This is a genomic window from Imperialibacter sp., from assembly GCF_040222815.1.
Lineage (GTDB): Bacteria > Bacteroidota > Bacteroidia > Cytophagales > Cyclobacteriaceae > Imperialibacter.
Window position 1 is genome coordinate 1 of the sequence record NZ_JAVKCH010000030.1, and the last position, 57671, is coordinate 57671.

Annotated in this window: 46 protein-coding genes and 2 tRNA genes (1 of these 48 running past the window's edge); 31 read left to right on the forward strand and 17 right to left on the reverse strand. The window is 45.8% G+C overall.

Going from position 1 to position 57671, the window contains the following annotated elements; genetic code table 11:
* From RIF36_RS16710 to RIF36_RS16720, 3 genes are all read left to right on the forward strand, one after another.
* On the forward strand, positions 1-2301 hold a 2301-nt coding region (locus RIF36_RS16710), incomplete at its 5' end, for a T9SS type B sorting domain-containing protein (protein ID WP_350149420.1).
* A gap of 4 nt (positions 2302-2305) precedes the next feature.
* Positions 2306-3229 (forward strand): PorP/SprF family type IX secretion system membrane protein, encoded by a 924-nt coding sequence (locus RIF36_RS16715; protein ID WP_350124966.1) that lies wholly within the window; start codon positions 2306-2308, stop codon positions 3227-3229.
* Positions 3230-3488: 259 nt separating this feature from the next.
* Positions 3489-5114 (forward strand): PKD domain-containing protein, encoded by a 1626-nt coding sequence (locus tag RIF36_RS16720; RefSeq protein ID WP_350124963.1) that lies wholly within the window; start codon positions 3489-3491, stop codon positions 5112-5114.
* A 53-nt stretch (positions 5115-5167) separates the two neighbouring features.
* Here the strand turns inward: RIF36_RS16720 and RIF36_RS16725 are convergent, their stop codons facing one another.
* The 8 genes from RIF36_RS16725 to RIF36_RS16760 form a co-directional block, all read right to left on the reverse strand.
* Positions 5168-5584, reverse strand: a complete 417-nt coding sequence (locus RIF36_RS16725; protein ID WP_350124960.1) for a BrxA/BrxB family bacilliredoxin — start codon at positions 5582-5584, stop codon at positions 5168-5170.
* Positions 5585-5655: 71 nt separating this feature from the next.
* Positions 5656-5982, reverse strand: coding sequence for an SUF system Fe-S cluster assembly protein (locus RIF36_RS16730; protein WP_151997396.1), 327 nt, complete (start codon positions 5980-5982; stop codon positions 5656-5658).
* 18 nt (positions 5983-6000) lie between these two features.
* Positions 6001-6444 (reverse strand): SufE family protein, encoded by a 444-nt coding sequence (locus RIF36_RS16735; RefSeq protein WP_350075793.1) that lies wholly within the window; start codon positions 6442-6444, stop codon positions 6001-6003.
* Between the two features lies 1 nt (position 6445).
* Positions 6446-7693 carry a SufS family cysteine desulfurase gene (locus RIF36_RS16740; protein WP_350124957.1) on the reverse strand — a complete coding sequence of 416 codons (1248 nt, stop codon included), beginning with the start codon at positions 7691-7693 and terminating at the stop codon, positions 6446-6448.
* Between the two features lie 2 nt (positions 7694-7695).
* Entirely contained in the window at positions 7696-9006 is a 1311-nt protein-coding gene (gene sufD, locus RIF36_RS16745; RefSeq protein ID WP_350124954.1) for a Fe-S cluster assembly protein SufD, read from the reverse strand.
* A gap of 27 nt (positions 9007-9033) precedes the next feature.
* Entirely contained in the window at positions 9034-9795 is a 762-nt protein-coding gene (gene sufC / locus RIF36_RS16750; RefSeq protein ID WP_350124951.1) for a Fe-S cluster assembly ATPase SufC, read from the reverse strand.
* Between the two features lie 83 nt (positions 9796-9878).
* Positions 9879-11324, reverse strand: a complete 1446-nt coding sequence (gene sufB, locus RIF36_RS16755) for a Fe-S cluster assembly protein SufB (RefSeq protein ID WP_151997391.1) — start codon at positions 11322-11324, stop codon at positions 9879-9881.
* Between the two features lie 179 nt (positions 11325-11503).
* On the reverse strand, positions 11504-11965 hold the full coding sequence (locus RIF36_RS16760) for an Lrp/AsnC ligand binding domain-containing protein (RefSeq protein WP_151997390.1): 462 nt from the start codon (positions 11963-11965) through the stop codon (positions 11504-11506).
* A 154-nt stretch (positions 11966-12119) separates the two neighbouring features.
* Here RIF36_RS16760 and RIF36_RS16765 point away from each other — a divergent pair.
* The 3 genes from RIF36_RS16765 to RIF36_RS16775 all read left to right on the forward strand — a co-directional run bounded on the left by RIF36_RS16765 (position 12120) and on the right by RIF36_RS16775 (position 15187).
* Positions 12120-12244 (forward strand) — tRNA-OTHER (locus RIF36_RS16765).
* Positions 12245-12457: 213 nt separating this feature from the next.
* Positions 12458-14146 carry an AMP-binding protein gene (locus tag RIF36_RS16770; protein WP_350124948.1) on the forward strand — a complete coding sequence of 563 codons (1689 nt, stop codon included), beginning with the start codon at positions 12458-12460 and terminating at the stop codon, positions 14144-14146.
* A gap of 99 nt (positions 14147-14245) precedes the next feature.
* Complete coding sequence (locus tag RIF36_RS16775) at positions 14246-15187, forward strand: DUF3078 domain-containing protein (protein WP_350124945.1); 942 nt, start codon at positions 14246-14248, stop codon at positions 15185-15187.
* Positions 15188-15268: 81 nt separating this feature from the next.
* Here the strand turns inward: RIF36_RS16775 and RIF36_RS16780 are convergent, their stop codons facing one another.
* Entirely contained in the window at positions 15269-15661 is a 393-nt protein-coding gene (locus RIF36_RS16780; RefSeq protein WP_350124942.1) for a DUF2784 domain-containing protein, read from the reverse strand.
* 35 nt (positions 15662-15696) lie between these two features.
* Between RIF36_RS16780 and RIF36_RS16785 the strand changes: the two genes are divergently transcribed.
* Complete coding sequence (locus RIF36_RS16785; protein WP_350124939.1) at positions 15697-16335, forward strand: FMN-binding negative transcriptional regulator; 639 nt, start codon at positions 15697-15699, stop codon at positions 16333-16335.
* A 41-nt stretch (positions 16336-16376) separates the two neighbouring features.
* Here the strand turns inward: RIF36_RS16785 and acnA are convergent, their stop codons facing one another.
* Positions 16377-19115: an aconitate hydratase AcnA gene (acnA, locus tag RIF36_RS16790; protein WP_350124936.1), complete on the reverse strand. Its 2739-nt coding sequence runs from the start codon at positions 19113-19115 to the stop codon at positions 16377-16379.
* Positions 19116-19280: 165 nt separating this feature from the next.
* Entirely contained in the window at positions 19281-20291 is a 1011-nt protein-coding gene (locus tag RIF36_RS16795; protein ID WP_350124933.1) for an acyl-CoA reductase, read from the reverse strand.
* 101 nt (positions 20292-20392) lie between these two features.
* Here RIF36_RS16795 and RIF36_RS16800 point away from each other — a divergent pair, with 101 nt between their 5' ends.
* Positions 20393-20740 carry a 4Fe-4S dicluster domain-containing protein gene (locus RIF36_RS16800; RefSeq protein ID WP_151997383.1) on the forward strand — a complete coding sequence of 116 codons (348 nt, stop codon included), beginning with the start codon at positions 20393-20395 and terminating at the stop codon, positions 20738-20740.
* Between the two features lie 62 nt (positions 20741-20802).
* Here the strand turns inward: RIF36_RS16800 and RIF36_RS16805 are convergent, their stop codons facing one another.
* Complete coding sequence (locus RIF36_RS16805; protein WP_350075774.1) at positions 20803-21708, reverse strand: DUF58 domain-containing protein; 906 nt, start codon at positions 21706-21708, stop codon at positions 20803-20805.
* 241 nt (positions 21709-21949) lie between these two features.
* On the opposite strand from RIF36_RS16805, the gene RIF36_RS16810 reads away from it, so the two are divergent.
* The 4 genes from RIF36_RS16810 to RIF36_RS16825 all read left to right on the forward strand — a co-directional run bounded on the left by RIF36_RS16810 (position 21950) and on the right by RIF36_RS16825 (position 25496).
* Positions 21950-22297 carry a DUF3276 family protein gene (locus tag RIF36_RS16810; protein ID WP_151997381.1) on the forward strand — a complete coding sequence of 116 codons (348 nt, stop codon included), beginning with the start codon at positions 21950-21952 and terminating at the stop codon, positions 22295-22297.
* A gap of 68 nt (positions 22298-22365) precedes the next feature.
* Positions 22366-23454: an AI-2E family transporter gene (locus RIF36_RS16815; protein WP_350124930.1), complete on the forward strand. Its 1089-nt coding sequence runs from the start codon at positions 22366-22368 to the stop codon at positions 23452-23454.
* 16 nt (positions 23455-23470) lie between these two features.
* A complete protein-coding gene (gene ychF, locus RIF36_RS16820; protein WP_350075770.1) occupies positions 23471-24568 on the forward strand; it encodes a redox-regulated ATPase YchF in 1098 nt (365 codons plus the stop codon).
* A gap of 214 nt (positions 24569-24782) precedes the next feature.
* Positions 24783-25496 (forward strand): CRISPR-associated endoribonuclease Cas6, encoded by a 714-nt coding sequence (locus RIF36_RS16825; protein ID WP_350092680.1) that lies wholly within the window; start codon positions 24783-24785, stop codon positions 25494-25496.
* Here RIF36_RS16825 and RIF36_RS16830 read toward each other — a convergent pair whose 3' ends face one another.
* Positions 25497-26807, reverse strand: coding sequence for a type IX secretion system plug protein (locus RIF36_RS16830; RefSeq protein WP_350075766.1), 1311 nt, complete (start codon positions 26805-26807; stop codon positions 25497-25499). It lies immediately after the preceding gene.
* Positions 26808-26919: 112 nt separating this feature from the next.
* Here RIF36_RS16830 and RIF36_RS16835 point away from each other — a divergent pair, with 112 nt between their 5' ends.
* From RIF36_RS16835 to RIF36_RS16850, 4 genes are read left to right on the forward strand one after another with little or no spacing between them, the layout of a single operon-like run.
* On the forward strand, positions 26920-27471 hold the full coding sequence (locus tag RIF36_RS16835; protein ID WP_151997376.1) for an RNA polymerase sigma factor: 552 nt from the start codon (positions 26920-26922) through the stop codon (positions 27469-27471).
* The gene (locus RIF36_RS16840) at positions 27455-28891 is read left to right on the forward strand and encodes a hypothetical protein (RefSeq protein ID WP_350124927.1); all 1437 of its coding nucleotides are present in this window, start codon (positions 27455-27457) and stop codon (positions 28889-28891) included. Before RIF36_RS16835 ends, RIF36_RS16840 begins: the two co-directional genes overlap by 17 nt.
* Before the next feature lie 57 nt (positions 28892-28948).
* Entirely contained in the window at positions 28949-30292 is a 1344-nt protein-coding gene (locus tag RIF36_RS16845) for an LVIVD repeat-containing protein (protein WP_350124925.1), read from the forward strand.
* An 8-nt stretch (positions 30293-30300) separates the two neighbouring features.
* Entirely contained in the window at positions 30301-31074 is a 774-nt protein-coding gene (locus RIF36_RS16850; protein ID WP_350124922.1) for a hypothetical protein, read from the forward strand.
* A gap of 4 nt (positions 31075-31078) precedes the next feature.
* On the opposite strand, the gene RIF36_RS16855 is transcribed toward RIF36_RS16850, so the two are convergent.
* The gene (locus RIF36_RS16855; protein WP_350124919.1) at positions 31079-31663 is read right to left on the reverse strand and encodes a toxin-antitoxin system YwqK family antitoxin; all 585 of its coding nucleotides are present in this window, start codon (positions 31661-31663) and stop codon (positions 31079-31081) included.
* A 146-nt stretch (positions 31664-31809) separates the two neighbouring features.
* Here RIF36_RS16855 and RIF36_RS16860 point away from each other — a divergent pair, with 146 nt between their 5' ends.
* A complete protein-coding gene (locus RIF36_RS16860) occupies positions 31810-32610 on the forward strand; it encodes an ion transporter (protein ID WP_350124916.1) in 801 nt (266 codons plus the stop codon).
* A gap of 1 nt (position 32611) precedes the next feature.
* On the opposite strand, the gene RIF36_RS16865 is transcribed toward RIF36_RS16860, so the two are convergent.
* Entirely contained in the window at positions 32612-34543 is a 1932-nt protein-coding gene (locus RIF36_RS16865) for an ABC-F family ATP-binding cassette domain-containing protein (RefSeq protein WP_350149425.1), read from the reverse strand.
* 125 nt (positions 34544-34668) lie between these two features.
* Here RIF36_RS16865 and RIF36_RS16870 point away from each other — a divergent pair, with 125 nt between their 5' ends.
* The 4 genes from RIF36_RS16870 to RIF36_RS16885 all read left to right on the forward strand — a co-directional run bounded on the left by RIF36_RS16870 (position 34669) and on the right by RIF36_RS16885 (position 38638).
* Complete coding sequence (locus RIF36_RS16870; protein ID WP_350119442.1) at positions 34669-35847, forward strand: PQQ-dependent sugar dehydrogenase; 1179 nt, start codon at positions 34669-34671, stop codon at positions 35845-35847.
* A gap of 164 nt (positions 35848-36011) precedes the next feature.
* Positions 36012-36494 (forward strand): deoxycytidylate deaminase, encoded by a 483-nt coding sequence (locus RIF36_RS16875; protein WP_151997368.1) that lies wholly within the window; start codon positions 36012-36014, stop codon positions 36492-36494.
* 213 nt (positions 36495-36707) lie between these two features.
* Entirely contained in the window at positions 36708-37727 is a 1020-nt protein-coding gene (locus tag RIF36_RS16880; protein WP_350119439.1) for an agmatine deiminase family protein, read from the forward strand.
* Between the two features lie 20 nt (positions 37728-37747).
* Entirely contained in the window at positions 37748-38638 is an 891-nt protein-coding gene (locus tag RIF36_RS16885) for a carbon-nitrogen hydrolase (RefSeq protein WP_350119436.1), read from the forward strand.
* 16 nt (positions 38639-38654) lie between these two features.
* On the opposite strand, the gene murB is transcribed toward RIF36_RS16885, so the two are convergent.
* Positions 38655-39671 (reverse strand): UDP-N-acetylmuramate dehydrogenase, encoded by a 1017-nt coding sequence (murB, locus tag RIF36_RS16890; protein ID WP_350075744.1) that lies wholly within the window; start codon positions 39669-39671, stop codon positions 38655-38657.
* A gap of 195 nt (positions 39672-39866) precedes the next feature.
* Here murB and RIF36_RS16895 point away from each other — a divergent pair, with 195 nt between their 5' ends.
* The 7 genes from RIF36_RS16895 to RIF36_RS16925 all read left to right on the forward strand — a co-directional run bounded on the left by RIF36_RS16895 (position 39867) and on the right by RIF36_RS16925 (position 51996).
* Positions 39867-40562: an RNA polymerase sigma factor gene (locus RIF36_RS16895; RefSeq protein ID WP_350119433.1), complete on the forward strand. Its 696-nt coding sequence runs from the start codon at positions 39867-39869 to the stop codon at positions 40560-40562.
* A gap of 190 nt (positions 40563-40752) precedes the next feature.
* Positions 40753-41787 (forward strand): FecR family protein, encoded by a 1035-nt coding sequence (locus RIF36_RS16900; protein WP_350119430.1) that lies wholly within the window; start codon positions 40753-40755, stop codon positions 41785-41787.
* Positions 41788-41945: 158 nt separating this feature from the next.
* A complete protein-coding gene (locus tag RIF36_RS16905; protein WP_350119427.1) occupies positions 41946-45278 on the forward strand; it encodes a SusC/RagA family TonB-linked outer membrane protein in 3333 nt (1110 codons plus the stop codon).
* Between the two features lie 11 nt (positions 45279-45289).
* Positions 45290-46759 (forward strand): RagB/SusD family nutrient uptake outer membrane protein, encoded by a 1470-nt coding sequence (locus RIF36_RS16910; RefSeq protein WP_350119425.1) that lies wholly within the window; start codon positions 45290-45292, stop codon positions 46757-46759.
* Positions 46760-46873: 114 nt separating this feature from the next.
* Positions 46874-48541, forward strand: coding sequence for an FAD-dependent oxidoreductase (locus RIF36_RS16915; protein ID WP_350119422.1), 1668 nt, complete (start codon positions 46874-46876; stop codon positions 48539-48541).
* Between the two features lie 126 nt (positions 48542-48667).
* Complete coding sequence (locus RIF36_RS16920; protein WP_350149429.1) at positions 48668-50335, forward strand: FAD-dependent oxidoreductase; 1668 nt, start codon at positions 48668-48670, stop codon at positions 50333-50335.
* A 23-nt stretch (positions 50336-50358) separates the two neighbouring features.
* Positions 50359-51996 (forward strand): FAD-dependent oxidoreductase, encoded by a 1638-nt coding sequence (locus RIF36_RS16925; RefSeq protein ID WP_350125577.1) that lies wholly within the window; start codon positions 50359-50361, stop codon positions 51994-51996.
* Between the two features lie 80 nt (positions 51997-52076).
* Here the strand turns inward: RIF36_RS16925 and RIF36_RS16930 are convergent, their stop codons facing one another.
* Positions 52077-53762, reverse strand: coding sequence for an amidohydrolase (locus RIF36_RS16930; protein ID WP_350125580.1), 1686 nt, complete (start codon positions 53760-53762; stop codon positions 52077-52079).
* A gap of 254 nt (positions 53763-54016) precedes the next feature.
* On the opposite strand from RIF36_RS16930, the gene rpsA reads away from it, so the two are divergent.
* The 3 genes from rpsA to RIF36_RS16945 all read left to right on the forward strand — a co-directional run.
* A complete protein-coding gene (rpsA, locus tag RIF36_RS16935; protein ID WP_151997361.1) occupies positions 54017-55972 on the forward strand; it encodes a 30S ribosomal protein S1 in 1956 nt (651 codons plus the stop codon).
* A 108-nt stretch (positions 55973-56080) separates the two neighbouring features.
* Positions 56081-56151, forward strand: a tRNA-Cys gene (locus tag RIF36_RS16940).
* Positions 56152-56411: 260 nt separating this feature from the next.
* Positions 56412-57671: the 5' portion of a c-type cytochrome gene (locus tag RIF36_RS16945; protein WP_350125583.1), read on the forward strand. It continues 57 nt past the right edge of the window; the window shows 1260 of its 1317 coding nt (coding positions 1-1260); its start codon is at positions 56412-56414; its stop codon lies off the right edge, out of view.

Here is a 57671-nt window from a genome sequence, read left to right on the forward strand (position 1 = left end):
CAGATCACCCCAAGTGGTGCTGGCGACATTACTGTAGACGTAGCAGGTTCAGTAGCCACCGATGCAGCTGGTAACAACAACACGGCAGCGACGACAGCAACAACAGTTTATGATACAACCGCTCCTGCGGCGACCATCACAGGTGCGCCAGCGGCAGTGAACAGCACCGCTGCTTATACAGTTACCTTTGAGTTCAGCGAAGTAGTCACTGGCTTTGTAAGTGGGGACGTAACGGTAGGCAACGGATCAGTAACTGGGTTTACAGACAATGGTGATGGAACATTCACCGTACAGATCACCCCAAGTGGTGCTGGCGACATTACTGTAGACGTAGCAGGTTCAGTAGCCACCGATGCAGCAGGCAATAATAACACAGCAGCAACAACGGCCACGACAGTTTATGATACAACCGCTCCTGCGGCAAGCATCACAGGTGCCCCATCGGCAGTGAATAGCACGACACCTTATAACGTAACGGTAGACTTCGGCGAAGTAGTCACAGGCTTTGTAAGTGGGGACGTAACGGTAGGGAACGGATCAGTAACTGGGTTTACAGACAATGGTGATGGAACATTCACCGTACAGATCACCCCAAGTGGTGCTGGCAACGTTACAGTAGACGTAGCAGCTAACGTAGCTCAGGACGCAGCAGGCAACAACAACACAACAGCAACAACGGCTACGACCTTGTTTGATAACATTCCTCCAGTAGTACCATCAGTCAGTTTACTTACAACCAATTCCACAAGCCCCGTTCTCACAGGCAGTGCGGAAGCTGGCACTACCGTCACAGTTGTAGTAAATGGGGTTACGTTCAAGGTAATTGCTGATGCATCAGGGAAATGGTCAATCACCACCGGTTCAGATACGCCCACTGCTGGCGGGCCGTTTATTGGATTGCCAGAGGGAGTTTACGATATAGGAGTGACCAGTACTGATGCAGCAGGGAACGCTGCCGGAGATGTAACAACTAACGAGCTGGAAATTGACACAACGGCTCCAGTCGCCCCAACAGTGGTAAGTCAGACAACCACCAGCGCAAATCCGGTAATCACCGGAACCGGAGAAGCCCTCGCTTCGCTTTCTGTGACAATTGGTGGAGCAACCTATAGCACGACAGCAGACAGTAACGGAAACTGGGCTGTAGATACTGGTGAGGACGTGCCAACAACTGGAGGCTTCAACCCCAATTTGAATGGGCCTAACGAAGTTATTGTCGTTAGCATCGACATTGCAGGCAATTCCTCTTCAGATACTACATCGGGAGAAGTGACAATCCTGACCGGTGATTCTGATGGAGATGGAGTACTTACTCCTATAGAAGACATCAACGGCGACGGCGACCCAGGCAATGATGATACCGATGGTGACGGTATAGCAGACTATCTTGATGACGACGACGACGGAGATGGTATATTAACCAAAGATGAGGACGCAAATGGAGATGGCGACCCTACCAATGATGATACTGATGGAGACGGTATTGCGGATTACCTCGATTCTGTTGACGGAGAGTATGATCCGGCTGGAGACAACGACAACGACGGCGTGCCCAATGGTGACGAAGACATCAACGGTGATGGCAATCCAAACAACGATGACACCGACGGGGACGGTATAGCTGACTACCTTGACGATGATGACGACGGAGACGGCACCCTGACCATGGATGAGGATGCAAATGGCGACGGCGACCCTACCAATGACGATACTGACGGTGATGAGATTCCTGATTATTTGGATGCCGATGACAATGATGGCCCGCTAGGCGATAAAGATGGTGACGGAGTAAAGAATGCCGACGAAGATATCAACGGCGACGGCGACCCAGGCAATGATGACACCGATGGTGACGGTATAGCAGACTATCTTGATGACGACGACGACGGAGATGGCATACTAACCAAAGATGAGGACGCAAATGGAGATGGTGACCCTACCAATGATGATACTGATGGAGACGGTATTGCGGATTATCTTGACGATACAGACAACGACTCAGAGTTTGTGATACCCAAAGGATTTTCCCCTAATGGGGATGGGATTAATGATGCGTTTGTCATAAAAGGTATTGAGAGCTACCCTAATAATAAAGTTCAGATTTTCAACCGGTGGGGAAATGCAATCTTTGAAATCCAGGGATACAACAATCAAAACAAGGTCTGGAATAGCGAGTCTAACATTGGACTAATCTTGGGCTCCAATAAAGTCCCAGACGGCACATATTTTTACTTGATAGACCTGGGGGACGGAAGTAAACCATATTCAGGTTTTGTAGTAATCAACTCAAAAAAATTCTAACAAAGTGAAGAAGATAAAAGCGCTGACAAAGTTAATTGTAATAGTAATTGCTTCATTGAGTTCGGTCAATACGCATGCCCAGCAGCAAGCAATGTTTACCCAATATATGTTCAACGGGTTAGCACTTAACCCAGCATACGCCGGGAGTCACGATGCTTTGAACGCCACTGCCATTGCACGTGCTCAATGGGTTGGGCTGGAAGGAGCTCCCAACACTCAATCAGTCTCGCTTCATGCGCCAGTTCCCAATAAGCATATTGGTCTGGGTTTACTTTTCCTGAGAGACAATATCGGGGTGACTAAACAAAACAGCTTATTTGTTTCGTACGCTTACAAAATAAAAATGAGTGAAGGCAATTTATCGTTTGGTCTTCAAGGTGGTTTTAATGACTATAGCCATAATTTGAATGACATTGGGGTGGATGGAGACAACCTTTTAGTGGGGAATGTCAAAAGCTTCAAGCCAAATGTAGGTGCGGGCATCTATTTCAATAGCGAGAGATTTTATGCGGGCGCATCCGTTCCTTTGATGTTTAACTCTGCGAAAGACGACAGGGCCACAAGTTTCATCTACTCAGAAATAAAACGCCATTATTTTGTAACAGCAGGGTACGTTTTTGACCTTAACAAAAGCTTGAAACTAAAACCTAATGTACTTATCAAAACAGTTGACGGTGCTCCGATTGAGTTTGATTTCAATACCAACTTGCTTATCAACGACTTGCTATGGGTTGGGCTGTCATATCGCTCTTTTGAGTCATTGGATTTTCTTTTGGAGCTTCAGCTCAATGATCAATTCAGAGTAGGGTATTCATATGACATGCTAACCAATGACCTCGGCAAAGTAAATGCTGGTTCACACGAACTTATGCTGAATTATATGTTTAAATACTCAAAAGATAGGGTTGTTACCCCAAGGTATTTTTGAAGAAAAAGGGAAACTTCTTATCCAGCTAGCTATACTCCGAACATAGCCACTCAGTGATTGCGGTCTGATTTTGTTCTAAGGAATCTTGGTAGTTCTTTAGATTTTTCAATTTTTTAACAATTTATGGCCGAGGGTATTGCCCCATTCATTGGTTTAATCCAATTTTATATGGGTAATAATGATTTTTTTAGGTAAATCGTAGATTGAAACATGGCTTTGAATCTCTGATTTCAAAACACTGACCAAATAGTTGAAATAAATGCTAATAAATTGTATTTCAAAAAGCCATTTCGGGTTCTCTTTAATTAAGTGGTCGGAGCTGACAACTTTCTTTTTTGTTAAAAAAGGAGTTTTTCTTACCGTAATTCTAGCTTCTGCGTTTCATTTTGGGCAGGCCCAAAATAAAATAATTTTCTCCGACTCTGAGGTAAGTGCAAAACACCACGCTCCGGCGGGGTCTCCACTTGGAAAGGTAGATAAGAGAAATATTGCCTCGGTCGAGAAAAATAATGAATACGGAGTTAATAGTATTTACGATGAGCATGGCCCGCTGGTAGAGCCGGGTGAAGGACGACTTTTTTTTAGCAGGAGCAACCACCCCGACAACGTTGGAGGCACCAAAGACGCCGAAGATATTTGGACTGCAACCTGGGATCCAAAGACGCATACCTGGACAAAAGTTGAGCGCCTGCCGCCGCCCTTGAACAACAGAGGGCCTAATTTTGTCACCTCCATTACAGTCGAAGAAGGAGTCATTAATTTGATTTTGGGTAATACTTACGAGAATGGAGAGATTTCAGGCGAGGGACTTTCCTATTCCGAGCTTCGCAATGGCAAATGGACTACCCCTGCCAATTTTACTATAAAGGGTTTCAAGAACAAGTCCGGATACGCTGACTTTTTTGTCTCTGAGGACGGCAAGCACATGCTAATTTCTGCGGAAATGGACGACTCAAGGGGTGGAAGAGATATTTATATCAGCCACAGAGTAAGTAAAAAGGCTTGGGATACGCCCATCAACCTTGGTGTTCTGAATACGCCCGGAGAAGATACCTCTCCATCGTTTTCCCCAGATGGTCGCTTTCTTTTCTATTCCTCTGACGGTCAGGAGGGCTACGGCGGTCTCGATATCTTTTATTCAGTTAAACAAGGAGACAATTGGAACGAATGGTCAGGGCCGAAGAACCTGGGTAATCAATTTAATGACAGGCATGACAACAAGCACTTTAGCCTCCCACCAATTGGGGAAAAGATATACTTCGTCTCTGGCAACGAGCAGGGAAATCAGGATATTTACTCATTTGTTACCACGTCGGAGGAGTTATACTCTGAACTGACTGGTGAGGATATCTGTTTTGCAGAGAAAATATTCACGAACGAAAACGCTTTTTCGCACAAACTTACGTGCAATCTCTGTGTCGATTTGGAGTACCAGTCGGAGAGTAATAATGGAGATGTAAAGTACCGCTGGGATTTTGGGGATAGTTTTGGTGGAGAAGGGCAATCAGTCAGTCATTGTTATGATGCTCATGGCACCTATGACATAAAGCTATCAATTTTGGAGGCGTCAACTAGCCGAACAATCTATGAAATTGACCACGAGTATGAATTGAACGAATTTCTGGAGCTCAAAATGGACGAAGAGGTGTCGGGAGTAATCAATGAGGCTTCCAGATTTAAATCTCATTTGGCTGGTGCATATCCGGCCAATGCTGAGTTCTATTGGGATTTTGGTGACGGTTACTTTGCCTGCGGCAATGAAGTGAGCCACACTTATATACTTCCAAATGACTATGAGGTGAGGGCACTGGCTTCCTTTCAATGGCAGGGCAGGGTGCGGTACCTGATGACCACATCAACCGTTTCCGTGAAACTAACAAAATAAAAAGCTGGCCTTTTGAGCCAGCTTTTAGGTTTGATATTTTGTCTCTTGAAATCTTAGCAGTATTCCTCAAACACATCAATCAAGTGTGCTGCAATCATTTGCGCATTGCGGCCTTCAATATGGTGTCTCTCCACGAAGTGAATCAATTCACCATCCTTGAACAAAGCAATTGATGGAGATGATGGGGGATAGGGTAAAGTGTATTCCCTGGCGGTCTGAGTAGCCTCTTTGTCTACGCCAGCAAACACAGTCCCTAAAAAGTTAGGCTTTTTTGTACTATTAGCCAACGCCATCTTCACTCCGGGACGGGCTGCTCCAGCCGCACATCCACACACCGAGTTGATAACAATTAGCGAAGTGCCTTTGTGGTCTTCAAGATGATTTTCAACATCTTCGGAAGTTCTTAGCTCAGTGAATCCTGCACTGGTAAGGTCTGTCCTCATGGGGGCAACTAGTGGTTCGGGATACATTTCCTTATCTTTTTAAAGTTCTATTTATATCTGAATGACGGCTTAAACGGCCGCTGGATGAATAAACTAATTTACATGAAGCCTAGTTCCAATTTGGCAGCCTCACTCATCATATCTTGCGTAAATGGCGGGTCGAACGTAAGCTCAACCTCCACGTCGTTTACTCCCTCTACCTCTTCAATTTTGGCCTTCACCTCACTGGGAATGGCCTCGGCTGAAGGACAGCTGGGGGATGTCAATGTCATAGACACAAAAACGTTGTTGACGGGAAATATACTGATCTCGTAGATCAGACCCAACTCATATACGTCCACAGGAATTTCCGGGTCATACACCGTTTTGATGGCGGCAATTACCTTTTCCTTTAAATCCGCTTCCTGCTGATTTTGGTTTTCCATAGTTCTCAGCGTTTGTGTTTATGTGTTTGTTCCGGCCAACTTAGTCTGAAAGGCCAGTGCATACAACTTCATTTGCTTGATCATCGACGAAAGCCCGTTCGATCTTTGGGATCCGATCAACTGTCCCATGCCTATCTTTTCAATAAAGAAAAGCTCGGCTTGCATGATATCCTGCGGTTTCTGTCCCGACAATACTCGTATCAATAGGCTGATAAGTCCTTTGGTTACTTCAGTGTTGCTATCGGCGCTGAATTTTATTACTTCGCCAGCCAGCGCTGCCGTGAGCCATACTTTCGATTGACAGCCTTTGATAATATTGTGTTCTACTTTTTCGCTTTCTTCCATTTCTGGAAGCGTAGCGCCCAACTCCATAATGTAGAATATCTTGCTTTCACGATCATCTCCAAGTATATCAAACTCGGAGATAATTTCATCCTGAATGCCTTTTATAGTCTCCGCCATTCTAATTTTTTCTACCGGCAAGCAGGGTAACCGCCTCTGCCAGCCGGTCAATTTCCTCTTTGGTATTGTAAACAGAAAATGAGGCCCTAACCGTTCCTTCAATCCCCAAATGTTTCATCAACGGTTGCGTACAATGGTGTCCTGTGCGCACTGCTATACCTCTTGCGTCCAGATACATTCCCACGTCAAGCGGGTGGTAACCGTTGACCAGGAAAGACACCACGCTGACTTTGTCAGTCGCCTGCCCAACTATCCTCACTCCGGGGATGCTTTCGAGCTTTGCAGTGGCGTAATGCAATAGTTCATCTTCATGCGCTGCAATCCGTTCCTTTCCATGCTCGTTTATAAAGTCGATAGCAGCACCAAAGGCCACCACATCGGCGATGTTGGGCGTGCCGGCTTCAAACTTGTAAGGAATGGCGTTATAAGTAGTCTTTTCAAAGGTCACTTCGCTTATCATTTCCCCGCCGCCCTGGTAGGGGGGCATTGCTTCCAACAAGCTTCGTTTGCCATAGAGTATTCCAACGCCTGTGGGGCCATACATTTTGTGTGCAGAAAGAGCGAAGAAGTCCACATCGAGCTTTTGCACATCCACTTCAAGGTGGGCTGAGGCTTGTGCTCCATCCAACATAACAACCGCCCCTTGTTGGTGAGCCAGGCTGATGATTTCTGCCACAGGATTAACAGTCCCCAGGGCATTCGACGCAAATACAACAGAAACAAGCTTCGTTTTAGCTGATAGTAGTTTTTTGAAGTCGTCAATGATGACTTCTCCTTTTGGGTTAATTGGAATCACCCTCAGGATGGCGCCTTTCTCCTCGCAAAGCATTTGCCATGGCACAATATTAGAATGGTGCTCAAGTGTGCTAATGACAATCTCATCACCCTCGTTTACAAATTTTCTACCCCAGGTAGAAGCCACAAGATTGATGCCCTCCGTGGTGCCCTTGGTGAAAATAACCTCTTGGATTTCTTTGGAGTTGAGAAAGGCGGCAGCTTTCTTTCTTGTCTCTTCGAAATCGGCGGTAGCCCTTTCGGCTAATGTATGAACGCCTCTGTGGATATTGGCATTGTCTGTCTCATAGTAGTGATCCAGCGCTTTAATGACGGAGGAAGGCTTCTGATTTGTTGCGGCGTTGTCGAAATAGATCAAAGGTTTGCCATTCACCTCCTGATGTAGCACGGGAAATTGCTTCCGTATTGATTGAATGTCCAATGACCAATCTATTGTTGAAGCTGGGCTGCCCATGACTAGTTTTCTATTTTATCGGTAATTAACTGCTCAAGGTATTCTCTTACAGGCTCTACGGATATGTTCGCTATCACGTCGCCCGCAAATGCGTGCAGAAGCATAGCCCTGGCTTTGTCTTCTGAAATTCCACGGGCTCTCAGGTAGAACAACTGTTCGTTATCCAGCTGGCCTGTGGTGCAACCGTGTGAACACTTCACGTCGTCTGCCCATATTTCGAGCTGCGGTTTGGTATTGATCACAGCGTTGGGGCTGAGCAGGATGTTATTGTTCTGCTGGAAGGCATTGGTTTTTTGCGCATCCTGACGAACAAATATTTTTCCGTTAAAAACACCGTGCGACTGATCATCCATGATGCCTTTGTATAACTCATTGGAGAACGAATTAGGCTTTCTATGGTCAACAGAAGTGTGGTTGTCTACATGCGTTTTCCCGTCAATCAGGTACAATCCGTACATGTGTGCCTCAGTGTTTTCGTCATCCAGGGCAATGTAGAGGTTGTTTCTTACCATCTGCCCGCTTAGCGTGATGGTATTGATTGTACACTTGGAATCTCTTTCCTGATATACCAGCGAATTGTCAATCCGCAGTGCAGTTTCGTTTTCGAGCTGGAGCTTGCTCCATTCTACCGAGGCATTTCTTTTGCAGAAAACCTCCAAAACGGTATTTGTATATGAAGTATTCGCTCCGGTGGAGAAATTAGCCTCTATCACCTTTAGTTGCGCTCCCTCTTCTACAATCGCCAGATTTCTGTAGTGCGCAAGCACCTCGGTGGCCGACGTGTCATTTGAATGAATTATATAAAGGGGCTTGTCGAGAATTGTATTTTTCTTGATGCAAATAAAAACACCCTCTTTCGCAAATGCCGTGTTGAGGTGCGAAAAGGCATCCGGCCAGGACTTAACTATGCTGCCTAAGTATTCATTAAGATCTCCTTGTTCTTTAACAGCCGATGCAAGAGAAGTAATGGTAACTTTGTCACTTAAAGCTCCCAAATCCGAACGGGAAACATCCAGCTTGCCATTAACAAAGTAAAGCTTATAGCCCTCAAAACTGTCAAGAGGAGTGGGGGCACTGGCAGCAGCAGTTTCGGCTACAATGCCCTCATAAGCTATGTTCTTTTCAAGTGCTTTGCCGAAGTTGGTATAGCGATACTCTTCATGCTTTGGCCCGGGCAATCCCGATTTGAGAACAGCGGCCAGGGATTCTTTTCTAAGCTCGTGCAGGAAAGTGGATTTGCTGCCATTTAAGCTGGCTTCAAATTTTTCAAATGCCTTGCCGACACTGGTTATATATTCGTCTGGTGTTGTCATTACTTTCGAATTTTCAGGTTTAAAGAATTAAGCAGAAACAGTGTCAGCTTCTTCTTTGATCCAGTCGTACCCTTTTTCTTCGAGTTGTAAGGCCAGGCTCTTATCTCCTGACTTGATGATGCGCCCCTTGTGGAGAACGTGCACGAAATCAGGCACTATGTAGTCGAGCAGCCTCTGATAGTGTGTAATCAGAATAGTGGCATTATCTCTGGTCTTGAGTTTGTTGACTCCATTGGCCACAATTCTCAAAGCGTCAATATCCAGTCCACTATCCGTTTCGTCCAGAATGGCCAACTTTGGCTCAAGCATCGCCATTTGGAAAATCTCATTTCTTTTCTTTTCTCCACCAGAGAAGCCTTCGTTCAATGACCTGCTAAGCAAAGCCTGGTCGATCTCCACCAATGCCATTTTTTCTTTCATCAATTTAAGAAACGAAACAGCGTCCAGTGCTGGCTTGCCGTGGTGTTCTCTTACTTGATTGAGAGCGGCTTTAAGAAAGTTGGTCGTGCTTACGCCAGGTATTTCTACGGGGTACTGGAAGGCAAGAAACACACCTTCCCTGGCTCTTTCCTCCGGCGAAAGATCCAAAAGATCTTTGCCAATATATTCTACTTCTCCACCTTCAATTTGATAGTCTTCACGACCGGCCAAAACAGAAGCCAGCGTACTTTTTCCTGAACCATTCGGGCCCATAATGGCATGAACTTCTCCTGGCTTTACTTCCAGGTTAATTCCGTTGAGGATCATCTTTCCATCTACCGAAGCTTTGAGGTTCTTTATCTTTAACATTGTCAATTACTTTTCTTTTTCACTTTTGCCTGAGCTCATTTTCAAGCTTATAAAAACATAATTTTTGTCCGTAGAGTTTCTCCTTAGCCTACACTGCCTTCGAGGGATATGGCCAGAAGTTTCTGTGCCTCAACGGCAAATTCCATAGGCAGTTGATTCATGACCTCTTTAGCGAAACCATTTACGATAAGGGCCACTGCATCCTCTGTAGCTATTCCTCTCTGGTTGCAGTAGAAAATCTGGTCTTCTCCGATTTTTGAAGTCGTAGCTTCGTGCTCTACAATTGCCAGTGGATTCTCAACGTCTATATAAGGGAACGTATGTGCTCCGCATTTGTCGCCAAGCAGCAGTGAGTCGCATTGAGAATAATTTCTCGCACCTTCGGCACGTTTCATTACCTTCACCTGTCCACGGTAGCTGTTTTGGCTTTTGCCTGCAGAAATACCCTTCGATACGATCCTGGAGCGGGTGTTTTTACCAATATGGATCATTTTGGTGCCGGTGTCAGCCTGCTGATAGTTATTGGTAACAGCCACTGAATAGAACTCTCCAATGGAGTTGTCCCCTTTCAGGATACAGCTGGGATACTTCCACGTTACTGCAGACCCGGTTTCTACCTGCGTCCAAGATATTTTAGAACCGTCGCCAGAGCAAAGTCCTCGCTTGGTAACAAAGTTGTAAATGCCGCCTTTGCCTTCTTTGCTTCCCGGGTACCAGTTTTGCACAGTTGAGTACTTCACTTCAGCATCTTTGGCAGCAAAAATCTCAACAACGGCCGCATGAAGCTGATTCTCATCTCTCATAGGAGCAGTACAGCCCTCCAGGTAGCTGACATAGGAGCCTTCTTCGGCCACAATCAGCGTCCGTTCAAACTGCCCTGTGTTCATGGCATTGATCCGGAAATAGGTGGAAAGCTCCATTGGGCAACGCACACCTTTAGGTATGTAGCAGAAAGAACCATCCGAAAATACAGCAGAGTTAAGGGCGGAGAAATAGTTATCGTTGACTGGTACTACCGATCCGATATACTTTTTAACTAATTCGGGGTGCTCTCTCACCGCTTCCGAGAAAGAACAAAAGATAATGCCCAGTTCGCCAAGTTTACTCTTGAAAGTCGTAGCTACGGAAACACTGTCCAGCACGGCATCAACCGCCACGCCTGTAAGTCTTTTTTGCTCGTCAAACGAAATGCCAAGCTTCTCAAAGGTAGCTCTCAACTCGGGATCTACTTCGTCGAGGCTTTTAGGTGATATCTTTTGCTTCGGAGCAGCATAGAAAATGATGTCCTGGTAATTAATTTCCGGGAAAGTAACATTTTGCCAGGTTGGCTCTTTCAAAGTCAACCAGTGACGATAAGCTGAAAGTCTCCATTCCAGCATCCATTCAGGCTCTTCCTTTTTTGCAGAAATAAACCTGACAATATCTTCATTAAGACCTTTGGGTGCCGACTCAGTTTCAATATCGGAGTGAAATCCGTATTTATAATCTGATTTGGTGAGTTCTTCCAGTATTTGGTTGTCCTTACTCATCCTCTACTTATTTAGACTGATTATAATTAAAACAAATGTACAACATAAATCACTACCCCAAGACTTGAGGAGTCAATTTTTTCGCAAAAGGGACATGAAAATTAAACCCGATAAAGGTTTCAAAACTATGGCACTCATAGTAAAACCTTTATCGGGCTAAATAGTTTCCGAAATGGGTACTAAAAACTGATATGGCGGCTCAGGCTTTCTTCGAGACTAATCAGGGTTTCCGTCCTTTCAATTCCTTCCACCTTTTGAATCTTGTCATGAAGCACTTCTCTCAGATGTTTGGTGTCTCTGCAGTGAAGCTTCACGAAGATACTATAGTTACCGGTGGTGTAGTTGACGGTTACAATTTCGGGAATTTCCCTCAAGCGCTCAACTACCTCATCATATAAGGAGCTTTTTTGAAGGTAAATACCGATAAAGCAAGTAATATCGTACCCGAGTTTTGAATAATCCAGCTTGAGAGTGGTGCCCTGGACAACCCCCATTTCTTCAAGTTTTTTCATTCTCACGTGAACTGTACCCCCCGAAACGAACACCTTTTTGGCAATTTCAGTGTATGGAATCTTGGCATCTTCCATCAAAAGGTTCAGAATCTTCAAGTCTACATTATCAATTTCGTAATTTTTACTCATTTTAACTACCCTGATTTAATAATCTACTATTATGAGAGGTTCGAAATTATGTGTTGTACATTTTTTTATCAAATTTATTAAAAATATTTTAATAAAATCAAACTCTTGTTAATTTTGTTGCAGTCAATTAGATGAATTGACTTGCATATCACAATGTAGGGTGATGAAATTGGCAGCCATGCCCTCCTGTCTCGGGGGTGGGGATAAGGAATAAAGTCCACATAGAGCTCGTGTGGACCTAACTGCTCCGTGGAGGTTCGAATCCTTCTCCTACAGCCATCATTTTTGGGTTAATGTTGTTTATTTGGAAACCGGTATGAATTTCGTTCTACCGGTTTTTTTTATTTTCAGTTATTGACTTTCACGCCACAGGCTTCGTGCAACAATACTTAATCATTTGATTTTTTGCCGTTAATAGCTTATATCGGATGAGTAAACAATATGCCCTAGCGATAGTCATATTGGCAACTCTACTTAAACGATATTAGACCTATGAAAGATTATCCCTGGTTCAAGCACTACCCCGCTGGTGTTGCCAAAGAAATTAACCCCGATGAGTATACGTCATTAGTTGAAATGCTTGCTGAGTCCATGAAGAAATATGCAGATCAGACTGCGTTTCTCAATATGGACAAAGGCTTTACCTACAGGGAGGTGGATGAGAAGTCCACGCAGTTTGCTGCCTATCTGCAGAAAAAACTGGGACTGAAAAAGGGAGACCGCATAGCCATCCAAATGCCAAACTGCCTGCAGTACCCCATCGTCATGTTTGGAGCCATCAAGGCTGGTCTGGTGGTGGTTAACACCAATCCCTTGTACACACACAAGGAAATGGAACACCAATTTAAGGACTCTGGCGCCAAGGCTATTGTGATTGTTGCCAATTTTGCGTTCAACCTTGAAAAAATAATAGCCAACACTGACATAAAACATGTCATAGTTACTGAGTTGGGTGATTTCTTGAAAGGTCTGAAAGGCCCCATTGTAAACTTCGTGGTGAAGCGGATAAAGAAGATGGTGCCGCCGTTTCGTATTCCCGGCGCCGTTAGTTTAAAGCAAGCCATGAAGGATGCCACCAGCCTTCAATTTGATAAGCCAGAGATCAAGGGAGAAGACGTGGCGTTTCTGCAATACACTGGAGGAACAACAGGCGTGTCTAAGGGAGCCACTTTGTCGCATCGCAACATGGTCGCCCATACCTTGCAGACGACGCAGTGGTTTCAGCCAATTTTCGTAGAAGGTGAGGAGGTGGTGGTGATTACTGCGTTGCCTCTTTATCACATTTTTGCGCTTGCAGTAAATGGCCTGCTGATGTTTCATGTTGGAGCAAAAAATGTTCTCGTAACAAACCCGAGAGACATGAAGGCTTTTTGTGCCGACATGAAAAAGAACCCGTTTAGCATTATTACTGGCGTTAATACGCTGTTCAATGGCTTGCTTAATCAGGAGAGTTTCAAAACGCTGGACTTTAGTAAACTTAAGGGAGCGATTGGCGGTGGCATGGCCGTGCAGAAGGCAGTGGCTGAAAGATGGAGGGAAGTGACCGGGTGCCCTCTGGTAGAAGGATATGGATTGAGTGAAACCTCGCCCGTACTTGCTTGCAACCCACTGGATGGTAGTCATAGAAATGGGTTTATTGGTTTGCCTGTACCGAGCACCGAAATCATATTGCTGGATGACGATGGAAAGGAAGTGCCTGTTGGTCAGCCTGGAGAAATATGCGCCAAAGGCCCTCAGGTGATGAGTGGCTATTGGGAGAGACCGGATGAAACGGCGAATGTGTTTGTTGACGGTTGGTTCAAAACCGGCGATATCGGGATTATTGATCAGGACGGGTTTGTCAAAATCGTAGACCGGAAAAAGGAAATGATTCTTGTTTCCGGCTTCAATGTCTATCCGAATGAAATTGAAGATACGGTAGCCAGCAACCCTAAGGTTCTTGAGGTAGGCGCTATAGGAGTGCCTGACCCGAAGTCAAACGAGGCTGTGAAAATCTTTGTAGTGAAAAAGGATCAAAGCCTCACCGAAGACGAGCTGATAAGTTTCTGTCGGGAGAGCCTGACACGCTATAAGGTTCCGAAGCATGTAGAGTTCGTAAAAGAACTTCCCAAGTCCAATGTTGGTAAGATTCTGCGACGAATTTTGAAAGAAAATGATGCAAAGGTTAATTCTTATAATTGAAAGCCAGATATTCGTGACTTTTCGATCAGGCTTTGGAATGTTTTTGGATTAACTGTTAAACGCTATTGAAAATTTGTGATGAAGAAAAGTCTATTTCTAATGTTATTGTTATTTGCGGTTTTGGGCTCTGGTATGGCACAAGATCCAGCACCCTCCGATACCACTTATTGGAAGAAAGGGTTCCTTGGAACCGCTTCTTTTACTCAGGTGAGCCTTACAAACTGGGCTGCCGGTGGGCAGAATTCTATATCGCTGGGTGGCTATATGACCACCTTCGCCAATTATGCCAGGGACAGGAACTCCTGGGAGAACTATCTTGAATTGGGCTATGGTCTTATCAAGCAGGGCGACGCCGATTTTCAAAAGACAAATGACAAAATAAACATTGTAAGTAAGTTTGGTAGAAAGATGTCGCAGGCAAAAGACGGCAGGCTGTACTTCTCTTCATTGATTGATTTTAGAACTCAATTTGCGCCGGGATTTTCCGCACCTGGAGATGAAGAGTATATTTCAAAGTTTATGGCTCCAGGCTACGCTTTGGTGGCTACAGGTGTTGATATTAAAGTAAATCCCAGTTTCTCAGTCAATTTTGCACCTGTTACGGGAAAGTTCACCTTTGTGAACGACGAAAGATTGGCCAATGCAGGCGCCTTTGGCGTTGAGGGAGCTGTTTTTGATACTGATGGCGTGACAGTGTTAACTGCTGGTAAGAAAGCAAGAGCTGAGCTTGGTAGCTTTTTGAAGGTGAATTACAAGAAGGAGGTTGTTTCCAATGTTAACATCGAATCGAGGCTGGAAATGTTCTCCAACTACCTGAACAATCCCCAAAACATCGACGTGAACTGGGAAAATATCATTATCCTGAAGGTAAACGAGTGGTTAAGCACAAGCTTTATTACTCAGTTGATTTATGATGATGACATCAAAATCGCTCAATTCGACGAAGCGGGCGTGCAAACAGGGGCGGGTCCTAGGGTACAGTTCAAACAACTTTTCGGGATCGGGCTAACTTTGAAAGTGGGAGATAAGCTGAAAAAGTAGAAGCTTTTTGCATTTAGGAAAGAATTAATTACATTTACTCCATACTTTTTTAGCTGGGTAAAGAATTTTTTTGGGAAGGCGTTAGCCTTCCCTTTTTTGTTTCAAACGTTCGATACTTCTTTTTTGGGAAAACTTGAAGGCAGCCATAACGATTCCAAACACAAGTCCGGCTGTAGTAAATATGTCAACAATACGTTTATCGGAGTTTAGTCCAGTTGTTTGGTCAAAAACGTATTTAGTGAATGAGTTGGGGAGGTGCTTTTCTCCCAGCTCTTTTTTTATGTCCCAGTGCCAGTCGGTGAGCGGGCAATACCCCAGACCGTACCAAATACCGAGGAATAACCAGGCGGCTATAGTGAGAATCAAAGCTATCAAATGAGCTTTCCGAGTTACTTCAGGTATCCAGCCAAACAGCACGAAAAGCACAAAAGCGGTGTGAAATCCTGTTAAGAAATAGTCAAGAAATTGTAACATACGTATTAGTTTGCATCATTAATCAAGTATGCGATATGTATGTAGCCCCTTATTTTCAAATGACTGATGCTGATAAAGTCTTAGACTTCATCAAATCGAACCCATTCGGGATTCTTGTAGCAAGCCAATCAAATATACCACTAGCAAGTCATATACCATTCTGGCTGGAAGAAAGAGAAGGTAGCTATTTCTTAGTAGGACACCTTTCCATTGCGAATGAGCTGGCTTCAGTGCTTGAAAAGGTGGATCAGGTCTTAGTCATTTTTCAAGGTTCTCATGGGTATATTTCGCCATCTTGGTATGAAAAGCAGAATGTGCCCACCTGGAACTATCAGGCTGTGCATATCTACGGTTCTGCCGTACTGCTTTCGGGGCCAGAGCTGGAGGCTCATGTGAAGGAATTGATGAACAGCTACGAATCGAATATACCGGGAGGACGAAAATATGAAGATATGACTGCAGGCTACCGGGAGAAGGAGTTGCGGGGAATCAAAGGCTTCAGGATAAAGATCGAAAACGTGGAAGCTGCCTACAAGCTAAGCCAAAACCGGAATGAGAAGGACCATGCTAATATCATTGAGCAACTCAAAAAAAGTGCAAACCCCCATGATCATGAGTTGGCCAAATTGATGGAGGAAAACCGCCCGACGCAAAAACAAAAAGCCGGACTATAAGACCGGCTTCATGCTAAAACTAATGTTGAAATTCGTAATCCTTAATCCTTAAGGAAATTTCTTAGTACATAGTTCAAAATACCGCCATTTTTCCAATAGGCGATATCGACGTTAGAGTCCAGTCTTAGTTCTGCTTTAAACTCTACCTTCGAACCATCCGGCCTTGTTGCTACTACGTCCACCACCTTATTAGGGGTCAAATCCTTTTCAAGGCCAAGGATGTCATAAGACTCATCTCCTTTTAACCCTAAGGTGTCCTGGGTTTGTCCGTCAGCAAATACCAAAGGAAGAACGCCCATTCCAACGAGGTTCGATCTGTGGATACGCTCGAAGCTTTCCACGATAACCGCTTTTACCCCAAGTAAGGTTGTTCCTTTTGCAGCCCAGTCTCTCGAGGATCCTGATCCATATTCCTTACCACCGATCACCACCAACGGCGTGCCTGCTTCCTGATATTTCATGGAGGCATCAAACACGTACATTTCCTCGCCGGTCGGGTGGTATTTAGTCCATCCACCTTCTTTACTCGCCAGTTTATTTTTGATTCTGACGTTGGCAAAAGTTCCCCGCATCATCACCTCATGGTTGCCTCTGCGAGAGCCGTAAGAGTTAAAATCAGGCTTCTCAACACCATTCTTCACGAGGTATTGGCCAGCAGGGTGCTCCGGCTGAAATTTACCAGCAGGCGAGATGTGGTCGGTTGTTACCATGTCGCCCAGTTGAAGCAACACCTTGGCACCTTTGATATTGGTTGGCTCAGGCACATCTGCCGAAATGTTTTTGAAGAAAGGCGCTTCCTGAATATATGTCGACGTCTCGTCCCACTTGTAAAGATTGCCTGTGGGCGCATCCAGTTTTTGCCAGGCCTCGTCACCGTCAAATACGGTGTCATAGGTTTTCTTGTAGTCCTCAGGAGTAACCACTTTTTCCATCATTTCATTGATCTCAGCCTGAGACGGCCAGATGTCCTTAAGGAAAACAGGCTCACCATTCGGGTCAAGCCCTAGCGGTTCATTGTTCATGTCAAAGTCGACCCTTCCGGCAATGGCAAATGCAACAACCAGCATGGGTGATGCCAGGAAGTTCATTTTGATGTTCGGGTGGATGCGGGCTTCAAAGTTTCTGTTGCCGGAAAGCACTGAGGCTACCACCAGGTCATTGTCGATCACGGCCTTTTGGATAGCAGGAGGCATATCGCCGGAGTTACCAATACAAGTGGTGCAGCCGTAACCTACTACGTGAAACTTAAGCGCTTCCAGATAGGGGAGTAGCTCCGCTTTTTTCAGGTATTCCGTTACAACCCTTGAGCCAGGAGCCAGGGAGGTTTTTACCCATGGCTTAACGTCCAGGCCTTTTTCCACAGCCTTCTGAGCGACAAGCCCGGCCCCAATCATTACGCTTGGGTTGGACGTGTTGGTACAAGAAGTAATGGCTGCAATAACCACCGAAGCGTCGCTGAGCTCGTAAGTCATTGAGCCAGATTTCATTTTCACAGAGCGAAGGCCGGTACCAGTTTTGGTTTCAGTGGCTACAGCCCCTCCATCAGAAAGCCATGAGCTTCCATTTCGAAGGTCTGGTGCCACGTAGTCACGCTTGTGCACGTCTTTTAGTACCCCAATCACCTTTTCCTTTGCCTCTTTCAGGAATATCTTATCCTGAGGGCGTTTCGGCCCCGAAATTGTAGGCTCAATACTGCCAAGATCTAATTCAATGACGTCGGTGTATTCAATTTGCTCGGAGTTGTCTCTCCAAAGCATGTTCTCTTTGCAATAGGCCTCCACCATGCTCACATGGTTGGCAGGCCGGTTGGTTCTGGTCAGGTATGCCAGTGTCTGGTCGTCTACAGGCCAGTGAGTATCTGTGCAGCCGAACTCCGGCGACATGTTAGAGATGGTGGCTCTGTCGGGAACAGTGAGGTTTGCCAGGCCTGGGCCGAACACCTCAACGATTTTTTCCACTACCCCATAGTCACGAAGCAAGCGAGTCACTGTCAGCACAAGGTCTGTCGCAGTGATGCCTTCCTTCATTTTGCCGCTGATCTTCAAGCCGATTACTTCAGGAAGGGTCATGTAAATTGGTTGGCCAAGCATGGCAGCTTCAGCCTCAATACCACCTACACCCCAACCAAGTACGCCAATACCGTTCACCATTGGTGTGTGGGAGTCGGTGCCTACCAGTGTGTCGGGGAAAAGATAGCCGTCTCTTTCTATCACGCCACTAGCCAGGTATTCCAGGTTCACCTGATGGCAAATACCCATCCCGGGAGGCACAACTGTGAAGTTGTTGAAGGCTTTCTGGCTCCACTTAAGGAGTTTATATCTTTCGGAGTTTCTTGAGTACTCCAGGTCTACGTTCTTGCCGTAAGAGAGCTGTGTGCCAAAATATTCTACCATTACTGAGTGGTCAATGACCATAGCGGCTGGCACAAGCGGGTTGGTTTTACCAATGTCTTTGCCTTTGCGGGCTACTTCCGCTCTGATAGATGCAATATCGACTACAGCCGGAACGCCGGTGAAGTCCTGCATCAATACTCTCGCAGGTGTATAAGGAATTTCCTTTTTGCCCTGAGTTTGTTTCCAATTCAGAAGCGTTTCAAGGTGCTGTTCTGTAACAGCAAATGCGTCGTAGTTACGGATGGCATTTTCAAGCAAAATACGGATAGAGTAAGGCAGTTTCGCCACTCTAGCGTCCTTCTTGCTCAAGTCCCTCAAATTATAATATTTGTGTGTGCCTAGAGGTGTTTTTAGCTCTTTCTCTATTCCAAAGAAATCTTTACTCATTTTTCTGTGGTTTATATCTTAAAAATCAAATTTAATTGAATTAGTGTGTAAAAGAAACGGAACTATGGGCAATGGCACGATTTATAAAAATTATTGTTCTTTCCTTTTATCACAAGTAGTAGTAGTGGGTAAAAGTTCACACCCGGCTGACTATTATCTGCGTCGTTATAACCCGGAAAGAAACTTAAGCGTATCTACGCCGTCGGCGTAGTCCCACAGCTCAGGTTTTTGAAGTGTTCCGAACGGAATGGACTTAGGATACTGCCCTTTGCGAGAGGCGATAGCCTGAATTTTTTCCTGATTAGCCAATAGTTTTTGAGACAGGGCAGCTTCGTCCTGGTAGAATTCATAATAAATAACGGAGACAGGCGAAACGAGGTCAGTGCTTTCCCGGAACAGAGAAAACCCGGAGTCGAGGTGGGGTTCTCCATTCACGAGCATAATGGACTTGTGGTAATCGTAGTTGTTTCGGTACTTATGGTGTTCCAGTAGCTGATTGAAAGGCTGAATGGCGTCGAGCAGGGTGGGCAATGCATAGCTTTTGGGTACATAAAGCTTCGATACATTTCTACAACCAAGGCCAAAATAGCTGAACAGATCGTCGCCAAGTGCCAGCAACTCCTCCGGAGATTCTTCACCTGAAATGATCGCACAAGAGCTTCTGTTTTTTCTGATAATGTTGGGTACCTTGGAAAAGTAGTAGTCGAAATAGCGGGAAGAATTGTCGCTACCGGTAGCTATAACGGCTTCCATGTCGTTGAGCCTGTCTACCACAGCTACTCGCCCACCGAGTTCTGGTTGTATCTCGTTAAGCGAATTAATAATAAACTGAATGAGGGCACTGTCCTGTGAGCTGGTTTTTACCAATGCCTTGTGCCCGGCAATGATAACGGAGAGAAGATCGTGAAAGCCCACCATGGGAATGTTGCCCGCCATCACGAGCCCCACTTTTTTTGGCTTGTTTTCCGCAAATGAATAGGAAGACGTCCACTGGGTTAGTTTTTCCTTTGTTAGAAAATTGAGGATACCTTGCCAGGCCAGGTGAAGGCTCTCTTGCGTGAACCAAGGATTCTCGTTGGCAGCACGCAGAAACAGATCGTTTTTCGTTGTCTCGTCCAGCTCTTTCAAGTAGTCACCCAGGGCGGCTATTGCATTTATTCTTTCCTCTAACTTCATTTTCGTTTATTTTGCAAAGCAAAAATAAATTGGAACTCAAACATTCCATTTCTACTTTTGTTTGGTAAAGGTAATTGTAGAATCAAAAATTAAGTATCAATATGGCAATAATGATCACCGATGAGTGTATCAACTGTGGTGCATGCGAGCCAGAATGCCCCAATACTGCTATCTATGAGGGCGGTGTGGAGTGGACTTGGGCTGGTGGAACCAAACTCACTCAGGTTGAGCTTGAAGATGGAACCGTGGTAGACGGCAATGAGGCTCAACAGCCATTTTCTGATGAGTTCTATTATATAGTGTCTCAAAAGTGTACGGAGTGCACCGGGTTTCACGAAGAACCTCAATGCGCAGCGGTATGTCCTGTAGACTGTTGTGTGGACGATCCTGACTACAGAGAAACAGTGGAAGAACTCACCACGAAGAAGACCTGGCTACACGACGAATAGCATTCGAATATATAGGGGTGAAAGCGGCTTTTGCCGCTTTTTTTATGCTGTTTCGAACCGTTTTAATTAAGCTTTGTCCTTTTGATAAGGTAGCCCGTTAATATTTTGTTGATATCATCCTGAATGTCGGCTTCAACCAGGTCTATTTTTAGCTGACCGCATCTTAGCTTGAGCGTGCTGGCAAACTCTGCCACAGCCTTGTGATATGACTCTTTCACCTGCGAAGGAGTTAGCTTGATTTTTTCACCACCTTCCAGGTCCATAAACTCATAGGGCCGATCCTCGAAAGAGAAATCAATTTCAGTTGACTTGTCGGTAACATGAAACATCAACACTTCGTGGCGATTGTGTTTCAGATGTTGCAATGCTGAAAATATTTGCTCGTGGTCAGCATAGTTTTGAAACATGTCGCTAAAAATGATCACAAGTGAACGTTTATGGATTTTTTCTGCCACCTGATGCAGTACTTCAGCAACGTTGGTTTTTTTGAGAGTAGGAGTGCTTTCCAGTAGCTCATTGAGCAAAATGAAAAGCTTTTGGATATGGCTGGACGTAGATTTTACCTGTGTTTGAAGCTCAATTTCCTCAGCAAAGGTGAAAAGACCGACGGCATCACGTTGCTTGTGCAGCAAATAGGCCAAAGCCGCCGCAGCCAGCGCTGAAAACTTGATTTTGCCATGCGTCTTTTCGGGGTAATACATGGAGGAGGAATGATCCAGCACAATGTAGCAGCGCAGGTTGGTCTCTTCTTCAAATCGCTTGGTGTATATCCTGTCCGTTCTGGCGAACACCTTCCAGTCGATATGTCGGGTGCTTTCTCCTGTATTATACAGCCGGTGCTCAGCAAACTCAACTGAGAAGCCATGGTAGGGTGATTTGTGCATTCCAGTGATGAATCCTTCCACCATTTGCCTGGCTAAAAACTCTAGCCCCCCATATTCCTTTACCTTGCTGAAATCAACCTTCATTTGAATTAATTAATAACATTGACTAAGTGAATGTCTCTAATTATTGATTGTCATGAATTAACTTGTTATTTTTCGGATAACCAACAAATATTGTTTGGGTTACTCATTCCCATTATTGCAAAGAGGCTGAATGATCCTGGTGAGTGTTTTGCGTATTTTCTATTTTGAACGATTGTATTCAACAAATAATCGGGTATTTCCGATAAACTTTTATTTTTGACCAAACCTAAACCGGAATCAAGTGGAAGAGAATAAGGATAAAAGCAGAGGTGAAGTGTATTCTGAGAAAGTAAGGGCAGGTAAGCGAACCTATTTCTTCGACATCAAAGCCACAAAGTCCAACGACTATTACCTGACTATCACAGAGAGTAAAAGGAAATTTAAGGAGGATGGGTTTTTCTACGAAAAGCACAAGATATTTCTGTACAAGGAAGACTTCGATAAGTTTATTGATGCGTTGAATGACTCAGTTAATCACGTAAAAACGGAACTTCTGCCTGGCGTTGATTTTTCACAGTTCGAGGTGAAAATGGAAGCCGGGGGCGACGAAGATGTTTCTGAAGATGACACAGAGTTGAAGTGGGATTGATCTGATTCTTCAAACAATATTTTGCGAGCCCTTGGTATACAAGGGCTTTCTTTTTTTACTTTAGGCACATGGTTAGACGAATGCTGCTCTACCTGCTTTTGATGCTGGTTGTCCTGGTGTTTATTAGCTGGTATTTCTCCAACATATTTATTTATCTGATTTTCTCATTGGTTTTAGCCACTTTGCTCAGGCCACTAACCAATACCATTCATCAGATCCACATTCTCAACAACAGAATTCCAAGGCCAATTGCCATCATTTTCTCATTTTCTATAGTTATCGTGGTGGTAACGCTCTTTGTGATGCTGTTTATCCCGCTTTTCAGCGAACAGGTGAAGGTGCTTTCGCAAATAAGTTACGACTCCGTGTTGACATCAGTCAGTCAGCCTTTTAATAGTATAGAACAATTTCTTATTGAGAATAAGCTGACAATTCAGGAGGAGGGCTTTCTTTTTGAGTCGATCAGAGAGAGTCTTTTTGGATTGCTCTCGGAGGTTGACTTTACGCTCCTGTTGAACAACCTGATATCGGTGACCGGGGGGCTTTTGGTTGGTTTCCTGGCTGTATCGTTCATTACCTTCTTTCTTTTGCTGGAGAACGGGATTTTAAGAAGGCAAATAATTGCGCTGATACCTAACCAATATTTTGAGGTGTTTATAGCAGCGATGTTTAAGATTGAAAAACTTCTGAGCAACTATTTGATTGGGCTGCTTTTCCAGATGGCCTCTATCTTCAGCATTGCGTCTTTGGGCTTGTCAATACTGGGTGTGAAATATGCTTTAACAATAGCAGTATTCGCAGCAGTAGCGAACCTTATTCCCTACCTCGGGCCAATGCTCGGCGCCAGTTTTGGTATAGTCGTGGGTATTTCAACTAATGGAGATATTAGCCTCTCTCAGGATCTTTTGATTGTTGTACTGAAGATTCTGTCTGTGTTTGGCATTGTACAAGCTGCCGACAACATATTGTTGCAGCCCCTCATTTTCTCAAAAAGCGTAAAAGCCCATCCATTAGAAATATTTGTTATTATCTTTGCCGGCGCAACAATTGCAGGTATCCCCGGAATGATAGCAGCCATCCCTACGTACACAATCTTAAGAGTGTCTACAATTGAGGTTTATGCTGGCTTTAAGGGGTATCAAATATTCAAAAAGTAACAATTGATCATATTTCATGGGATTGCAATGTGGGATTGTGGGACTGCCCAATGTAGGCAAGTCAACACTGTTTAATGCTCTTTCGAATGCCAAGGCCGAAGCGGCCAATTACCCGTTTTGTACAATTGAACCCAACGTGGGCGTGATCACTGTGCCCGACGAAAGGCTACAGGTGCTGGAGAAGTTGGTTCATCCCGAAAAAATCATTCCGACGTTTATCGAATTTGTCGACATTGCAGGCCTTGTGAAAGGAGCCAGCAAGGGTGAAGGGCTTGGCAATAAATTTCTTGGGAACATCAGGGAGGTAGATGCGGTAATCCACGTGGTGAGGTGCTTCGAAGACGATAACATAGTGCACGTGTCGGGAACGGTAAACCCGGTCGAAGACAAAGAAGTGATTGACACCGAGCTTCAGTTGAAAGACCTGGAGTCGGTTGATAAGAAAATTCAGCGGCTTGAAAAGATAGCCAAATCGGGTGATGCAAAGGCCCGGACAGAGCTTGGATATGTGCAGGCTTACAAGAAGCATTTGGAGTCTGGCAAGAACGCAAGAGTGCTTGATATGACTGAGGCTGGGAGAGAAGCGGTGGCAGATTTGCAGCTACTCACCATAAAACCAGTCATTTACGTAGCCAATGTGGATGAGGGATCTTTGCCAGCAGGCAACCAATGGGTAGAGAAATTAAAGGCGTCCGTAGCGGAAGAAAACGCCGAAGTAGTTATTCTATGTGCGGCTATTGAGTCGCAGATAGCGGAACTGGAGGATCTTGATGAGAGAGCACTCTTTCTAGAGGAGTATGGTCTCAAAGATTCGGGATTGAATAGACTTATCAAGGCCTCGTACAATATACTTGACCTGATTACGTACTTTACAGCAGGGGTGAAGGAAGTAAGAGCATGGACCATAGAAAAAGGTTGGAAGGCGCCAAAAGCGGCTGGCGTTATCCATACCGACTTTGAGCGTGGATTTATTAGGGCGGAGGTAATTAAATTGGCCGACTACGAGAAATATGGCTCCGAAAATGCTTGTAAAGAAGCTGGTAAGATTTATATTGAGGGCAAAGAATACGAAGTGCAGGATGGAGATATCATGCATTTCAGATTTAATGTTTAACCAGCTCTTTTATTACGAAGGATGAACAATTTTTTGAATTTATTGTTTTTCTCATGAACATTTTAAATACTAGGAAAATAGAGTTTGATTGTTCAGGCCTATTTTCTATATAATTTTTACGCTATTGAGGGTACGTATCGTTTTTCAAGTAAAAAATAAGGGAGGGTTTGTTCCCTTCCATCACCAGTATCTTTTAGCTCAGCTTATTAAGGGAATGCTCGTAAAAGGAGGTCAGAAGGAGTTCATCGACTACCCGTTTTACAATTTCAGCGGCCTTAAAGGACAAACAAAGATAAGCAGGCAAGGTTTGCATTTCTACAGCCGGAGAGTTACGCTCGTTGTTGCGAGCAATAACAAAGCTTTTATCGACTATTTCCTCAGGGTGTTGTTTACCTTTCCGAAGGTAGATATTGGCAACTTAATGCTAGCGCCAGAGGCTGTAGAGTTGGAGGATCATCCTGAAATAACAGACGCCTCAAGGTATATTTGCATCTCACCAATCGTGGTGCTTCAGCCATCGTTGTACGATGCAGAGGCCAAGAAGTTTATTTCGCCTGAAACCGATACGTTCTCCGATCTGCTATTTGAATCTACCATTCAAAGGATGGAGCAAAGCGGTGAAGATCCCCAGAAAATTGAGGGCATCGGGAAGTTTCAGCTAGTACCTGACGAGGACTACCTGAACAAGATCAGAGAAAGCCAAAAGAAGTTTGCAAGGATATACCCGCTGTATGACCAGGACTTGAAATACGAAATAAGGGGCTATACTTTTCCGTTTGTGCTTTACGCCCCCAAGGTGGTTCAGGAGTTTATTTTCACTTGTGGGCTGGGGCAGTTTTGCCATAAAGGCTTCGGCATGCTCGACATCGCCAATGCCGACCCTAGCAAGAGAGCGGTTACTTATGAATTTGCTGAAACCACGGCCTGATCAGTTTTTTGGGCCATTGTGAATGATGCTTTGGTAGCCGACAAGTCGATCTACAAATGATCCGGGAGTTTTAAAGTAAACGAACACTTCGTACTCATTTTCAGCCTGAAAGTTATACCCCTCAAACATGTAGGGATCAATACTGTTCCCTTTTGCCCAATACATGTAATTGTAAAACCCCTGCTTTAGCAGTAGAGATGCCGTGTACATGCCAGAGAGGTCATCGTATACCAACCTGTTCTGAGGAGTTTTCTGCCAGTCGTTAAAACCACCTATTACGTACACATCGGCTGCTTCAATTTTTTCTGCTTCCAGGAAAAACATGACCTTCACATAGTCGGTCTGTAGATCACTGGTGTTAGGCTCTGTGGAACCGATGAAGAAGTTACCATCAAGGTCCTGCATTCTGCTGTAGGGCTCGCTGAATCGGGAGGCGTCTTTCAAAAGCAGTGCCCTTATTTCATTTTGGCTTTTTTCTATTTTGCCCACATTGCGTCCGTTGTAACTCAGTGATCGGATATCGAAGAACCTGAATTCCCTCGTTGATTTGAAATTGTTCTGGAGAGTGAAATTTCTGTACTCCATGTAGCTCTGGTCTTCCCTCACCAGGGTAGGCTTCAGGTTGAGAATGGCGTTGTCCCACCTTCTGTTTTGGCGCACCATTACTTTAAAGTCGTTGTAGGCATTGGTAGACGTTAGTCCACCATAGTTGACAGAGAACTCCACCTGGTGGTTTTCTTCTCTTTCCTCTACGCTGGACGAAATCCGAACCTCCATTTGAATGTCTGCTCCGCCTTCAAACACCATAAACCGCCTGCTTAATATGATGTCAGATTTGTTTGTCCCCCGATACACTACCACTACATAGTTCCCTGATTTTTTTACTTTCGGAAGCTCAAGCGTGTACTGTGTGTAGGGAACAATGGTGCTTTGAGAGTACTGGTAGTTGTTGACAGGGTAGGAGTTGTATTCGTTAAGAAACTCCATGTCGGTAAGTGCTGATCGCTCCCAATTGAAATTACAGTGCACGATGTATGCATTGTATTGCTGGAAGTCACTTAGAATTTCATCAAATTTGAGTGTGAGCGTTGAAGGTTGGCTGATATGCATGATAGGGGGCTGCATACTGTCTTCAGTTTTTCCAGAATTTGGAAAAAGGCGAACCAACCTGATGTTATCTTCGTATGATCTGTCGCTGAGCTCTAAAACTGCGTCGGAAGTGCTGGTATTGGCAACTTGCTCGAGGGGAAGGCAGCCAGTGAAAAATAAGCAGGAAATGACCAGGAGTAAGAAGTAGTTGAGATGTTTCATCGATAGCTAAACGAACGGCAACTAAATTCATTTTCTACAAATCTGCATAATTCCAACCATTTTTTCAGACCGAGTGTCATAAAAGTCAAAACCTAAACCGATAACTCACAGAATGCCTACTGATGAAGAGTTGATAGAGGGATGTGCCAAAGAGGACAGACACATGCAATATCAGCTATACCAAAAGTATAGTGGGCAGATGTATGCCATTTGTTTGAGGTACTGCAAAATGCAGCAGGAAGCTGAAGATGTTTTGCAGGAAGGGTTTGTGAAGGTATTCAACCACATCAAAACATTCCGTAAGGAGTCATCGCTATTTTATTGGATCAAGCGGATCGTGATTAATACTGCGCTCAATCATCAGCGCAACAAGCTTTATATGTATCCTATGGTAGATGTGGCTGAGTTACGACAGCCATCGGCGAATCACGACTTGCTTGCGGGACTTCAGCTGGAAGATTTAATGGTAATGATTCAGGATCTTCCATCGGGGTGCCAGACAATATTTAACCTGTATGCTATTGAAGGGTATAAACATCATGAAATAGCAGAGCTCCTTGGTGTTACCGAGGGAACCTCCAAGTCGCAGTATGCAAGAGCAAAGCAGCTGCTGCAGGAGAAACTTGAGAAATTAGAAAGTACAAATTATGGAAGCCGCAGATAACAACGAATTTTTCGAAAGCCAGTGGCGACAGGCTTTTGACGGAGCCAGCGTGCCGCCATCTCCTATGGTGTGGGAGAGAGTGGAAGCAAGGCTTGCCACCCAAAAAGAAGGGAAGTACAGGAAAGCCATCTTTTACTACAGATGGGCAGCTGCCGCCATGACAACCGTCGCCGTTGGTTTGGGGGTAGCACTTTTGCTCAATGGCACCTCGTCTCTTGTAGAAAATGAGGTTGCGGGCAACGCCAAAGAGAACGTCGTCAATTCTCAGGCCGCACAAAGCCCTGAACTCAGGGACATGAAGATGGAAAATGAAGTGGCTTCGACAACATCCACACTCAACAAAGAAGATAAACCTGATTTTTATCAAAAAGATACAAAGCCCTTTTTGGCGGTAACTGCAGTTGGCAATAGCAGTAGTGAAGCAACCCGGCAGGTGGCAATTCCAGCAGAGGAAACCTCAGCACCTGGTGAAAATACGTTTGATGCTGCCATTCCTGCTGTAACCGGCATCTTTCGTTCAGAAAGGCTGGTCAGCGATTTATCGAAACTGGAGGTGAATCACTTGTATGGAGTGGTGCGGCCCATGCAAAGAAAAAAGAGAGAGATCGGAGATCAGCCTTTATTGGCAGGTCTCGGAGTTGGAAGCGGTACTTTTAACCCTAATTATGGTTTTCGGTCGGGAGGCAGCTTGTTTGCTTCTGCCAGCGCTGACGAAGCCTCTCTTGTAGCGCAAAACAGTGGAGAGCTAAAGACAAATGATTTTAACACCGCCAACGGGCTGGTAGGAGCGGTTTCTTCCAGAGGATACAATGAGTCGAACACACAGGGCGGAACTTTCTCATTTGGTGCAAGCATTGGTAAGCGCATCTTCAGGAAGATTCTGTTGCATACCGGGCTTCAATATGGAAGGTACAATAGTAACGGAAGTACCAACCTGGTGTTGAACGACGAGTCGAACAATAAGCGTTATGCGCTGAATCAGGTTAGTTTGTTAAGTGACGATATTCAGGAAGTGTTTTCGTCCTCACAATACTCGTACGATGGCGAAAGAACGAAAATCACTAATACGTATGAGTTTATTTCCGTGCCTGTAAAGGTTGGCGTGATTCTGTTGGAACGGCGGGCCGGGATAGTTTTGAACACTGGTGTTTCCAATGAGTTTTTGCTCGGTAGTGTGATAAAAGGAAAAGACCTTGAGGATGTGAGAACAAAATCTGGAGACCAATCGCCTTACCGGAGCGTGTATTTAAATGGGACTCTCGGCTTGGAGGTTAATTACGCCATTAACAGCCACTATAAAGTCGTTGTGGAGCCGTATTACCGCCAGGCGATTACAAGCCTGACCAAGAACACCGACGGGTATGCGAGTGCACCAAGGCTATGGGGTGTGCAGGCGGGCGTTCGGTATGAGCTGAGGTAGGTTTCCAACCAATCGCTATACAACGGTGTCATTTTATCATACCTATTCTTTTAGTATATGAATACAGAATTTCACCCCCACGAAGTTAGAGACATTGCCAGAATTACCTTTACGTCAATTGTGATATTGATTGTCATAGGTCTTCTGTCAACCGGTTGCACCGACACCTGTGAAGTAGACAGGTCGTATACGTACTTCAAACCTGTATACACCACAACGGATGAAATAAGAAGCGCAGTAGCTTTCGGCGCTCCTCAATCTGTTAACCAGCCTGGAAAGATTTACTTCAAGGAAGGCATTCTTTTCATCAACGAAGTAGGTGAGGGCATTCACATTATCGACAATACGAACCCATCGTCACCCAGTCAGCTGTCGTTCGTTACCATTCCGGGTAACTTTGATATGGCTGCCAAGGGAAATTACCTCTATGCCGACAGCTATATCGACCTGCTGGTGTTTGATATCTCGAATGTGAACGATGTCAAAATGGTGAAGAGGGTAGAGGGGGCTTTTCAGGAGTTTGCCAACCTACCGTTCAACTTTGACGCATGGAGTGGTGTGGTTACTTCCTATGAGGAGGCCAGCGTAGCTGAGGTTAGCGAAATCGACTGCCAGACTGGTGGTGGGGGTCTTATTTACTACGCTGCGAATGAAGACGCTTTGGTGAGTTTCGCATCAGGCACTAAGTATGTCGCTAATACTTCCGGGGCCGCTCCGGCCACTACTTCCGCAGAGGCAGGCGTAGGAGGGTCTATGGCCAGGTTTGCCATTTATGAAGACTTCCTCTACACTATCGACGCTAGTTCGCTGTATCTTTTCGACATCACGCAACTTGGTGACCCGCAGGCTGGTGCCAGTGTAGACATTGGCTGGGGAATAGAGACACTGTTTCCCTATGAAGATAAGTTGTTTATTGGTGCCAATAACGGGATGCACATTTATGACAATGTGAACCCGGAAGCGCCGGAGCATCTTTCAACCTACCAGCACATTCAAAGCTGCGACCCAGTGGTCGTGGAAGGCGACTATGCCTATGTAACACTAAGGTCGGGCAACGCTTGTCAGGGTTTCACCAATCAGCTCGAAATTGTCGACATATCTGATCTGAGAAACCCAAAGTCGTTTCAGACCTACCCTATGCAAAACCCGCATGGACTGGGTGTAGATGGCAAATGCCTGTTCATTTGCGAAGGAGAGTTTGGCCTCAAGCTTTTTGATAAAACTGATCTGACCGCCATAGATGACCATCTCGTAGCCAACTACACCAATATGCATGCTTTTGATGTCATTCCACTCAATGGAGTGCTGATGATGATCGGAGCGGACGGCTTGTACCAGTATGAGTATGACTGTGAAGGAAAGCTTGAATTGTTGAGCACGATACCCGTGCTGGCTTTGTAGCCTGTGTGATGAGCAATCATACTATAAAAAATATCATTTTCAACCGGAAGGGATGGCTCCTGTGGAGCTGTCTCTTTTATTTTTTTGTGCCCGGGCACCTCGCAGCGCAGACGCAGGTGAAGGACAAGGCCAGAATAGAGAAAATTGGCGTGGTGCGGGGCAAAGTGCTTGAATACAATGCGGCAGGGGACTTTGTTTTTCTCCGGACAACAGGAGACACCCTGGTAGTGGATGCCGACAGAGTGATGAACACTAAAATTATACACTCTCTTAAAATGCCAACCAAAGGGATGTTTTGGCATTCAGCTGAGTTCGGCCTCGATTTTGGGAAGGCCAACCAGTGGAATCCTGCTTCGCCGTATTTGTATCTTGAAACAAACCATGCCTATGTTGTCAACCGGTTTTTGCAGCCGGGCATCGGTGTTGGCTACCAGCAGGCGGGTGATTTCAGGATCATGCCAGTGTTTTTAAGCCTCACAGGCGACCTTTGTCGAAGCCGGGTAACTCCTTTCTATTTCTCAAACGTAGGCTATGGGCTTGGGTGGGCGAGGTCGAATGACTGGGGAAATTACGATAAAGTGAGAGGTGGCTTTTTGTGGCATATTGGCGGTGGTTTGAAAATAGCCGGTCGGAACAACGCAGTGTATTTGAAGTCTGGGTATAAAATCCAGAATATTTATTCAGAAGCCAGTATCCCCAATTGGTGGGGAACAACCGGCGGTTTCGAAAACATAGCCAGAACTATCCGAAGAGTATACTTCGGAGTGTCAATGGCTTTCTAGGGCCTCATTCGTCTTTGATCCACTCCCCGTTTCTGTACAGGTATTCGATTGTCACTTCGCCGTCGGTATTATACCATTTAGCAATACCTTCCCTCACGCCGTTCTCATAGGGACTCTCTTCCATCAGCTTACCATTGTCGTGATAGAGTCTGAGCATGCCATTTAGTTTACCGAACTGATAGGCACGTTCTTCCTTTATGTTTTTCCTGTTGTATTTAACATAGGTGCCATGCAATTGCCCATCATGAAAGTAGGCTTTTTCAGTCACCTGCCCGTTTTCATCTACAATCACCTGGGGACCTTGCTTTTTGCCTTTCACATAGCTTGTAACCAATTTTACCACGCCTGTCGGATAGTATTCTGTCCAACTACCCTCTTTTTGCCCATTCAAATAGTCACCCTCCGCAATAATCTTATCGTTGATATCGAGCACGTGTACTTTTACAAGAGATTCATCGCCGGGGTAGGGTGTGCGTACTGCGCTGGGAGGCAGGTCAGCAAATGCGGGGCCGTCACTCACAGTTTGTGATTGCGAACAACCAAGAAAAAGTCCTGCAAGAAAGATGGAATTGATAATAGTTGCCTTCATTTTTGATCAGATTTTTTCAGATCGAAAAATAAAAAGAAGTTCCCTTTAACAAAACATGTATTTTACAAGAAATGCGTTCATGATTCAGTTTTTGAAATTACTTTTGCATCCGCTTAGTGCATGTTGAATATTAAAGAGTTTGCAGAGTGGAAAAAGTAAAGAAGATTCTTGAAAGTGATCGTTTTCAGTATTTCATCATAGGACTTATCGTACTGAATTCAATCACAATTGGGCTTGAAACATCTCCCGCCATAATGGCTTTTACCGGAGATTGGCTTTACCTGCTCGATGAAATTATTTTAGGAGTTTTTGTGGTCGAGCTATTGGTCAAGCTGGGGGTGTACAGGGCCAAATTCTTTGGCGAAGCCTGGAATATTTTTGACCTTTCCATCGTGCTGCTTGCGCTGATCCCCTCAGCCGGTAATTTGTCTATTCTCCGTACGCTCAGGATTCTTCGTACTTTAAGGCTACTGAAGAATGTGCCGAAGCTGAGAATTATTATAGAGGCCCTGCTAAAGTCGATCCCCAGCATTGGCTGGATAGGTGTGCTGGTAATGATTATCTTTTACATTTTCGCTGTTATTGGTACGAGTCTTTACGGAGAGCAGTTTCCTCAGTGGTTCGGCAACCTGGGGGCCTCCATGTTCACGCTGTTTCAGATCATGACATTGGAAAGCTGGGCTTCTGGAATAGCGAGGCCTGTGATGGAGCAGATCCCAAATGCATGGCTCTTTTTCGTTCCATTCATACTTCTTGCCACGTACACTACGCTCAATATTTTTATCGCCATTGTGGTGAACACCATGAATGAGCTACACCAGCATGATATAGCCGAGGAAGAGCGAAAGCTCAAAGAGTTTGTGCACGAAGAAAATGTGGAGCTTCAGCACCTTCTGGAGGAGCTAAAAGCACAGGTAGCAAGAATTGAGAAAAAAGTGAAGGGCTGAATCAGGCCAGTTGCTTTTCCAACTCTTCGATTTTTATTCCTGTTTCCTCCCATTGGTCATTTAGCCTTTCAAGTTCCGCTTTGATTAGCTGGTATTTTTCGTTGCTTTGGGCCAGGGCATCGGGCGATTCAAATACCTCGGGCGAGGCAAGCTCTTTTTCTGCTTCTTCGATCTTTAGCTCGGTTTCGAGAATTTCATTTTCGATTCCATCCATTTTTTTGCGCAGGGCTTTTAGCTCCTTCTGGGTCTCCATCGATAGGTTATTGACCTGGCTCGGCGCTGGTTTTGGCTTAGGTTCCTCTTTTTTCACCTGGGGCTGCACGGAGGGCACCACTGCCGCTTGCTTCTCCTTCCACCACATATACTCCTCATAAGTGCCTGGGTACTCCTTTATTTCGTTGTTTTCGATGTACCAGATTTTATTGGCGATTTCTGTCACAAAGTAGCGGTCGTGGGATACGACTATAAACGTTCCCTCATACTGCTGCAACGCCTGAATGAGGATGTTGACCGACTGAATATCGAGGTGGTTGGTAGGTTCATCAAGCAGTAGGAAGTTGGCTTCAGAAATCAACGTTTTGGCCAGCGCTACTCTTGATTTCTCACCTCCGGAAAGGACTTTAATTTTTTTGAAAACGTCTTCATCGGAGAAAAGGAAACAGCCCAGCACGCTTCTCAGTTGCATTTCCGTTTTGTCCGTTCCTGAAGCTTTCATTTCTTCAAGAATCTCGTACTCGATATTTAGCGCTTCCAGCTGATGCTGTGCGTAGAACGACTTGATAACATTGTAGCCTTCCTCCCTTTTGCCATTCACTTTGTCCGTGCCGGCTATGATACGCAGCAGAGTGGACTTTCCTTTGCCGTTGGCTCCGATCAAAGCAATTTTATCGCCTCGCTCTATATGAGCATTGGTGTTTTTGAGAATAACGAGATCGCCGTAGCTTTTGGATACATCGGTGAGCTGAATCACATGGCGTCCGCTGGGTTTATTGAAGTTGAAGCGAAAGTTGACTTTGGCGTTTTCATCCAGCACATCGTCTATCTTATCCATTCTGTCCAATGCCTTCACACGGCTCTGCACCTGGCGGGCTTTGGTAGCCTTGGCCTTGAATCGCTCAATGAACTTCTCCGTCTGCTTGATCTTTTGCTGCTGATTTTCAAAAGCGTTCTTTTGAATCTCATTTCTCAGCTCTTTCTCCTGCAGGTAAAAATCATAATTACCACTGTAAAGGTTGAGTTTGCCATTGCTTACCTCCACAATCGTGTTTACCGTGTTGTTGATGAAATGCCTGTCGTGAGAAACCACAATCACCGCTCCTTCATAGGTTTTCAGGTAGCTTTCTACCCATTGAATGGACGGAAGGTCGAGGTGGTTGGTAGGTTCGTCAAGCATGAGCAGGGAAGGCTTTTCAAGCAGAAGCTTCGCCAACATTACCCGCATTCTCCAGCCACCCGAAAACTCTTTCAGGGGTCTTGTGAGGTCTTTTGTGCTAAAGCCAATGCCCTCCAATATTTCTTCGGCCTTTGATTGAATAGCATAGCCATCCAGTGCCTCGAATCTTTCCTGAAGTTTGGTGAGCTTCGTTACCAGATTGTCGCTGTAGTTGGCTTCCATTTCAGCCAGCACCTTGTCTATTTTGTGGTGAATGTCGACAGCTTCAGCGAAAGCTTTCATGGCAACATCCAAAATGGGTTCGGCAGACTGGTAGGAGAGGAGGTCCTGGTTAAGAAAGCCTATGGTGCAGTCCTTACTCTGACTGATGTCCCCACCGTCGATAGTGAGGTCACCAACAATCATTTTGAGCAGTGTAGACTTACCCGTTCCGTTAAGACCGATAAGCCCTATTTTGTCTTTGGGTTTTATGTGCAGGTTGGCTCCGTCGTAAAGCACTCTTGAGCCAATATTGTAATTCAAATTATTGATTGAGATCATTCGGCAAATTTAGACTCGTTACGACGAATAACGAAAGTTTTGACAAAGACCTTTTGTCAATTTTCAGGTTATTTCTCAACCAAATTGGCTAACTATGTGTTCAGATTGAAAAAATAACCGTAATCATGATATTGAAACCAATTCGACTAGCTTTTTACCTTGTAGCAGGTGTATTGTCAGTTGCAATTTCTTCCTGTGGGGAGTCATCTAAGGAGGCCGCTACATCAGAGGAGGAGGTTGTTGATGGCGCAACGACCAATGATGGCGATAGCCTTAGTACAATCAATCTACCTGAGGGCTTTGAAATTTCAATTTATGCCAGTGGCATAGATAATGCCAGGTCCATGGCGATCAGCCCGAGTGGGACGATATATGTAGGTAACCGGGGTGGAGATAAAATATACGCCATTCAGGACACCGACAAGGACGGCAAAGCGGATAAGACAATTGTTGTCGCTTCTGGCCTGAAGACACCTAACGGGGTAGCTTTCAAAGATGGTGATTTGTATGTTGGTGAGATTAGCAGACTTTTGAAATACCCAAATGTGGAGGCCAATCTTGAAGCCGTAGGTGAGCCGGTTGTTGTTTATGACGACTACCCGACCGACGAGCATCATGGCTGGAAATACATCGCTTTTGGCCCTGACGGCAAGCTATATGTGCCGGTTGGCGCTCCTTGCAACATTTGCGAAAGCGAGAAAGAAATTTACGCCACCATCACCAGAATGAACCCGGATGGTACGGGCCGTGAGATTTTTGCCAGAGGCGTGAGAAACACTGTGGGCATGACCTGGGATGCCGAAGGCAATCTGTGGTTCACCGACAACGGCAGAGACATGTTGGGAGACGATATGCCTGATTGTGAACTGAACAAAGCTACCGAGGCTGGTATGCATTTTGGCTACCCTTACTGCCACGCCGGAGATATCTCTGACCCGGAGTTCGGATCCAAATTTTCTTGTTCTGACTTCGTAGCTCCAGCTCAAAAGCTTGGTGCTCATGTAGCGCCGCTCGGTCTTAGATTCTATAATGGCGACATGTTTCCTGCAGAGTACAAGGGCAGTATTTTCATAGCGCAACATGGTTCATGGAACAGGAGCAAGAAGTCTGGTTACAGAATAGGGTTGGTGAAAGTAGAAAACGGCAAAGCCGTTAATTATTCAACTTTTGCAGATGGCTGGCTTGATGAAGAAGAGCAGGAAGCCTGGGGGCGTCCGGTGGACGTACAGGTAATGCCTGACGGTTCATTGCTTATATCTGATGACAAGGCTGGGGTGATTTACAGAGTTACCTACAAGGCCTGAGCGGCAAAGAAGTTAAAATGAAAAGGAGGTACTAAGTACCTCCTTTCACCACCTAACCTAAACCAAAAGATTTGACCTTACAGAAATGTAAGGTGTTCAATCAGTGTTAATTAAACCAAATATCTCCGGTAAAAGTTCAAAACCTGGCAAGGCCCCTCATCCTGATGGAAAAACCCGCATTTGACGACATTTATATGGAATTGGCAGTGAACCTTGCCAAGCGGTCTCATTGTATCAAGCGGCATGTGGGGGCTGTGCTTACCAAGGAAACCAGGATCATTTCTATAGGTTACAATGGGCCGCCAGCGGGCACGCACAACTGCGATCTGGAGTGGCCGGAGGTAGGCTGCCCCCGGGATTCGAAAGGCGGCTGCTCATTGGCGATTCATGCCGAGCAGAATGCAATACTATACGCAGTGAAAAATAAGGCGACGGTTGACGGTGCCACCATTTACGTCACGCTGTCCCCATGTCTTTCCTGCGCCAGGATTATCTACACCATGGGCATTTCCAAAGTGATTTACCTCAAGTCGTACGCCGAACACAAGGGTATTCCCAACGACGAAGGAATCGACTTCCTTAGGAAATTTGGTGTGGAGGCAGTGAAGTACGAAGGCACATTGACCAACGTCACGCACATGATTTAGTGGAAATCCCAGGAGCCAAAACTCAAATTTCAATTAAGCACCAAGGCTCCAAATGGCAAATATAAGCCTGCCATAGTAAGCATGGTTGTGCAGTGCTTTTTGGAGTTTCGTGTTTCTTCGCTCCGTTTTTATTTGAGTGTTGATGCTTGCTATTTGTTATTTGAGCTCCCTTGTTTATTCTTCATTTAATTTCCAGAAATCTATATTTGCACCATGATAAACAGACGCCTTCCGGCAGAATGGGAACAGCAAAGTGCGGTGCAGTTGACATGGCCACATGAAGAGAGCGATTGGGCTGAGGACATGGACATTGTGGTGCCATGTTTTGTTGCCATCGCCAGAGAGATATTGAAAAGGCAAAAGCTGGTGGTGGTATGCAAAGACAGCGAGGTTGTGCGAAAGCAGATTGGTGAGGAGTCAGCGGGCCTGATTTTGGTAGAGTTGCCGACCAACGATACCTGGGCCAGAGACCATGGTGCTATCAGTATTGAAGAGGAAGGTAAGCCTGTTTTGCTCGACTTTGTTTTTAATGGCTGGGGGTTGAAGTTTGCTGCCGACAAGGACAACCTGATTTCAGGCAGGCTTCACGAAAAAGGCATCTTTGGTAAGGTGCCAATGAAGCACGCTGGTCTGGCTTTCGAAGGAGGCTCCTTTGAAACGGATGGAGCTGGGACGTTGCTCACAACCACTGAGTGCTTGCTTTCTCCCAACAGAAACCCACACCTATCGCAGCAGGAAGTGGAAGACAAACTAAAGGAGTTGTTTGGTGTAACCAAGGTGCTTTGGCTGAATAACGGGTACCTGGCCGGCGACGATACCGACTCACATATTGACACACTGGCGAGGTTAGTGCCTGGCAACAAAATACTGTATGTGAAATGCGACGACACCGCCGATGAACACTACCAGGCGTTGAAAAAAATGGAGGCAGAGTTGCAAAACCTGACCAATTCGAACGGAATCACTTATGAGCTGATTCCACTGCCGATGGCCGATGTGGCATTTGACGATGATGGTAACCGTCTACCTGCTACGTACGCTAACTACCTGATCATCAATGGGGCTGTTTTGGTTCCATTTTACAATTCGCCTAAGGATCAGAAGGCGGCGGCCATCATTCAAAGGGCCTTTCCTCAGCACGAAATTGTGGGCATCGACTGCAGGCCTTTGATCCTCCAGCATGGCTCCTTACATTGTGTAACCATGCAATATCCAGTGGGCGTAGTTGTATAAATTTCAAAACCAGAAAAACCATGGCAGAGAAAATACTGAAAGTTGGTTATGTGCAGCAATCTTGCTCCGAAGTGAGAAAAGACAATGTGGCTAAGAGCATTGCCGGCATAAGGGAATGTGCCAGAAGAGGTGCACAATTAGTGGTGTTGCAGGAGCTGCATACCGGTGTCTACTTTTGCCAGGCTGAGGATGTCAACCGTTTCGATATGGCCGAAAGCATTCCGGGCCCCTCCACAGAAGAGTTCGGTGTCATTGCTAAAGAGCTGGGCATTGTGTTAGTGACATCCCTATTTGAAAAAAGGGCGCCTGGGTTGTATCACAACACTGCCGTGGTGCTGGAAAAAGACGGAACTATTGCTGGGACCTACCGCAAAATGCATATTCCTGACGATCCGGGGTACTACGAAAAGTTTTACTTCACGCCAGGTGACATGGGCTTCAATCCCGTGGAAACTTCCGTTGGGAAGTTGGGTGTGTTGGTGTGCTGGGATCAGTGGTATCCGGAAGGGGCAAGGCTGATGGCCATGGCCGGGGCTGATCTGCTGATTTACCCAACAGCCATCGGCTGGGATCCGCACGATACCAAGGAAGAACAAAAGCGGCAGCAGGACGCCTGGATCATTTCTCAGAGAGGCCATGCTGTGGCCAATGGCTTGCCGGTAGTGAGTGTGAACAGGGTAGGCTTTGAGCCCGACTTTAGCGGAGTAGGGAATGGCAGCCGCTTCTGGGGACACAGCTTTGTGGCAGGCCCGCAGGGAGAGTTTTTGTATGTAAGTCCGTCCGATCTGGCGGAAAATGTGGTGCTGGATGTTGACCTGGGCAGGGCAGAGGATGTTCGAAGGATTTGGCCGTTTTTCAGAGACAGAAGGATAGACGCCTATGGAGATATTGTAAAGAGATGGGGTAAATAAGGGGCTATCAGTTCAGCTATACAATATTCACTTCAGCCAAAAGTTCAACATCAAATCGCTTCTTTACAGAAGCCTGGATTTCCTGCGCCAACTGCCAGATATCGCCCCCTTTACCGCCTCCATAGTTAACCAGCACCAGGGCCTGGTTTTTATGCACACCAATTTGCCCAATAGTTTTCCCTTTCCAGCCATCTTTCTCTATCAGCCACCCGGCAGGTACCTTCACTGATCCGTCTTCCTGCGGATAGCCTGGAATCGCCGGGTAATCGCTTTTGAGTGCCTCATAAGCCTTACTTGCAATGGTTGGGTTCTTGAAAAAGCTGCCTGCATTGCCAATTTCCTCAGGATTTGGAAGCTTCGATTGGCGGATGTGAATGACCGCCCTGCTCACATCGGCTATAGTAGGATGTTCGATGTTCCAGCTTGCCAGCGTCTCATTAATGGCACCGTACTTCGTGTTGACTTTAGCCTCTTTTTGAAGCACAAAAGTGACTGATGTAATGATGAACTTGTCCTTTAGGGCCTTTTTGAAAACGCTTTCTCTGTAGCCAAACTCACATTCGTCCGTGCTAAAAGTTCTCGTTTTGCCTGTTTCAATCTCTACTGCCTCCAGGCTGTGAAACACGTCTTTGATCTCTACGCCGTAGGCTCCAATGTTTTGCATGGGTGCTGCACCTACCGTCCCCGGGATCAGCGATAAATTTTCGATGCCTCCCCAGCCCTTCGCCACGCAATGCATTACCAACTCATGCCACACCACGCCAGCTCCTACTTTTATAACGATCTCATCCTGGCTTTCTTCTTGAACCCGAACCCCTGGCAACGAAAGTTTTACCACCAGACCATCAAAATCTTTCGTGAACAGAACGTTGCTGCCGCCACCAAGAATTAGATGAGAATTACTTTTAAAGATGTCTGAACTGATAATTTCCTTTAGCTCATCAACCGATTTGGCCTCGGTGAAGTATTTGGCTTTTACATCCAGATGAAACGTGTGATAGCGATGCAGGCTCTTGTTTTCGTCGATTTTCATAGAGAACCTAAAATTAGGAAAGCTTATGCTTTATCATTGTTTTTCGGTGTTTTAAGTTTTTCCAACCACATCTGTCCACAATAGCTCCGCTGGTATATTCTTTTCGAGGGTAAAGCCTTTCAGACTTTCAGATGTCTGTTTTTTAGGATCATCAGTGAATTGAAGATTTGATTTTTTTTTACCAGATTTAGAGCCATGTCTTCAATACCTACACAGGACAATACCTTGAAATCACATTTTCTCAATCTCCCTGACACAGCCGGGTTGCAAGCAAAAGAGAGGGTGGGGAGTATTGACGAAGGTGCTTTGTGGGAGGATTTTAAGAGGGGGAGCGAGGTGGCATTGTCTCAAATTTACTCCCTGTATTCGAAAGATATTTACAACTATGGTTGTCAGTTTACCAAAAACCACGAGTTGGTAAGAGACAGTATCCAGGATCTTTTTATAGAGTTGATAAAAAGCAGAGCCAGCCTGGGCTCAACTACCTCGGTCAAATTTTATCTGTATAAGTCTTTGCGCCGGAAGCTGGTACGAGCGCTCAAAAAGCAGAGCAGGTTGTTTGTTACTGATGACATTCAGGAACAGGGATCATTTGCTGTTAGCATCTCGCCGGAGTTGGTGCTGCTGAAGAATCAGCTAGACGAAGATCAACGGGTGCTTTTGGAAAAGTCGATCAATGCGTTAACTGTTTCTCAGCGTGAAGCCGTCCTGCTCTATTTCTATGAAGGGCTCAGCTATGCCGAAATAAGTGACCTGATGGAGATAGGTAAAGTGAAGTCAGCGAGGGCACTACTCTACAGGGCTATTTCTGCCATGACAGAATTTTTAACCCCCTACAAATCCGATTTGCTACCACTCCTGCTGTTTTACCTCGGTCTTTTCAAGGGGTAGGGTGTTGCAAATTTGGCAAAGAAACCCACCATTCTTTGCTGTTTCATCGTGTGTTTTTTGATTATACTATCTTCTGGTGTAAATATTCAAAAATGCTATGGTCATTTTGAGAGTGCTTGCCTTTATATAACTGTAACCAGGGTTATCAAAGCGGGCTTACCAGTAAGGCTCGGGCACTTATCGGCATTCAATGAACTATAGCGAATACACCGTCGAACAATTTTTACAAGACCAGTACTTTACGAACTGGGTTTTGAGACCATCGAGAGAATCCGATAAGTTTTGGCAGGATTGGATCAGGCAGAACCAGGAAAAACTACCTCAGATTGAGCTTGCGAGAGAAATCATACTCTCAACCACCTACAAGAACGAGCACGTTCTTTCTGAAGAAGACAACTCCAGCATTTTGGAGAACATTATGCGGGCGCAGGCTGACCTGGGCAACCACCAGATCGGAACCGGGTTTGCCTGGAGGCAATTGCTCCGGGTGGCTGCCGTTGTGGCAATTGTCGCCTCCGTGGCCATTTACTTTATGATGCCCGGAGAAAAGGAGCCTGAGGTTGTACAAGTGACCCCTTCCACTGTTATCAAGACTGCCGAGCTTGGGCAGAAGCGAACCGTCGGTTTGCCCGATGGCACTATCGTAAAGCTCAATGCGGGAAGCAGTCTTTCGTACCTCCAGCCATTTGAGGGCAAGGAGAGAAAGGTAGTGCTGGAAGGAGAAGCTTTTTTTGAAGTGACCAAAGACGAAAACCGCCCCTTTGTTATCGAAGCTGGAGGACTGACCACCACAGTGTTGGGAACCTCTTTCAATATTTCTTCTTACGATGAGGCAGGGTCGGTAAAAGTATCTGTGCTTTCAGGAGTGGTGGAGGTAAAGAGTCGGAGAGGGCAAAAGGAAGTGCTGTATCCTGACATGATGGGAGTGTTGTACAAAGACACCGAAAACCTTAACAAAACCACTTTTAACGAAAAAGAGGAGTTTGGCTGGAAAGATGGCATTATCTACTTTAAAAACAACCCGCTGAAAGAAGTATTCAGGCGGCTTGAGAAGTGGTATGGCGTGAGTATCAAGCTTGATTCTGATAAAATATTGCAGGGAACCTACACTGGCGAATTCAAAAATGCCTCCCTGGAAAAAGTGCTGGAGGGTATCTGTTATACCTCTCAGCTCACCTACTCAATAGACAACGAAGAAATTACCATTAAACTACAAACCAATTAACTATGAAACACGAAATGACCTACTCCCCCTAAAAGAGAGAGCCGGAAGAAAACTCCCGGCCCCCATTCCTTAATCAATTCATTCCAGTTGATTGGCGTCCACTAAATGTATTGGTCAAGGTGCTTAGTAAAATAGGATTCACTAAAACATTTAAAATTATGAAAAATGCACTACTGAGGAAAATTATTCTTATGTCCAGGTTGATGCTATATGGAATATTTGTGCAGGCGTTCTTTATTTCTTTGCTCAATGCGGGAGATATTGCTGCCCAGGAGAGTATATACGAGATCAAGCTGGATGTTTATCAGCAAGACAAAACAGTCTCCCAGTTCTTTAAATACGTCGAAAGAAAAACGGATTTTAAGTTCACCTATAATAGCGATCAGGTCGATCTCAATTCGAAGGTCTCGATCAGCGCCACCGACAAATCTCTTGGAGACATTCTCGAGGAAGTTTCTCAAAAAGCCAAAATGAACTTCAGGCGAATAGACTACAACATCCATGTGAGTAAAAAGGAAGACACTTCCGATCAGGTGGAAGAGGTGATAAGTGTTTTCACTGCCGACGTACCGATATCAGGAAAGGTATTTGACGAGAATGGCGACCCATTGCCTGGCGCAACGATTGTGGTAAAGGGAACGGCAGTGGGCACTATCAGTGATATTAATGGGAGCTTTAATTTGCTAGCACCCAATGATGCAACAAGCCTTATTGTTTCTTTTGTTGGCTATCAGAGCCAGGAAGTGTCTATTGCCGGACGGAGCACAATAGACGTGACGCTACAGGCTGATATTCAGGCGCTTCAGGAGATTGTTGTGATTGGCTACGGTGCAGTGAAGAAAGCAGACATAACCGGATCGGTAGCCCAAGTGAAAAGCGAAGAACTACAGGCCGTACCAGTGTTCAACGTAGAGCAAGCCCTCAAGGCACGTGCCGCAGGCGTGCAGGTAACGCAGAACTCGGGAGAACCCGGTGGAAGAATTGAGGTGCGCATACGAGGTGGTAATTCAATGATTGGCAGCAACCAGCCTTTATACGTGGTAGACGGCTTTCCTATGACGGGTGGCATCAACTTCCTAAACCCCGCCGACATCGAGTCCATCGACATTTTGAAAGATGCCTCTGCCACCGCCATTTACGGTGCCCGTGGCGCCAACGGCGTGGTAATTATTACCTCCAAACGAGGCACTACAAATCAAAAAGGGAAAATAGAAGTCAATAGCTTTTATGGGGTTCAAACAGCGACAAAGCAGTACGACTTGATGAATGCCAAAGAGTATGCTGTGATTGCCAACGAATGGTTGAAAAATGGTGGTCAAACCCCCTTTTTCGATGTAAATGCCGTACAAAACCCCGGAACCGATTGGCAGGATGAAGTATTGAGGGCTGCGCCTATTCAGAACCACACCATCGCATTTTCGGGAGGATCGGAGAAGACACGATATTCCCTTTCAGGTAATTATTTTGATCAGGAAGGTATTCTGATAAACACAGGAGCAAAGAGAGGCTCAGTAAGATTGAATTTGGATCACGAGGTCAATGATTGGCTGAAAACGGGTGTCAACCTGAACGTTTCCAGAAGACAGCAGCTATCTGTGCCGGTTAATAATGGCTACCGTGGTACAACAGTACTCTCCGCTGCAGCGTCGGCCCCTCCAACGCTTTCAGTGTATGACGAGAATGGCCTGCCCACACAAATTGAGAAGGCATACAACTTTGGCTCTGCCGACATGAGAAACCCAATGATTTTTGCTCAAAATCAAACGGATGCCCTGTCTAACAATGTTGTCGGAAATGCTAATTTCGAAGTGAAGATAACTGAAGACCTCTCATTCAAAACCCTTTTGGGAATTGAGTACGCTTACACACTTAGCGACTACTTCTCGCCAATTATTTTCGAGAACGACAGGGGATCAGCTTCGCAAAACAACTACTACAGGAGCTCTTTCCTGAATGAAAACACCTTGCGATACAACAAGACCTTTAACGATCTGCATAGCCTAAGTGTAGTGGCTGGCTATACCTACCAGACAGACATGAACAGAAGTTTTGGTATTGGCGTGAGTGGGTTCTCAAATAACACCACCAGGAATTACAACCTGGCGGCTGCCGAAACGATCAATACGCCTGGTTCAGGGATTTCCGAATGGACACTTGCTTCCTGGCTGGCAAGGGCAAACTACTCATTCAATGACAAATACCTGCTTACAGTTAGCATGAGAACGGACGGATCTTCACGGTTTGGCACCAACAACAAGTGGGCCGTCTTTCCTTCAGCAGCTATTGGCTGGAGAATTTCAGAAGAGGACTTCATGAGAAATGTCACAGCAGTGAGCGACCTGAAACTAAGGGCCAGCTACGGAATCACCGGAAATACTGCGTTGTCTCCTTACCAGTCACTTGATCGGATGAACTCTGTCAGGGCCATCTATGCCGACCAGAGCCCCTCAATAGGATTTAGCCCCTCAGGAATATCGAATCCCGATTTGAAGTGGGAGACCACTGCACAGATGGACATAGGCGTTGATTTCGGCATGCTCGACAACCGTTTGCGGTTCACTGCCGATTACTACAAGAAGAATACCACTGACCTGCTCGCATCGGTACCACTTCCTCCATCAGTTGGATTTGGCTCTATTCTTCAGAATGTCGGCGAAATTGAGAATCAGGGTTTTGAATTTACGGTGAATACCGACATTCTGACCCGTGCAGTCACTTGGGATGTAACAGCAAGTTTCTCGGCCAATAAAAACAAGGTAGTAGAAATTGCAGGAGGCAGCGACATCCTGAGTGCGGGGCAAGGTGCTTTGTGGTCGAGCACCAACATAGCCAGAGAAGGCGAGCCATTAGGAAGTTTTTATGGCTATTTGGAAGACGGATTGACCGATCAGGGCTTTATTAAGTATATGGATCTGAACGGCGATGGTATCATCAACTCGCTTGATCGCACCATCCTCGGCAACCCCAACCCTGGTTTCTTCTACGGGATCAATTCTCATCTCACTTACAAGGGTTTCGATTTGAACGTATTCTTCGAGGGCGTGTATGGTAATCAAATATTCAATGCTACCAACGGCACCCACTTGAATTCATTCCAGCGTGGCAACAACCAGTTTCGGGACTTGCTTGGGAATTACTGGACCGAGGAAAACCCCAACCCAAATGCCAAATACCCCAAGATCAGCTCGGCAACAGCTATTGACATATCTGATCGGTTCATTGAGCAGGGAAATTACCTGAGAGTTAAATCCATCAGGTTGGCCTACAACCTACCCGTGAAAAACTGGGGGATGAATTGGGCTGACCAGGCACAGATTTATTTGTCGGGCACCAACATGTTTACTTTCACCAAGTACACAGGTCTTGATCCTGAAGTCAACACAAAGGGTGTCGAGTCATCGAATATCTCCAGTCGTTTAGAAATGGGGCATGATCAAAGTAGCTACCCTAATGCGAAAATGTCTTCCATTGGTTTGAAAATTAACTTCTAAATCTGACAGTCATGAAGAGAATATCATACATATATGGCATAGCCATCACAGCAGTATCGTCAATTTTCCTTTTGTCATGTTCCGACATGCTGGATGAAGTTCCGAAGGACTTTGTTTCGAGAGCAAACTATTATCAGAATGAAGCAGATGCCCAGGGTGCCCTGAATGGCGCCTACAGTTCAGTTGGTCCGGATTTTTACGGGATTACTAACTATTTGATGACGGAGCTTCAGGGCGACTACTTAAATGGTAGGGGGTCACAAGCACCCATATCTATTGTTGATCAGGTATTAAATCAACAAAATATTGGCCGGGCAAACGCTAATTGGGGCACACTGTATAGTGCTATCAACAGAGCCAACGCTGTTTTGGATAACGTGCCTCTTATTGAAAACATCTCTGAGGAAGCTCGGGAACGTATCCTGGCCGAGGCGCATTTTCTTCGGGCACTTGCGTATTTTGAGCTGGTGCGTGGCTGGGGGCCTGTTCCAGTTAAAACAACTGAGAGTAAAGACTTGTCTGAGTTGTCTTCGCCAAGAGAGCCCGAGGCAGTTGTTTACCAACTGATCATCGACGACGCCAAAGCGGCAGAGGCTGGGCTCGGATCTGTACAAAACGAAACCGGAAAGGCGTCCGTTTGGGCGGCGAAAATGCTATTGGCCCATGTTTATCTGACAACGGAAAACTGGGCGCTGGCAGCGGAAAAGGCTGATGAAGTGATAACTGGCGGCCCCTATTCACTTGTTTCTGTTAGCGTGCCCAACGATTTCTATAAAATATTTGCTGCAGAAACCAGCCCTGAAGACATCATGTCGGTTCACCACTCTGATATAAGCGGATCAGCAATTCCTACTTATATTCACATGGGAAGCAACTATCCCTATAACTATAGTAGCTCTGGGTTCTTTGCCTGGTTGCCAGACACTACCTCATTCATTGGTGCCAGCTGGGATGACAATGACCTTAGAAAGCCCTTCAACTTGTACCGGGAGTTTCAAAACGCAGCCGGTAATTGGGTGTCGCTACCGTCTACAGCACCCGTTCTTTTTAAGAAATTCATAACCAATTCCGAGGGACTTAGCATTTACAGTGTTCCCGTCTATCGGTTCACCGAAGCCTTTCTTTTCTATGCGGAAGCCTCGGCAATGGCTGACGGAGCACCTTCGGCACTGGCACTGGAACGACTAAATATGATCAAACGCCGGGCCTACGGATATGCTCCTCAGGCGCCCTCGCCGGTTGATTATCCAAGTGGCATGAGTAGAGATGAATTTATTGAAACGGTACTGCAGGAAAGGGCCTACGAATTTATTTTAGAGCGTCGTCGCTGGTGGGATTTGAAAAGAACAAATCGGGTCAAGGAAGCTTTTGCTGAAGTTGGCAAAACATTTATTGATCAGCGTATGCTTTGGCCAATTCCTGAGAGTGAGATCAACAACAATCCCGCTATTACTCAGCAGGATCAGAATCCAGGCTATTGAAAACTAGGTTGGTTGGTAAATGGGTGAGCGTAAGCTATTGCGCCACCCTATTACCTCCATTCCTTTCAATCAAAGCCATTGTTGATTTGTTATAACCTGATTAAAATCAAGAATATGAAGCTAAAAATAGTTAGCTGTGTGCTTGCCATGCTGTTTCTGGCCACCTCTTTTCATCAGCAGGCACCAGCAGCAAAAAAAGGCCCATCCTATGACCTTGTGGTCTATGGTGGAACCTCGGCCGGAGTTGTTGCAGCTATTCAAGTTGCCCGCTTGGGAAAGAAGGCCATCATCATCGAGCCGGGAGGTCGCCTGGGAGGTGCAATGAGTGGTGGGCTTGGCTGGTCTGATATCGGCAATGAGGAGACGATAGGAGGTATATCGTTAGAATTCTTTCAAAGAGTACATGAGTATTATCAGGATGAATCAGTGTGGAAAGCACAGACTCGTTCATCGTACCAGCTAAACGGCAATCACGCCATTTCAGAACGTGGCCCTATGTGGACGTTTGAGCCGGAAGTGGCTCAAAAGATACTGCTGGAGATGATAGCCTCAGCTCCACAGAAGATAGAAGTGGTTTACAATGAACGTATTGACCTGAAAAAGGGTGTTCAAAAGAAGAACGGCGAGATCAAAGCGCTAAAGACAGAATCGGGAAAAGTATTTATCGGCAAATTCTTTATAGATGCTTCTTACGAAGGCGATTTGTTGGCATTGGCCGACGTATCTTACCACGTAGGCAGGGAAAGTCGGGATACCTATAATGAGTCTCTTGCCGGTGTTCTGGGGCCAACTATTAAGGTAAGGCAGCCTAAGCAGTTTTTTGGGCCGGAAATCTCTCCTTATGATGACAACGGTCAATTGCTTCCCACCATTCAAGACGTGCCCATGGGCGAGCAAGGACAGGGCGATAACAAAATTCAGGCATTCAACTTCAGAACCTGCCTTACTACTTTCGAACCCAACAAAATTCCCATCGAGAGACCTGACAACTATGACTCTATGCAGTATGAATTGTTGTACCGGTATATCGAGCTGAAAAAGCTTACGAAAATCAGTCAGGTGCTGACCATCAGTGCCATTCCCAACCTCAAAACCGACATCAATGATGGAGGTCATGGTTCGCCTTTCTCCACCGATTATAACGGAATGAACTGGGACTACCCGGAGGGGGACTATGCCACCAGAGAGCGTATTTGGAAAGAACACTACGATTTCACCATTGGCCTATTCTATTTCCTTGGTCACGATCCACGGTTACCACAAGCAATGCGTGGCGAAATGCTGTCATACGGGCTGCCAAAGGATGAATATGTCGACTCAGGCAACTGGACGCCGCAAATGTACATTAGGGAAACCAGGCGAATGATTGGCGGGCATGTGCTGACGCAAGCCGACTGTCAGGAGACAGTGACCAAACCAAATTCAATAGGAATGGCCTCCTACGGGCCGGACTCCCACCATGTGCAAAGGGTAGTTTATAATGGCGAAGTGCAGAACGAAGGAAATTTTCTGGAGCCGCACAAGTCGTACGAAATACCGCTTGGCGTCATATTGCCGAAGTCAAATGAGTGTAAAAACCTGCTCGTGCCGGTATGCGTGTCCAGTTCACATATCGCTTTTGGGTCGATACGGATGGAGCCAGTATTCATGATCATGGGCCAGGCTGCAGGCACTCTTGTTTCTCTGGCAATCGACAATCACTTGCCAGTTCAGGAGGTGGGTTATGATGAGCTGAGGAGCCAATTGTTAAAAGACAAACAAAAACTGAAGCTGGATGAGTAGGCTCCAGTTTGTTGGCAGGCACTGGGGGGCTTGGCGCAGAAGAAATACCTTGCAACCTGCTACTCGTAAAAGTATCCTTTGCCAATTGACCCCAACATTCGAACTTTAACCTAAAAAAATCTGACTATGAAAAAATGGCTAACACTCTTTGCGGCACTTGCACTTGTCTCTTCCGCTTGCACTCCCGACAAATCTTCGACAAGTGATCCACTTGTTTACTCAGCGGACATTGTGGTGTACGGCGGCACCTCCGCAGCCGTAACCGCTGCCGTGCAGGCCAAAAAAATGGGAAAAACGGTGATAATGGTGTCGCCCGATACTCACCTCGGAGGGCTGTCGTCGGGCGGTCTCGGCTTCACCGACACTGGCAGAAAAGAAGTGATCGGAGGCCTTTCGAGGGAGTTTTACCACCGGCTCTACCAGCACTACCAAAAACCTGACTCGTGGAAATGGCAGCAGCAGTCGGAGTATGGCAACAAAGGGCAGGGCACACCAGCCATCGATGGCAACTCAAGAACGATGTGGATATTTGAACCGCATGCAGCCGAGAATGTGTTCGAAGGGTTTGTTACGGAAAATGAAATCGAAATTTATAGAGACGAATGGCTCGACAGGGAAGGCGGTCTGGTGAAGGAAAATGGTAGGATTGTGTCTTTCAAAACGCTAAGTGGCAAAACATTTACCGGGAAAATGTTCATCGACGCCACCTACGAAGGCGACCTTATGGCTAGCGCCGGGGTCAGCTATCATGTAGGTCGTGAAGCCAATAGTGTGTATGGTGAAGAATGGAATGGTGTGCAGGCGGGTGTATTTCACCATGGCCACTATTTTAAAGAAAATATTGACCCTTACCTGGTGCCAGGAGACCCATCAAGCGGGCTTCTTCCTTATATTTCAAGTGATGAGCCTGGCCCCAATGGTTCTGGCGACCATAAGATACAGGCTTATTGCTTTCGTATGTGCCTGAGTAACCACCCCGACAACCGTGTGCCTTTTGTCAAACCGGAAGGGTATGACCCGTCAAAATACGAATTGCTTGCAAGGGTGTATGCCGCTGGCTGGGGTGAAACATTTCAAAAATTTGACCCCATTCCCAATCGGAAGACGGACACCAACAACCATGGCCCTTTCAGTACCGATTTTATTGGCATGAACTACGACTACCCTGAAGCCACCTATGCAAGAAGAAGGGAAATCATTGCCGAACACGAAAGCTATCAAAAGGGCTTGATGTACTATCTGGCGAATGACCCTAACGTGCCAGAGGATGTTCGTACGGAGATGAGCCAATGGGGCCTCGCAAAGGATGAATTTACCGACAATGGCAACTGGCCTCATCAGATATATGTGCGTGAGGCCAGGCGCATGATAGGAGACCACGTAATGACAGAGCATGATGTGCTTAACCACAATGTGGTGCCTAAGCCAGTCGGGATGGGTTCTTATACGCTGGATGCTCACAATTCTCAGCGATATGTAACTACCGAGGGCTTTGTCCAGAATGAAGGCGACATTGGAGTCCATGCGCCAGAGCCTTACAGCATTTCGTATGGATCTATCGTGCCAAAGGCAAGTGAATGTGAAAACCTGCTGGTGCCTGTTTGTGTATCAAGCACGCATATTGCCTTCGGCTCCATCAGAATGGAACCTGTTTTCATGATCCTGGGGCAGAGTGCTGCCACTGCTGCCGTGCAGGCAATAGCTGACAATGTACCAGTACAGGGAGTAGACTATGAGAAGCTTAAGGCGCAACTTATTAAAGACACTCAGAAGCTTACAATGGAAGACATCTAAACAACCGACTAACTACAATCTTTATGAAAAATATCATCTTATTACTTGCCTTAGTTTTCATCTTTTCTTGTTCTTCCTCCACCGGCGAGGAGCAGTCGTCAGGATACGACATTGTTGTGTACGGAGGAACCTCGGGTGGCATTGCAGCGGCTGTTCAGGCATCAAGGATGGGCAAAAAGGTACTACTTATTGAGCCATCAAAGCACATTGGCGGCTTAACTACTGGCGGACTGGGGCAAACAGATATTGGCAACAAACAAGCCATCGGCGGCATATCAAGGGAGTTTTATACCAATATCCGCACCCATTACAACGACCCCGCTAACTGGAAGTGGCAGGAACCATCCGCCTATATGGACGGAGGGCAAACCCGCACAGTGGAAGGTGAGCCTACCATGTGGACTTTTGAGCCGTCGGCAGCAATGAAGGTTTATGAACAGATGATAGCCAAAGAAAAAATTGAGCTGGTCATCAACAAAAAGCTCAATAGAGAAGCTGGCGTAACCATGAATGGAACCAGTATATCTCAAATTGAAATGCAGGACGGCACGGTGTACACTGGCAAAGTGTTTATCGACGCCACTTATGAAGGCGATCTGATGGCGGCGGCTGGTGTGAGCTACCACGTAGGCCGTGAAGCGAACAGTGTCTACAACGAGACCTACAACGGAGTACAATTATTGGATGGGCATCAATTCCCCGAGGGTATTGATCCCTACGTCAAAAAAGGTGACCCAAACAGCGGCTTGCTGTGGGGCATAACGGACGACGAGCTAAAGGAGCAGGGTAGCGGCGACGATTTGGTGCAGACTTACAACTTCAGGATTTGCTTGACGACTAATCAGGACAATATGGTGCCAATCACCGAGCCTGACAACTACGACCCTGCCAGATATGAACTGCTGTTGAGACTTCTGGAGGCCTTGCCAGACAGAAGAAAGCTGAACAATCATTTTATCTGGAGTCACATGCCCAATGAGAAAACGGACATTAACAACAGGGGTGCGTTTTCTACTGACATGATCGGTATGAGTCATGCCTATCCCGAGGCTAGCTACGAAGAGAGGGAGGCCATTATTAAAGAGCATGAAGACTACACAAAAGGGCTGCTTTATTTCTACGCTTCTGATCCACGGGTACCAACTGAACTTCGGGAAGAAATGAAAACCTGGGGCTACCCCAAAGATGAATACACAAGCAATGGCAATTGGTCGCCGCAGTTGTATGTGAGGGAAGTACGCCGCATGATCGGAGAATATGTCATGACGCAAGCCAACTGTGTTGGGGAGGAAGTAATTAGTGACCCCGTTGGGCTAGCTGCTTACACGATGGACTCACACAATTGCCAGCGCATAGTAGTGGATGGCATGGTGAAAAATGAAGGAAACGTAGAAGTTGGAGGTTTTCCTCCATATCCAATATCCTACCGTTCCATTGTACCGAAGAAAGACCAGGCTACCAACCTGCTGGTGCCTGTGGCGCTTTCCGCCAGTCACATCGCTTTTGGCTCAATCAGAATGGAGCCTGTGTTCATGGTGCTGGGCCAGTCAGCAGCCACAGCAGCTGCATTGGCCATCGATAACAGACAAAACGTGCAGGCTGTCAACTATGACGCTTTGAAAAAGCAACTGCTCGAGGATGGTCAGCGATTGAACCCCTAACAGGTCACAAAATTAAAAAGCAAGTTTCAGTAGTTTGGTAGGTGAGGTTAAACCCCGGCTTTTTGGGCCGGGGTTAAATTTTACTTTTCAAACAGCACCTCTCCACCCACAATGGTCATCACCACCCGGGTATTGAGAATGTTCATCTCATCAATTGTCATGATATCCTTATCAAATACAGTGAAATCAGCGAGTTTGCCTACTTCAATGGATCCTTTGATGTCCTCCTCAAAAGCACCGTAAGCAGCATCCAGCGTGTAGGAAATCAGTGCCTGCTCCCGGGTCATTTTCTGATCGGCTTCGTAACCGCCTTCAGGGGTTCCTTTCAGCGTTTTACGAGTCACCGACGCATAGAAGGAGGGGAGTGGGGCAAGTGGTTCCACAGGAGCATCAGTTCCATTGATCACTTTGGCACCACTTTGCAAAAGCTTCTGCCACACATAGGCACCATCTACAATTCTTTTCTCCCCAAGTCTGTTGATAGCCCAGGGCCTGTCGCTCGACATATGAATGGCTTGCATAGCCGCAATCACCCCTAATTCTGCAAACCTTGGGATGTCGGCCAGGTCGAGGTGTTGTGCATGCTCAATCCTGAACCGTGAATCTTTGGCGTTTTCGGGGTTGTTCTTCAGAGCGGCTTCATAGATATCCAGTACCTCCTGATTACCCCGATCGCCAATGGCGTGCGTGCAAATCTGGAAGCCAGCGGCCAGCCCTTCGTTGGTCACTTTCTCTATTTCTTCCATTGGCGTCACATTGTGGCCAAACACCCCCGGCATGTCGCTGTATTCTTCCAGCAGCCAGGCACCTCTTGAACCAAGTGCGCCATCTGAGTAGAGCTTTATTGAGCGAACCGTCAGGTGATTGTCGCCAAGCCCGATTTCAGGTCCCTTGTCGTAGTATTCCTCCAGCAGAGCCTGGTCATGCCCGCTCAACATAGTGTAGAGCCTTATTTTGAGTTTTCCTTCTTCGGCAAACTGCTTGAAAAGCTCAATATCATCTTTGCCAGCTCCAGCGTTTTGGAAACTGGTAATGCCCAATTCTAAACACGACTCAACAGCTAGCTCAAGCGCCCTTTGCTGTTTTTCGATAGTGGTTTCAGGAATGGCAGCCCTAATGAGCCCCTGAGCCGTCTCGTTAAACAGTCCCGTAGGCTCGCCATTGATGTCACGGAAGATATCGCCGCCGTCTGGTGTCTTCGTATCTTTGGTGATGCCCGCCAGCTCCATGGCTTTGGCATTGGCGAAACCAGCATGCCCGCTCGCATGCGAAAGAAACACCGGGTGATTCGGAACTGCTTCACTTAGCAAGTGATGCGTTTGAAAGCCGTCGACCATTCTTTCTGCTGGTTTTATCCACTTGTCCTGATGCCAGCCCCGGCCAAGTATCCATTCGCCCTCCGGCGTTTCGTCTGCCACTTTTTTCACCTGTGCCACAAGCTCTTCATAACTGGTTGTGGCCATCAAATCCACGTTCATCAGGTTGTAACCCACGCCCATAATGTGTGCATGAGATTCAATAAAACCCGGTGTCATCGTTTTGCCTTCAAGATTAATCACCTGAGTTTCCGGCCCCACCATATCCTCAGCGCCATCTTTGCTACCCACATATATAATAGAGTCGCCGGTTACAGCCACAGCATCTGCCTTCTGTCCGCCCACGGCGGTGTAAATATTACCTCCCCAAATGACCATGTCGGCCTTGGGGGTTTCCTGGCACGCTGTAAAGGCCAGGCCGATAACAATGAGTAGAATGGTTGGTTTCATATACTTTTACAAATGGGTTAAAACTGAGTAAGCTCGAAATACTCACTTATGTTTCTCTTTTCAAAGAAGAATTATTCCTGACCTGGAGGCACTAAGGCATTATTAACACACCTATTTTTTAATCTTAGTGAAAAATGTCTAATTTTGCGCTCCCATTCGGGTGAATGGGCTTCCGGGCATTCTGGATGAGTTTAAACTAAATATTGTTGTGGGCTGGTCCTGCTGCAACAGTGTAATTTTGGACCTTTATTTTTATGGGAGAAACAGCAGTAGAATTTGATTGGGAAGGCTTGTCAGCCAAAGGATTTGGCGAAGGCTATTCAAAATCAAAGCGTGCCGAAATGGAGAAACTCTATGAAGGCACTCTTAACTCGATCACTGAAAAAGAAGTGATCAACGGAACGGTTGTAGGTATTACTGACCGTGACGTAATCGTTAACATCGGTTTCAAATCCGACGGACTTGTGGCCCTGTCTGAATTTCGTGACAGACCTGAGTTGAAAGTTGGTGACGAAGTGCAGGTGTATATTGAGGAGCAGGAAAACGCCAATGGGCAGCTTGTTCTTTCAAGAAGAAAAGCCAAAATCGTTAAGGCATGGGAAACCATCCAACACGCTTATGAGCACGATGAAGTGATCGAAGGTATGGTGAAACGCCGTACTAAAGGTGGTCTTATCGTCGACATCTATGGTGTTGAGGCATTCCTTCCAGGCTCACAAATTGATGTGAAGCCAATTCGTGACTTCGATGTATTCGTTGGTAAGAAAATGGAAGTGAAAGTTGTGAAGATCAACTACACCAACGACAACGTGGTAGTATCTCACAAAGTATTGATCGAAAAAGATCTTGAGAAGCAAAAGGCCGAAATCCTGAACAACCTTGAAAAAGGTCAGGTACTCGAAGGTGTGATCAAGAACATGACCAACTTTGGTGTGTTCATCGACCTTGGTGGTGTTGACGGCCTGTTGCACATTACTGATATCTCCTGGGGACGTATCAACCATCCGGAAGAAGTGCTTCAGCTTGACGCAAAAGTCAACGTGGTTGTACTCGACTTCGATGATGAGAAGAAGCGTATTTCTCTGGGTATGAAACAACTTACGTCACATCCTTGGGATTCACTTGGCAAAGAGATCGAAATTGGTTCTAAAGTGAAGGGCAAGATTGTGAACGTAGCAGACTACGGTGCATTCCTTGAATTGCTTCCTGGCGTTGAAGGTTTGATCCACGTATCTGAAATGTCATGGTCTCAGCACCTGCGCAACCCTCAAGACTTCATCAGCATTGGCGATGAAATCGAAGCGGTTGTGTTAACTATCGACAGAGACGAGCGCAAAATGTCACTTGGTATCAAGCAGCTTTCTGAAGATCCATGGACCAAGCAAGACCTTATTGTTAGCTATGCAGTAGGCACCAAGCACAAAGGCGTGGTTCGTAACCTGACTAACTTCGGCTTGTTCATTGAGCTTGAAGAAGGCATCGACGGCCTTGTACACGTGTCTGACTTGTCATGGACCAAGAAGATCAAGCACCCATCTGAATTCGTTAAAGTAGGAGACGAGCTTGAAGTGGTCGTTCTTGAGCTTGACGTTGACAACAGAAGACTGGCGCTAAGCCATAAGCACCTTGAAGAAAACCCTTGGGATACTTTCGAAACTGTATTCACCAGAGGATCTGTTCACAAGTGTACGATCATCAATAAGAGCGAAAAAGGAGCGATCCTTGAATTGCCCTACGGTCTTGAAGGATTTTCAACTACCAAAAACCTTACTAAGGAAGACGGATCAGTTGCTGAAGCCGGAGAAACACTTGACTTCATGGTAATGGAGTTTTCTAAAGATGAGAAGCGCATTGCTCTTTCTCATACTGCTATCTTTAGCGAGCCACAGCCTCAGGAAAGACCAAAGGCGGCTCCTGCTAAGAAAGATGTGAAAGGAAAGTCGAAGGCTGTTGACAGAATCAACAAAGATGCTGAGAAAACAACCCTTGGTGATCTTGAAGCACTTTCAGCATTGAAAGAGCAGATGGAAAGCAAGGCTACGGCACCGAAGAAGGAGGCAGCAAAGCCAAAGGCAGCAGCAAAGGCTGAGGAAGAAAAGCCAGCAGCGAAAGCCAAGGCTGAAGAAAAGCCTGCAGCTGAGGCAGCCAAGCCAAAAGCGAAAAAGGCCAAGGCTGATGAAGCCGACGCCGCTGATGAGAAATCAGAATAACTGAACAATAGAAAAAAGGTGCTTCGGCACCTTTTTTTATTTTGATTGTTTTACCATTGAAACATTTGGACTGATATAGATAATTTCTAGATTTGCAGTCCCAAAAATGGTCGAGTGGCCGAGTGGCTAGGCAGAGCTCTGCAAAAGCTCCTACAGCGGTTCGAATCCGCTCTCGACCTCAATAAAAAAGAGAGGCAAATCGCCTCTCTTTTCTTATTTTAACCCCTCCTCAAAATGTTCAATCCCGGCCTAATTTAAAATAATTCTAAATAGATCATTTTTTCATTGATAAGCCCTTTTAATTAATTGGTATTCAAAGGTTTTAGATATTATTGCACAGTAGTTCAAAATCGGACAAAAATTTACCTCTAAATAAGTTTTTGAAAAGATTGACTCCCATATTAGATTTGCAAGGACTCTAAAAGGTACAACACAAAAGATGCTAAAACCTGTAAAATTCTCTCCTTTCAAGGAAAAAAGCAGACACCTAACCCGCACCTTTTGTCTATCCCTCGTTGCATTAATATTCTCCGCTGCTGTAGCGTTTGCTCAGGACGGTGAAGCTGCATCAGGCGGAGCGGACGATGGCATTCCTTCTGACCCGGCGGTTATCTCAGCCGGAGAAGCATTATTCAAACAAAACTGTACAGTGTGCCACGCAATAAATGATCGGGTTGTGGGCCCGGCCTTGCGTGATATTCACACTCGCAGACCTTTGCCATGGATTATCAGCTTCGTACAGAACTCCCAAAAGGTAATCCAAAGCGGCGACGACTATGCCGTTAAGCTTTACAATGAGTACAACAAGACTCAAATGACCTCGTTTGATTTCTCAAACGAAGAAATCTTATCAGTTGTTGCTTATTTGAAGGCGGAATCTACAAAACCGGCTGAAACAGCTGACCCTACCACTACTACGACCGATGGTCAGGTGGCTCAGGGAGGTGGTTCAGGCGTTCCATCAGAGTATATCAACATTATATTAATAGGCCTTCTAGTAGTATTGGCCTTGATCCTATTGGTGCTTGTACTGATAGTTTCAGTTTTAACAAAATACCTTGCTCAAAAGGATGACCTGGATGAAGCGGACAAAGACGTCGTTCAGAACAGGTTCGACTTGGGTAAGACCCTCAAAGGAAACACCTTCATGGGCTTTGCTGTATTTGTTTTCACAGCCATTGTGCTTAAGAGTGTTATCGACGGTCTGTTCACTGTGGGAGTGCAGCAAGGATACCAGCCTGCGCAGCCCATAGCATTCTCCCACAAGCTGCACGCCGGTCAAATGGAAATTGACTGCAACTATTGCCACACAGGGGTGAGAACAAGCAAATCAGCCAACATCCCATCGCCCAACATTTGTATGAATTGCCATACAGTGATTCAAAACGTGGGAGGTCAAACAGGCATGTCTCCAGAAATTCAAAAAATATACAATGCTATTGATAACAATCAGCCGATCGAATGGGTGAGGGTGCACAACCTGCCCGACCTGGCATATTTCAATCATTCGCAGCACGTGAAGGTAGGAGGGCTTGAATGCCAGACTTGCCATGGAGAGATTCAGGAAATGGACGTAGTGTACCAGTTCGCTCCGTTAACAATGGGCTGGTGTATCAACTGCCATAGAGAAACACAAATAAATACCAAGGATAACGCTTATTATGACAAACTAGTGGAGCTCCACGAAAAGAAGAGCAAA

Coding starts and splice junctions, on each gene's coding strand:
- acnA (WP_350124936.1), bottom strand. CDS start 19,115: ATGAGTAAAGATTTCTTTGGAATAGAGAAAGAGCTAAAAACACCTCTA.
- RIF36_RS16880 (WP_350119439.1), top strand. CDS start 36,708: ATGATAAACAGACGCCTTCCGGCAGAATGGGAACAGCAAAGTGCGGTG.
- RIF36_RS16895 (WP_350119433.1), top strand. CDS start 39,867: ATGTCTTCAATACCTACACAGGACAATACCTTGAAATCACATTTTCTC.
- RIF36_RS16875 (WP_151997368.1), top strand. CDS start 36,012: ATGGAAAAACCCGCATTTGACGACATTTATATGGAATTGGCAGTGAAC.
- sufC (WP_350124951.1), bottom strand. CDS start 9,795: ATGTTAAAGATAAAGAACCTCAAAGCTTCGGTAGATGGAAAGATGATC.
- ychF (WP_350075770.1), top strand. CDS start 23,471: ATGGGATTGCAATGTGGGATTGTGGGACTGCCCAATGTAGGCAAGTCA.
- murB (WP_350075744.1), bottom strand. CDS start 39,671: ATGAAAATCGACGAAAACAAGAGCCTGCATCGCTATCACACGTTTCAT.
- RIF36_RS16785 (WP_350124939.1), top strand. CDS start 15,697: ATGTATGTAGCCCCTTATTTTCAAATGACTGATGCTGATAAAGTCTTA.
- sufD (WP_350124954.1), bottom strand. CDS start 9,006: ATGACAACACCAGACGAATATATAACCAGTGTCGGCAAGGCATTTGAA.
- RIF36_RS16915 (WP_350119422.1), top strand. CDS start 46,874: ATGAAGCTAAAAATAGTTAGCTGTGTGCTTGCCATGCTGTTTCTGGCC.
- RIF36_RS16865 (WP_350149425.1), bottom strand. CDS start 34,543: ATGATCTCAATCAATAATTTGAATTACAATATTGGCTCAAGAGTGCTT.
- RIF36_RS16725 (WP_350124960.1), bottom strand. CDS start 5,584: ATGTATCCCGAACCACTAGTTGCCCCCATGAGGACAGACCTTACCAGT.
- RIF36_RS16770 (WP_350124948.1), top strand. CDS start 12,458: ATGAAAGATTATCCCTGGTTCAAGCACTACCCCGCTGGTGTTGCCAAA.
- RIF36_RS16825 (WP_350092680.1), top strand. CDS start 24,783: ATGCTCGTAAAAGGAGGTCAGAAGGAGTTCATCGACTACCCGTTTTAC.
- RIF36_RS16905 (WP_350119427.1), top strand. CDS start 41,946: ATGAAAAATGCACTACTGAGGAAAATTATTCTTATGTCCAGGTTGATG.
- RIF36_RS16850 (WP_350124922.1), top strand. CDS start 30,301: ATGAGCAATCATACTATAAAAAATATCATTTTCAACCGGAAGGGATGG.
- RIF36_RS16730 (WP_151997396.1), bottom strand. CDS start 5,982: ATGGAAAACCAAAATCAGCAGGAAGCGGATTTAAAGGAAAAGGTAATT.
- RIF36_RS16840 (WP_350124927.1), top strand. CDS start 27,455: ATGGAAGCCGCAGATAACAACGAATTTTTCGAAAGCCAGTGGCGACAG.
- RIF36_RS16780 (WP_350124942.1), bottom strand. CDS start 15,661: ATGTTACAATTTCTTGACTATTTCTTAACAGGATTTCACACCGCTTTT.
- RIF36_RS16855 (WP_350124919.1), bottom strand. CDS start 31,663: ATGAAGGCAACTATTATCAATTCCATCTTTCTTGCAGGACTTTTTCTT.
- RIF36_RS16930 (WP_350125580.1), bottom strand. CDS start 53,762: ATGAAACCAACCATTCTACTCATTGTTATCGGCCTGGCCTTTACAGCG.
- RIF36_RS16740 (WP_350124957.1), bottom strand. CDS start 7,693: ATGGGCAGCCCAGCTTCAACAATAGATTGGTCATTGGACATTCAATCA.
- RIF36_RS16870 (WP_350119442.1), top strand. CDS start 34,669: ATGATATTGAAACCAATTCGACTAGCTTTTTACCTTGTAGCAGGTGTA.
- RIF36_RS16900 (WP_350119430.1), top strand. CDS start 40,753: ATGAACTATAGCGAATACACCGTCGAACAATTTTTACAAGACCAGTAC.
- RIF36_RS16885 (WP_350119436.1), top strand. CDS start 37,748: ATGGCAGAGAAAATACTGAAAGTTGGTTATGTGCAGCAATCTTGCTCC.
- RIF36_RS16720 (WP_350124963.1), top strand. CDS start 3,489: ATGCTAATAAATTGTATTTCAAAAAGCCATTTCGGGTTCTCTTTAATT.
- sufB (WP_151997391.1), bottom strand. CDS start 11,324: ATGAGTAAGGACAACCAAATACTGGAAGAACTCACCAAATCAGATTAT.
- RIF36_RS16735 (WP_350075793.1), bottom strand. CDS start 6,444: ATGGCGGAGACTATAAAAGGCATTCAGGATGAAATTATCTCCGAGTTT.
- RIF36_RS16835 (WP_151997376.1), top strand. CDS start 26,920: ATGCCTACTGATGAAGAGTTGATAGAGGGATGTGCCAAAGAGGACAGA.
- RIF36_RS16845 (WP_350124925.1), top strand. CDS start 28,949: ATGAATACAGAATTTCACCCCCACGAAGTTAGAGACATTGCCAGAATT.
- RIF36_RS16920 (WP_350149429.1), top strand. CDS start 48,668: ATGAAAAAATGGCTAACACTCTTTGCGGCACTTGCACTTGTCTCTTCC.
- RIF36_RS16910 (WP_350119425.1), top strand. CDS start 45,290: ATGAAGAGAATATCATACATATATGGCATAGCCATCACAGCAGTATCG.
- RIF36_RS16830 (WP_350075766.1), bottom strand. CDS start 26,807: ATGAAACATCTCAACTACTTCTTACTCCTGGTCATTTCCTGCTTATTT.
- RIF36_RS16760 (WP_151997390.1), bottom strand. CDS start 11,965: ATGAGTAAAAATTACGAAATTGATAATGTAGACTTGAAGATTCTGAAC.
- RIF36_RS16925 (WP_350125577.1), top strand. CDS start 50,359: ATGAAAAATATCATCTTATTACTTGCCTTAGTTTTCATCTTTTCTTGT.
- RIF36_RS16815 (WP_350124930.1), top strand. CDS start 22,366: ATGGTTAGACGAATGCTGCTCTACCTGCTTTTGATGCTGGTTGTCCTG.
- rpsA (WP_151997361.1), top strand. CDS start 54,017: ATGGGAGAAACAGCAGTAGAATTTGATTGGGAAGGCTTGTCAGCCAAA.
- RIF36_RS16800 (WP_151997383.1), top strand. CDS start 20,393: ATGGCAATAATGATCACCGATGAGTGTATCAACTGTGGTGCATGCGAG.
- RIF36_RS16805 (WP_350075774.1), bottom strand. CDS start 21,708: ATGAAGGTTGATTTCAGCAAGGTAAAGGAATATGGGGGGCTAGAGTTT.
- RIF36_RS16775 (WP_350124945.1), top strand. CDS start 14,246: ATGTTATTGTTATTTGCGGTTTTGGGCTCTGGTATGGCACAAGATCCA.
- RIF36_RS16795 (WP_350124933.1), bottom strand. CDS start 20,291: ATGAAGTTAGAGGAAAGAATAAATGCAATAGCCGCCCTGGGTGACTAC.